The sequence below is a fragment of the Micromonospora sp. NPDC048907 genome, from assembly GCF_055586885.1.
The window spans coordinates 107,741-163,182 of the sequence record NZ_JBVJHI010000001.1; the positions used below are offsets into that span (position 1 = coordinate 107,741).

The 55,442-nt window shown below is 74.1% G+C and carries 55 protein-coding genes (2 of these 55 running past the window's edge); 33 read left to right on the forward strand and 22 right to left on the reverse strand.

The genetic code is table 11. From position 1 onward, the window contains the following. Positions 1–400: the 5' portion of a SixA phosphatase family protein gene (locus ACZ6PY_RS00580; protein WP_466067987.1), read on the reverse strand. Its footprint begins 137 nt before the window's first position; only the first 400 of its 537 coding nucleotides appear in the window; its start codon is at positions 398–400; its stop codon lies beyond the left edge, outside the window. A 117-nt stretch (positions 401–517) separates the two neighbouring features. On the opposite strand from ACZ6PY_RS00580, the gene ACZ6PY_RS00585 reads away from it, so the two are divergent. Beyond that, positions 518–808 carry a DUF6458 family protein gene (locus tag ACZ6PY_RS00585; protein WP_151465410.1) on the forward strand — a complete coding sequence of 97 codons (291 nt, stop codon included), beginning with the start codon at positions 518–520 and terminating at the stop codon, positions 806–808. A gap of 74 nt (positions 809–882) precedes the next feature. Here the strand turns inward: ACZ6PY_RS00585 and trhA are convergent, their stop codons facing one another. After that, positions 883–1,560 (reverse strand): PAQR family membrane homeostasis protein TrhA, encoded by a 678-nt coding sequence (trhA, locus tag ACZ6PY_RS00590; RefSeq protein ID WP_466067989.1) that lies wholly within the window; start codon positions 1,558–1,560, stop codon positions 883–885. Between the two features lie 76 nt (positions 1,561–1,636). Here trhA and ACZ6PY_RS00595 point away from each other — a divergent pair, with 76 nt between their 5' ends. From ACZ6PY_RS00595 to ACZ6PY_RS00605, 3 genes are read left to right on the forward strand one after another with little or no spacing between them, the layout of a single operon-like run. Continuing rightward, positions 1,637–2,248 carry a 5-oxoprolinase subunit B family protein gene (locus tag ACZ6PY_RS00595; protein ID WP_466067991.1) on the forward strand — a complete coding sequence of 204 codons (612 nt, stop codon included), beginning with the start codon at positions 1,637–1,639 and terminating at the stop codon, positions 2,246–2,248. Next, positions 2,245–3,108 (forward strand): 5-oxoprolinase subunit C family protein, encoded by an 864-nt coding sequence (locus ACZ6PY_RS00600; protein ID WP_466067993.1) that lies wholly within the window; start codon positions 2,245–2,247, stop codon positions 3,106–3,108. The genes ACZ6PY_RS00595 and ACZ6PY_RS00600 overlap by 4 nt, the downstream gene beginning before the upstream one ends. Next, positions 3,092–3,841 carry a LamB/YcsF family protein gene (locus ACZ6PY_RS00605; RefSeq protein WP_466067994.1) on the forward strand — a complete coding sequence of 250 codons (750 nt, stop codon included), beginning with the start codon at positions 3,092–3,094 and terminating at the stop codon, positions 3,839–3,841. The genes ACZ6PY_RS00600 and ACZ6PY_RS00605 overlap by 17 nt, the downstream gene beginning before the upstream one ends. Before the next feature lie 320 nt (positions 3,842–4,161). Here ACZ6PY_RS00605 and ACZ6PY_RS00610 read toward each other — a convergent pair whose 3' ends face one another. Both ACZ6PY_RS00610 and ACZ6PY_RS00615 read right to left on the reverse strand, forming a co-directional pair. Continuing rightward, positions 4,162–4,812, reverse strand: coding sequence for a LysE family translocator (locus ACZ6PY_RS00610; protein WP_466067996.1), 651 nt, complete (start codon positions 4,810–4,812; stop codon positions 4,162–4,164). Positions 4,813–4,814: 2 nt separating this feature from the next. After that, a complete protein-coding gene (locus tag ACZ6PY_RS00615) occupies positions 4,815–5,561 on the reverse strand; it encodes a metallophosphoesterase (protein ID WP_466067998.1) in 747 nt (248 codons plus the stop codon). A 91-nt stretch (positions 5,562–5,652) separates the two neighbouring features. Here ACZ6PY_RS00615 and ACZ6PY_RS00620 point away from each other — a divergent pair, with 91 nt between their 5' ends. After that, complete coding sequence (locus tag ACZ6PY_RS00620; RefSeq protein ID WP_466068000.1) at positions 5,653–6,324, forward strand: CGNR zinc finger domain-containing protein; 672 nt, start codon at positions 5,653–5,655, stop codon at positions 6,322–6,324. 280 nt (positions 6,325–6,604) lie between these two features. Here the strand turns inward: ACZ6PY_RS00620 and ACZ6PY_RS00625 are convergent, their stop codons facing one another. Further along, entirely contained in the window at positions 6,605–8,440 is a 1,836-nt protein-coding gene (locus tag ACZ6PY_RS00625; protein WP_466068002.1) for an NHL domain-containing thioredoxin family protein, read from the reverse strand. Positions 8,441–8,502: 62 nt separating this feature from the next. Beyond that, positions 8,503–9,153 (reverse strand): TetR/AcrR family transcriptional regulator, encoded by a 651-nt coding sequence (locus ACZ6PY_RS00630; RefSeq protein ID WP_466068004.1) that lies wholly within the window; start codon positions 9,151–9,153, stop codon positions 8,503–8,505. A gap of 88 nt (positions 9,154–9,241) precedes the next feature. Here ACZ6PY_RS00630 and ACZ6PY_RS00635 point away from each other — a divergent pair, with 88 nt between their 5' ends. Further along, entirely contained in the window at positions 9,242–9,820 is a 579-nt protein-coding gene (locus ACZ6PY_RS00635; protein WP_466068006.1) for a TIGR03086 family metal-binding protein, read from the forward strand. 51 nt (positions 9,821–9,871) lie between these two features. On the opposite strand, the gene ACZ6PY_RS00640 is transcribed toward ACZ6PY_RS00635, so the two are convergent. The 5 genes from ACZ6PY_RS00640 to pdhA all read right to left on the reverse strand — a co-directional run bounded on the left by ACZ6PY_RS00640 (position 9,872) and on the right by pdhA (position 17,039). Continuing rightward, positions 9,872–12,694, reverse strand: coding sequence for an LppU/SCO3897 family protein (locus tag ACZ6PY_RS00640; protein ID WP_466068008.1), 2,823 nt, complete (start codon positions 12,692–12,694; stop codon positions 9,872–9,874). Between the two features lie 350 nt (positions 12,695–13,044). Next, positions 13,045–13,182: a hypothetical protein gene (locus ACZ6PY_RS00645; protein ID WP_466068010.1), complete on the reverse strand. Its 138-nt coding sequence runs from the start codon at positions 13,180–13,182 to the stop codon at positions 13,045–13,047. Between the two features lie 223 nt (positions 13,183–13,405). Then, positions 13,406–14,866 carry a dihydrolipoamide acetyltransferase family protein gene (locus ACZ6PY_RS00650; protein WP_466069343.1) on the reverse strand — a complete coding sequence of 487 codons (1,461 nt, stop codon included), beginning with the start codon at positions 14,864–14,866 and terminating at the stop codon, positions 13,406–13,408. A gap of 5 nt (positions 14,867–14,871) precedes the next feature. Further along, positions 14,872–15,861 carry an alpha-ketoacid dehydrogenase subunit beta gene (locus tag ACZ6PY_RS00655; RefSeq protein ID WP_262283548.1) on the reverse strand — a complete coding sequence of 330 codons (990 nt, stop codon included), beginning with the start codon at positions 15,859–15,861 and terminating at the stop codon, positions 14,872–14,874. Beyond that, positions 15,861–17,039, reverse strand: coding sequence for a pyruvate dehydrogenase (acetyl-transferring) E1 component subunit alpha (pdhA, locus tag ACZ6PY_RS00660; RefSeq protein WP_466068012.1), 1,179 nt, complete (start codon positions 17,037–17,039; stop codon positions 15,861–15,863). The genes ACZ6PY_RS00655 and pdhA overlap by 1 nt, the downstream gene beginning before the upstream one ends. 487 nt (positions 17,040–17,526) lie before the next feature. Here pdhA and ACZ6PY_RS00665 point away from each other — a divergent pair, with 487 nt between their 5' ends. Then, entirely contained in the window at positions 17,527–18,279 is a 753-nt protein-coding gene (locus ACZ6PY_RS00665) for a hypothetical protein (RefSeq protein WP_466068014.1), read from the forward strand. Between the two features lie 15 nt (positions 18,280–18,294). Here ACZ6PY_RS00665 and ACZ6PY_RS00670 read toward each other — a convergent pair whose 3' ends face one another. The 3 genes from ACZ6PY_RS00670 to ACZ6PY_RS00680 form a co-directional block, all read right to left on the reverse strand. Then, positions 18,295–19,512 (reverse strand): hypothetical protein, encoded by a 1,218-nt coding sequence (locus tag ACZ6PY_RS00670; RefSeq protein ID WP_466068016.1) that lies wholly within the window; start codon positions 19,510–19,512, stop codon positions 18,295–18,297. 66 nt (positions 19,513–19,578) lie between these two features. Next, entirely contained in the window at positions 19,579–21,237 is a 1,659-nt protein-coding gene (locus ACZ6PY_RS00675) for a GTPase (protein ID WP_466069345.1), read from the reverse strand. A 17-nt stretch (positions 21,238–21,254) separates the two neighbouring features. Next, a complete protein-coding gene (locus tag ACZ6PY_RS00680) occupies positions 21,255–23,096 on the reverse strand; it encodes an ABC transporter (RefSeq protein WP_466068018.1) in 1,842 nt (613 codons plus the stop codon). A gap of 208 nt (positions 23,097–23,304) precedes the next feature. On the opposite strand from ACZ6PY_RS00680, the gene dnaK reads away from it, so the two are divergent. The 5 genes from dnaK (at position 23,305) to ACZ6PY_RS00705 (ending at position 28,093) form a co-directional block, all read left to right on the forward strand. Continuing rightward, entirely contained in the window at positions 23,305–25,164 is a 1,860-nt protein-coding gene (gene dnaK / locus ACZ6PY_RS00685) for a molecular chaperone DnaK (RefSeq protein ID WP_313723704.1), read from the forward strand. Positions 25,165–25,213: 49 nt separating this feature from the next. Continuing rightward, positions 25,214–25,972 (forward strand): nucleotide exchange factor GrpE, encoded by a 759-nt coding sequence (gene grpE / locus ACZ6PY_RS00690; RefSeq protein ID WP_466068020.1) that lies wholly within the window; start codon positions 25,214–25,216, stop codon positions 25,970–25,972. Positions 25,973–26,051: 79 nt separating this feature from the next. Beyond that, entirely contained in the window at positions 26,052–27,233 is a 1,182-nt protein-coding gene (gene dnaJ, locus ACZ6PY_RS00695; RefSeq protein ID WP_466068021.1) for a molecular chaperone DnaJ, read from the forward strand. A gap of 31 nt (positions 27,234–27,264) precedes the next feature. Then, positions 27,265–27,705 (forward strand): heat shock protein transcriptional repressor HspR, encoded by a 441-nt coding sequence (locus ACZ6PY_RS00700; RefSeq protein ID WP_262283540.1) that lies wholly within the window; start codon positions 27,265–27,267, stop codon positions 27,703–27,705. Positions 27,706–27,883: 178 nt separating this feature from the next. Beyond that, positions 27,884–28,093 (forward strand): hypothetical protein, encoded by a 210-nt coding sequence (locus ACZ6PY_RS00705; RefSeq protein WP_466068024.1) that lies wholly within the window; start codon positions 27,884–27,886, stop codon positions 28,091–28,093. A gap of 167 nt (positions 28,094–28,260) precedes the next feature. On the opposite strand, the gene ACZ6PY_RS00710 is transcribed toward ACZ6PY_RS00705, so the two are convergent. From ACZ6PY_RS00710 to ACZ6PY_RS00720, 3 genes are all read right to left on the reverse strand, one after another. After that, complete coding sequence (locus ACZ6PY_RS00710; RefSeq protein WP_151465805.1) at positions 28,261–28,689, reverse strand: hypothetical protein; 429 nt, start codon at positions 28,687–28,689, stop codon at positions 28,261–28,263. Positions 28,690–28,859: 170 nt separating this feature from the next. Next, positions 28,860–30,068, reverse strand: a complete 1,209-nt coding sequence (locus tag ACZ6PY_RS00715) for a cation:proton antiporter (protein WP_466068026.1) — start codon at positions 30,066–30,068, stop codon at positions 28,860–28,862. Between the two features lie 7 nt (positions 30,069–30,075). Continuing rightward, complete coding sequence (locus tag ACZ6PY_RS00720) at positions 30,076–30,576, reverse strand: cation:proton antiporter regulatory subunit (RefSeq protein ID WP_262283537.1); 501 nt, start codon at positions 30,574–30,576, stop codon at positions 30,076–30,078. 31 nt (positions 30,577–30,607) lie between these two features. Here ACZ6PY_RS00720 and ACZ6PY_RS00725 point away from each other — a divergent pair, with 31 nt between their 5' ends. The 15 genes from ACZ6PY_RS00725 to ACZ6PY_RS00795 all read left to right on the forward strand — a co-directional run bounded on the left by ACZ6PY_RS00725 (position 30,608) and on the right by ACZ6PY_RS00795 (position 44,088). After that, on the forward strand, positions 30,608–31,720 hold the full coding sequence (locus tag ACZ6PY_RS00725; RefSeq protein WP_466068028.1) for a beta propeller repeat protein: 1,113 nt from the start codon (positions 30,608–30,610) through the stop codon (positions 31,718–31,720). 88 nt (positions 31,721–31,808) lie between these two features. Next, positions 31,809–34,400 carry an ATP-dependent chaperone ClpB gene (gene clpB / locus ACZ6PY_RS00730; protein WP_466068029.1) on the forward strand — a complete coding sequence of 864 codons (2,592 nt, stop codon included), beginning with the start codon at positions 31,809–31,811 and terminating at the stop codon, positions 34,398–34,400. Positions 34,401–34,503: 103 nt separating this feature from the next. Next, positions 34,504–34,887: a hypothetical protein gene (locus ACZ6PY_RS00735; RefSeq protein WP_466068031.1), complete on the forward strand. Its 384-nt coding sequence runs from the start codon at positions 34,504–34,506 to the stop codon at positions 34,885–34,887. Positions 34,888–34,974: 87 nt separating this feature from the next. Continuing rightward, complete coding sequence (locus ACZ6PY_RS00740) at positions 34,975–35,607, forward strand: DUF4178 domain-containing protein (protein ID WP_466068032.1); 633 nt, start codon at positions 34,975–34,977, stop codon at positions 35,605–35,607. 2 nt (positions 35,608–35,609) lie between these two features. Next, positions 35,610–36,101, forward strand: a complete 492-nt coding sequence (locus tag ACZ6PY_RS00745) for a DUF2617 family protein (protein WP_466068034.1) — start codon at positions 35,610–35,612, stop codon at positions 36,099–36,101. A gap of 55 nt (positions 36,102–36,156) precedes the next feature. Then, positions 36,157–36,582 carry a DUF4247 domain-containing protein gene (locus tag ACZ6PY_RS00750; protein ID WP_107077381.1) on the forward strand — a complete coding sequence of 142 codons (426 nt, stop codon included), beginning with the start codon at positions 36,157–36,159 and terminating at the stop codon, positions 36,580–36,582. 33 nt (positions 36,583–36,615) lie between these two features. After that, positions 36,616–37,038: a DUF350 domain-containing protein gene (locus tag ACZ6PY_RS00755; protein ID WP_466068036.1), complete on the forward strand. Its 423-nt coding sequence runs from the start codon at positions 36,616–36,618 to the stop codon at positions 37,036–37,038. Beyond that, complete coding sequence (locus ACZ6PY_RS00760; RefSeq protein ID WP_466068038.1) at positions 37,038–37,853, forward strand: hypothetical protein; 816 nt, start codon at positions 37,038–37,040, stop codon at positions 37,851–37,853. Before ACZ6PY_RS00755 ends, ACZ6PY_RS00760 begins: the two co-directional genes overlap by 1 nt. After that, a complete protein-coding gene (locus ACZ6PY_RS00765) occupies positions 37,850–39,418 on the forward strand; it encodes a polyamine aminopropyltransferase (RefSeq protein ID WP_466068039.1) in 1,569 nt (522 codons plus the stop codon). Before ACZ6PY_RS00760 ends, ACZ6PY_RS00765 begins: the two co-directional genes overlap by 4 nt. Before the next feature lie 10 nt (positions 39,419–39,428). Next, the gene (locus tag ACZ6PY_RS00770) at positions 39,429–40,457 is read left to right on the forward strand and encodes a hypothetical protein (protein ID WP_466068041.1); all 1,029 of its coding nucleotides are present in this window, start codon (positions 39,429–39,431) and stop codon (positions 40,455–40,457) included. 70 nt (positions 40,458–40,527) lie between these two features. Continuing rightward, the gene (locus ACZ6PY_RS00775; RefSeq protein ID WP_466068043.1) at positions 40,528–41,271 is read left to right on the forward strand and encodes a hypothetical protein; all 744 of its coding nucleotides are present in this window, start codon (positions 40,528–40,530) and stop codon (positions 41,269–41,271) included. A gap of 72 nt (positions 41,272–41,343) precedes the next feature. Next, the gene (locus tag ACZ6PY_RS00780) at positions 41,344–42,141 is read left to right on the forward strand and encodes a hypothetical protein (RefSeq protein ID WP_466068045.1); all 798 of its coding nucleotides are present in this window, start codon (positions 41,344–41,346) and stop codon (positions 42,139–42,141) included. Next, on the forward strand, positions 42,138–42,947 hold the full coding sequence (locus ACZ6PY_RS00785; RefSeq protein ID WP_466068047.1) for an SDR family NAD(P)-dependent oxidoreductase: 810 nt from the start codon (positions 42,138–42,140) through the stop codon (positions 42,945–42,947). Before ACZ6PY_RS00780 ends, ACZ6PY_RS00785 begins: the two co-directional genes overlap by 4 nt. A gap of 166 nt (positions 42,948–43,113) precedes the next feature. After that, positions 43,114–43,653, forward strand: coding sequence for an orotate phosphoribosyltransferase (gene pyrE, locus ACZ6PY_RS00790; protein ID WP_151463832.1), 540 nt, complete (start codon positions 43,114–43,116; stop codon positions 43,651–43,653). A gap of 57 nt (positions 43,654–43,710) precedes the next feature. Continuing rightward, positions 43,711–44,088: an ArsR/SmtB family transcription factor gene (locus ACZ6PY_RS00795; protein ID WP_076468717.1), complete on the forward strand. Its 378-nt coding sequence runs from the start codon at positions 43,711–43,713 to the stop codon at positions 44,086–44,088. A gap of 237 nt (positions 44,089–44,325) precedes the next feature. Here the strand turns inward: ACZ6PY_RS00795 and ACZ6PY_RS00800 are convergent, their stop codons facing one another. Continuing rightward, positions 44,326–45,111: a DedA family protein gene (locus ACZ6PY_RS00800; protein WP_466069347.1), complete on the reverse strand. Its 786-nt coding sequence runs from the start codon at positions 45,109–45,111 to the stop codon at positions 44,326–44,328. A gap of 223 nt (positions 45,112–45,334) precedes the next feature. Here ACZ6PY_RS00800 and ACZ6PY_RS00805 point away from each other — a divergent pair, with 223 nt between their 5' ends. Together ACZ6PY_RS00805 and ACZ6PY_RS00810 are read left to right on the forward strand one after the other, a co-directional pair. After that, positions 45,335–45,817 carry a SigE family RNA polymerase sigma factor gene (locus ACZ6PY_RS00805; RefSeq protein ID WP_387111381.1) on the forward strand — a complete coding sequence of 161 codons (483 nt, stop codon included), beginning with the start codon at positions 45,335–45,337 and terminating at the stop codon, positions 45,815–45,817. Next, the gene (locus tag ACZ6PY_RS00810; RefSeq protein ID WP_466068050.1) at positions 45,817–46,866 is read left to right on the forward strand and encodes an LCP family protein; all 1,050 of its coding nucleotides are present in this window, start codon (positions 45,817–45,819) and stop codon (positions 46,864–46,866) included. Before ACZ6PY_RS00805 ends, ACZ6PY_RS00810 begins: the two co-directional genes overlap by 1 nt. A gap of 32 nt (positions 46,867–46,898) precedes the next feature. Here ACZ6PY_RS00810 and ACZ6PY_RS00815 read toward each other — a convergent pair whose 3' ends face one another. After that, positions 46,899–47,111 carry a hypothetical protein gene (locus tag ACZ6PY_RS00815; protein ID WP_466069349.1) on the reverse strand — a complete coding sequence of 71 codons (213 nt, stop codon included), beginning with the start codon at positions 47,109–47,111 and terminating at the stop codon, positions 46,899–46,901. Positions 47,112–47,249: 138 nt separating this feature from the next. Here ACZ6PY_RS00815 and ACZ6PY_RS00820 point away from each other — a divergent pair, with 138 nt between their 5' ends. Continuing rightward, positions 47,250–47,633, forward strand: coding sequence for a phage holin family protein (locus tag ACZ6PY_RS00820; protein ID WP_466068051.1), 384 nt, complete (start codon positions 47,250–47,252; stop codon positions 47,631–47,633). Positions 47,634–47,764: 131 nt separating this feature from the next. Continuing rightward, entirely contained in the window at positions 47,765–48,787 is a 1,023-nt protein-coding gene (gene fbaA / locus ACZ6PY_RS00825; RefSeq protein ID WP_357203379.1) for a class II fructose-bisphosphate aldolase, read from the forward strand. Positions 48,788–48,841: 54 nt separating this feature from the next. On the opposite strand, the gene ACZ6PY_RS00830 is transcribed toward fbaA, so the two are convergent. Beyond that, positions 48,842–50,053, reverse strand: a complete 1,212-nt coding sequence (locus tag ACZ6PY_RS00830; protein WP_466068053.1) for an LOG family protein — start codon at positions 50,051–50,053, stop codon at positions 48,842–48,844. Between the two features lie 262 nt (positions 50,054–50,315). Between ACZ6PY_RS00830 and ACZ6PY_RS00835 the strand changes: the two genes are divergently transcribed. Continuing rightward, positions 50,316–50,744, forward strand: a complete 429-nt coding sequence (locus tag ACZ6PY_RS00835) for a DUF3151 domain-containing protein (protein ID WP_466068055.1) — start codon at positions 50,316–50,318, stop codon at positions 50,742–50,744. A 49-nt stretch (positions 50,745–50,793) separates the two neighbouring features. Here ACZ6PY_RS00835 and ACZ6PY_RS00840 read toward each other — a convergent pair whose 3' ends face one another. Both ACZ6PY_RS00840 and ACZ6PY_RS00845 read right to left on the reverse strand, forming a co-directional pair. Next, positions 50,794–53,238, reverse strand: coding sequence for a MinD/ParA family ATP-binding protein (locus ACZ6PY_RS00840; protein WP_466068056.1), 2,445 nt, complete (start codon positions 53,236–53,238; stop codon positions 50,794–50,796). Positions 53,239–53,314: 76 nt separating this feature from the next. After that, complete coding sequence (locus ACZ6PY_RS00845) at positions 53,315–54,313, reverse strand: diacylglycerol kinase family protein (RefSeq protein WP_466068058.1); 999 nt, start codon at positions 54,311–54,313, stop codon at positions 53,315–53,317. Positions 54,314–54,435: 122 nt separating this feature from the next. Here ACZ6PY_RS00845 and ACZ6PY_RS00850 point away from each other — a divergent pair, with 122 nt between their 5' ends. After that, positions 54,436–55,442: the 5' portion of an adenylosuccinate synthase gene (locus ACZ6PY_RS00850; protein WP_466068060.1), read on the forward strand. 283 nt of this gene lie beyond the right edge of the window; only the first 1,007 of its 1,290 coding nucleotides appear in the window; it begins with the start codon at positions 54,436–54,438; the stop codon falls past the right edge of the window.

Genomic DNA, 55,442 nt, shown 5'->3' on the forward strand with positions numbered 1-55,442 from the left:
CGGAGAGCAGTGAGATGCCCGGATTGTGGGCGATGAGCAGCACGTAGCGGGCCTTCGGGTCGACCTCCCGGACCACGTCCAGCAGCACGTCCGGGTGCGCGTCGTACGCGGCCGGCTCGTAGCGGACCACCGGCGCCGACCCGGCCGGACCTCCCTCCGGCGGGGATCCCGTCGCGCCCAGCGCCACCCCGTGCCAGGTCTGCCTGGTCCGCCGGGCGGTCGAGCAGAGCACCACGTCGGGGAGGAGCGCGTGCCGGGCCAGCCAGGCGCCGGCCGCGGCCGCGTCGGCGTGGCCGCGGGCGGTCAACGGCCGCTCCTCGTCCGGCATCTCCGCGGACTGCTCGGCCTTGGCGTGTCGCAACAGCACCAACGTCCGCTGCTGGTTCCTGCCGTCGGTCATGCGCTCAGCTTGCCTGATTGGCGATCTCGGCGCCTGGGTATGTCGATGTGTGCCGCTACCTCATTCCATGGCTGCGGCGGGCAGGAAACGCCAGCAGGACGCCAAGGAGGCGACGTCATGGGCATCGGTGCCAGCATTTTTCTCATCGCGCTCGGTGCGATCTTCGCGTTCGCGATCGACGCCAACCTGGGATGGCTGAACCTGAACGTGGTGGGCTGGGTGCTCATGCTCGCCGGAGTGGCGGGCCTGCTCACCACGCTCTACTTCTGGAACAGCCGCCGCCGGGTGGTGGCCGCCCCGGTGCGGGAGCGCGTCGTCGCCGAGCCGGTCGTGCCGGTGCAGGACGACCGGGTCGTGCGCGAGGAGTACCGCGAGGTGCGCCGCCCGGGCTCCGGCTACCCGGTCTGACTCGGCGCCACGAACTGTCGAGGGCCCCGCGACGGCGCGGGGCCCTCGCCCGTCTTCCCGACCGGCGCCGGCGGTCAGGCGAACAGCGCGAAGTAGATCGCGATGTGGTGGCAGATGGCCGCGAGGAGCGTGCAGGCGTGGAAGAACTCGTGGTGGCCGAAGACGGTGGGCCACGGGTTCGGCCGGCGCAGCGCGTAGAAGACCGCGCCGACGCTGTAGATCGCCCCGCCGACCGTCAGCAGCACCAGGGCGGTGACGCCGCCGGCGTGCAGGATCTCCGGCAGCATCGTGACGGCGACCCAGCCCAGCGCCAGGTAGAGCGGGGCCGAGACCCAGCGCGGCGCGTGCGGCCAGATCACCTTGATCGCCACCCCGGCGAGCGCTCCGCCCCACACCAGGCCGAGCATGATCGTGGCGTGCCGGGTGTCCAGCAGCAGCGTGCAGAACGGTGTGTAGGTGCCGGCGATGAACAAGAAGATCATTGAATGGTCCATCCGGCGCATGATCTGGTAGCCCCGCTCCGACCAGACCCGGCGGTGGTAGAGCGCGCTGGTGCCGAACAGGCCGCACACGGTCAGGCTGTAGATCACGCAGCTCACCAGCGGCGCCCAGCCGGGGCGGACGGCGGCGACGGAGCACAGCACGAGGCCGCAGACCAGCGCGGCGAAGAACGCGTAGGTGTGCAGCCAGCCGCGCATGCGGGGTTTCCCGATGTCGGCCGGCTTGAGCCGGAGCGGTGCGGAGGTGGTCACGTCAACCAGGTTACGACACCGTAGGTTACTTGCAAGTAGTGTGGCTTGTCACGGCCGCCGGGGCGAGGATGACGGGATGCGGATCCGGCCCGTCGGCGCGCACGCCCTGCTGCTCGACTGCGACGGCCCCGAGCAGGTCGAGGCGTGGCGGGCCGAGCTGTGGCGCCGCCGGGCGGCCGGCGAGCTGAGCGCGGTCGACATCGTCCCGGCGGCGGCCACCGTCCTGGTCGACGGCGTGCCGGACCGGGCGGCGGCCGCCGCGCGGATCGCCGGGTGGAGCCCGGAACACGTGGCCACCACCGCCGGCGCCGCCGAGGTCCGGGTCCCCACCGTGTACGACGGCGCGGACCTGCCCACCGTCGCCGAACACTGGGGCGTCGACGTGCCCGCCGTCGTCGAGCGGCTGCGCGGAACCGAGTTCCGGGTGGCGTTCTGCGGCTTCGCGCCCGGGTTCGCGTACCTCACCGGGTTGCCGGCCGAGCTGGCGGTGCCCCGGCTCGCCACCCCGCGTACCCGGGTGCCGGCCGGGTCGGTGGCGCTGGCCGGCCCGTACGCGGGGATCTACCCGACCGCCTCGCCCGGCGGCTGGCTGCTGGTCGGCCGGACCGACCTGGACCTCTTCGACGTGCGCGCCGACCCGCCCGCCCGGCTCACCCCGGGCACCCGCGTCCGGCTGGTCAGCGCGTGATCGAGGTGCTCCGGGCCGGTGCCCTCACCACCGTGCAGGACCAGGGCCGCCCCGGCTGGGCCCACCTCGGTGTGCCTCGCTCGGGCGCGCTCGACCCGGCCGCCCTGCGGCTCGCCAACCGGCTCGTCGGCAACCCCGAGCACGCCGCCGGCCTGGAGATCACCCTGACCGGCGCCGAGCTGCGGTTCACCCGGGCCGTCACCGTGGCGCTCACCGGCGCGGAGGTGGACCTGCTGGTCGAGCGCCCGCCCGGGGCCAGCCGGCCCGGGGACCCGGGCCGGCCACTCTCCCTGCCCGCCGGGGCGACCCTCCGCGTCGGTCCGGCCCGCGCCGGGGTGCGCAGCTGGCTCGCCGTCTCCGGCGGGATCGCGGTCGAGCCGGTGCTCGGCAGCCGGGCCACCGACACGCTCTCCGGGCTCGGCCCGCCCCCGCTGCGGGACGGCGACCGGCTACCGGTCGGCACGCCGGCCGGCCCCCCGGCCCCGGTGGACCTCACCGTCGCCCCGGGCGTGCCGGCGGAGCTGCGGCTGACCCTGCACCCCGGCCCCCGGCAGGACTGGTTCACCCCCGCGGCACTCGACCTGCTGCTCCGCACCGCGTACGCGATCAGCCCCGCCAGCAACCGGGTCGGCGCGCGACTGGTCGGCGCGGCCCTGCCCCGCGCGGTGGCCGGCGAGCTGCCCAGCGAGGGCCTCGTCCTCGGCGCGGTGCAGGTGCCGCCGGACGGCCAACCGCTGATCTTCCTGGCCGACCATCCCACCACGGGCGGATACCCGGTCATCGGGGTGGTGGAGGACGTGACCCCGCTCGCGCAGGCCCGCCCAGGGACTACGGTGACGTTCCATGGACCTCAACGCTGACCTCGGTGAGGGATTCGGCATCTGGCGGCTCGGCGACGACGAGGCGCTGCTGGGGCTGGTCACCTCCGCCAACGTCGCCTGCGGTTTCCACGGCGGTGACGCGTCCACCATGCACCGGATCTGCGCCGGCGCCGCGCGGCGCGGGGTCGCCGTCGGCGCCCAGGTCGGCTACCGGGACCTCGCCGGCTTCGGCCGGCGGCACATCGCGTACGACTTCGCCGCCCTGCGCGACGAGACGATCTACCAGCTCGGCGCGCTGGACGCCTTCTGCCGGCTCACCGGCACCCGGGTGCGCTACCTCAAGCCGCACGGAGCGCTCTACCACGCGGCCGCCTGCGACGAGGTCCAGGCCGCCGCGCTGGTCGCCGCGGTCAGCGGGTACGACCACGAGCTGCCGGTGCTCTGCCCACCCGGCTCGGTGCTCGCCCAGCTCGCCGTGGGCGCGGGCCTGCGGGTGGTCGCCGAGGGCTTCGCCGACCGGAACTACCTGCCCAACGGGCAACTGGTGCCCCGGAGCGCCGCGAACGCACTGGTCACCGACCCCGACGAGGTGGCCACGCGGGCGGTCCGGATGGCCACCGAGAAGACCGTGGTGGCGGTCGACGGCAGCGTGGTGCCCACCCCGGTCGAGTCGATCTGCCTGCACGGCGACACCCCCGGCGCGGTGCGCTGCGCCGAACTCGTCCGGGCCGCCCTCATCGACGCCGGGGTCACGCTCACATCGTTCGCGTGAAAGGAAGGGCCCTTTCTTAACGCCTCCGGTAGAGGAGGGGCCCCTTCCTGACGACCTGGGGATCAATAGTGGTGATTGTTGAGCGGTATTCACCATGCGGCCGCCCCGTCGGCGGCCAGGCCCGGGACAGCGCGGATGATGTCGGGCAGGACATCGCGGCGGCCGGTGTATTGCCGTAGTCGGCGATCACCGTCAACTTGGCCTGCCACTCGCGAAGCATCTCGGTAAGCGGTTCGGTCGGCCACTGCCTGCCGGCGATCCGGAGTAGGGCGGCGGTGAGCGGCGAAACTTCCTCATCCTCCGCACGCCGGTCGTTCGGGTCAACCTGCTGCGGCGCGGATACCGAGACCGACCAGGAGCGCGCCGGTCAGCCGGTCGAGCACCCGGCGCACCCGGAGGGTACGAAGCAGCCGGGCCGCCGCGCCCGAGACAACGGCCCAGCCAGCGAGCCAGCAGGTGTGTAGCGTCGCGTGCGCCGAGGCCAGCACCAGCATCGGAATCAGCACCGAGCGGTGTGAGTCGAGGAACTGCGGGGCAAGGGTCAGATACACGGCGGCAGCCTTGGGATTGAGCACATTGCCGAGCAGCCCTTGGGCGTACGGGTGGTGCCCGCGCCACGGCAGCCGCCGAGGCCGGCGGGTGGCCAGGTCGGTCGGCGTGGCCGAGTTGATCGGGTGCCGGCGACGGGTCGCCGACCAGAGCAGCCACAGACCGAGCCCGACTAGATAGCCGGCGCCGACCAGCTTCACGATCCAGAACGCCTGTGACGAGCGAAGCACCAGCGCGGCGAGGCCGACGGCTGCGAGAGTGGCGTGCACGTAGATCCCGGTGACCGTACCCAGGATCACCCACCAACCCTGCCGCCGCCCGCCCGCGGCGACCCGTGATACGACCAGGGTCAGGCTGGTCCCCGGCGTCATGGTGATCGGCGCGAGGGCGACCAGGAAGCCGAGTAGGGAGATCCCCTGCATCCTCAGACCACCACCCGGTAGTGGGTGGTCAGCAGCCCCGCGTCGTCGTAGACGTGGAACGCCACCCCGGGCGGCTGTCGCAGGTCGACCAGCGGCCCGTCGCCCTCCCAGGGCAGCCGGAGCGTAGAGACGACGCCGGGCGCGATCCGCAGTGGCCGACCGGCGAAGGTGCTCGCGGCGGCGGTGTGGAAGTGCCCGGTCAGTACCGCGACGACCTGCGGATGGGCGGCCAGCAGTTTGGCCAGCGGCTCGGTGGGAAGCAGCCGGCTCGGATCGATGACGGGGTGGTGCAGTTCGACCGGCGGGTGGTGGAAGGAGACGAAGGCCGGTGTCCCGGCCGGCACCGAGCCGAGTTGATCGGCGAGCCAGTCCATGGTCTCCGCGTCGAGGTGACCGTCGTCCTCGCCCGGAATCGACGAGTCCGCGAGCAGGAAGACCGCGCCGCCGACGTCGTACCGGGTGTTGATCGGGCCGCTGCCGCCGCTCTCGTCGCCGAGTAGGCCCTTGCGGTACGCGTCGCGGACATCGTGGTTGCCGGGGCAGACCATGACCGGCAGTGGGGACGCGAAGAGCTTCGCGGCGGTCTGGTACTCGGCCACCTCGCCGTGGTCGGCGATGTCCCCGCTGATCAGGATCGCGTCAACCGGTCGTGGTAGGGCGTGCAGGTAGTCCATCACCCGGGCGGTCCGCTCAGCCGAGCGGGGATGGCTGTCGAGGTGCGTGTCACTGAGGTGTGCGATGACGAGCAAGACGCCCCCTAATGGTTATCTCCGCCTCAAACATTAGGGAGGCTACACTCGATCAAGCCGGGCAAGTCAAGCAAGTACCAGAGGAGGCCCGATGTCACAGCAGCTCGCGCTCGCCCTGGCCAGCACCATCCGGCACGACGGCAACGGAGGCGTCGCCGACGACCTCGCCGACGTCGCCGGACTGACGGCCTGGCTCCGGGAGCACGCCGATCCGCTGCGGGAGTACGCCGCCGAGCCCGGGCCGTACGCCAGCACGCCCGACGAGCAACTCCGCCTCGACGTGGTCGCGTTGCGACGTGCCGTGCGTACCCTGTTCGCGCATGCGGTCCGCCCCGGGCCACCGAGCCGGGCCGACTCCTCAACACTGCTTCCCGTGGCGGACGCCGTCGATCAACTCAACCAGGCCGCCGGCCGGCTGCCGGTCCGGCCCGTGCTGAGCTGGCCGGACGAGTCGACACCAACGGTTGCCTGGCGCTGCGCGCCGGCCGACGCCCGACTGCGGCTCACGGCGGGGCTGGCCCGGGCTGCGATCGAGTTTCTCGCCAGCCCGGCCCGTGCCCAACTGCTCGCCTGCCCGGCGCCACGCTGCGTGCGTTACTTCGTCAAGGAACATCCGCGCCAGGCGTGGTGCAAGCCGTCCTGCGGCAACCGCGCCCGCGTGTCCCGGCACTACCAGCGCCACGCGGCGAACCCGTCAGACGACCCCAGCCGACCACCTCTGCGAGAAGCGGCCCGACCTGGTGATCAGGCCCGCGTTAAGTAAGGGTGCGACGGTTTAGGCCTGCGGAGCTGCCCCTCTTACGACCTGGGGATCAGGAGCCATGTATTGATGCGACGCGGCGTGGCGGCTTGATCGTCAGAGTTGCGGGCCGCACGGTCTCTGCTGGCCCGCTGAAGCCGAAGGGATACACCGGCCGCCGCGACGTCCTACCCGACATCATCCGCGCCGTCACCAGCCTGGCCGCCGATCGGGCGGCCGCATGATGAATCACCGCTCAACAGCCACCACTATTGATCCCAGGTCGCAACACCCGGGCGAGGCGTCAGGCCTCGTCGAGGCCGCGTAGGACCAGGGGGAGGCGGGTTGTTCCGCCGGAGACCACGCGGACGGGGACGCCCCAGTCCTGGCGGGTGAGGTGGCAGGCCGCGTGCTCGACGTCGGCGTCGCAGGTGGCCGCCTGGGCGGTCACCTGGAGCACGCCCTCCGCCACGTCCCCGCTGAGCACCAGCCGGCGGGACAGGTCCGTGCTCGTCCCGGCCCCCTCGACCAGCAGCTCCGGCGGGGACGCCGAGACCACCACCCGGGTCGACGGCCCGTACGTCTCGTCCAGCTTCTGCCCGGGCGCCGGCGTGAAGATCACGTCGAGGGTCAGCTCGCCGGCCGCCACGTCGGTGGGCTTGCGCTCCAGCTTGTGCCGCGGCCCGTCCACGGTGTTCGCGCCCGCCGCGGTCAACGCGCCCGGCGCCAGCCGGGTCAGCCGGTGCGCGGCCGACTCGACCACCAGCACCTCGCCCTCGGCGGTGAGCACGAGGTCGCTCGGCTCGGCCAGCCCGCCGGCCACCGTGGCGACCTGCTCGGTCTCCGGGTCGAAGCGGCGCACCGCGCCGTTGTAGGTGTCCGCGATCAGCACCGAGCCGTCCGGCAGCGCGCACACCCCCAGCGGGTGCTGGAGCAGCGCCCGGTCGGCCGGTCCGTCGACGTGGCCGAAGTCGAAGAGGCCCTGCCCCACGGCGGTGCCCATCACGCCGTTCTCCACGTAGCGGATCGCGCTGGTCTCGCTGTCGGCGACCCAGAGCCGGGCGCCGTCGGCCGAGACGGAGAGGCCGGAGGGCTGGGCCATCCACACGTCCGGCAGCGGGCCGTCGCGCAGCGCCTCCACCGTGGTGCCGGCGTACATGCCGGCGGTCCGCTTCGCCGGGTCGAACCACCAGAGCTGGTGGATGCCGGCCATGGCGACGATGACGCGGTCGTCGTACCAGGCGACGTCCCAGGGGGAGGAGAGGTCGACCGAGCCGGCGTCGTGCGCGTGGTCGTCGACCGTCGAGCGCCACTGCCGCCCGGTGCCGGCGACCGTGACCACCTCGCCGGTGTCCAGCTTCACGCCGCGCAGCAGGTGGTTGACGGTGTCCGCGACGACCAGGTCGTAGCCGGCCACCTCGGCCACGTGCGCGGGCAGCAGGCAGAGGCCCTGCGGTTCGGCGAAGGTGGCCGCCTCCGCCGGGCCGTCGGCGTGGCCGCGGGTGCCGGTGCCGATCCGCCGCACCACGGTCTCCCCGTCGGGGGCCAGCTCGACCAGGGAGTGCCGGGCCGAGTCCGACACCAGCAGGTTGCCGCCGTCGAGCACCACGGCCTTGCCGGGGAAACGCAGCGCCGTCTCCGGCTCGGCCGGCGGCACGTACGGGCCCTCGCCCCGGTGCAGGGTGCCCTTCGCCTCGTGGGTGGCGATCAGGTCGTCGATCAGCCGGGCCAGCCCCTCGGCGTGCCCCTCGCCGGCCATGGTGGCGACCACGTAGCCCTCGGGGTCGACCACCGACAGGGTCGGCCAGGCCTTCGCCGCGTACTGCTGCCACATGTCCATCTCGGGGTCGTCGAGCACCGGGTGGTGCACGCCGTACCGCTCGACGGCGGCGGCGAGGGCCGCGGCGTCCTTCTCGTGCTCGAACTTCGGCGAGTGGACCCCGATCACGACCAGGACGTCGCCGTACTTCTCCTCGAGCGGGCGCAGCTCGTCGAGCACGTGCAGGCAGTTGATGCAGCAGAAGGTCCAGAAGTCCAACAGGACGATCTTGCCGCGCAGGTCGGCCAGGGTGACGTCCTTGCCGCCGGTGTTCAGCCAGCCCCGGCCGCGCAGCTCGGGTGCCCGTACTCGTGCGCTCATGGCCCTATCGTGCCGCACCGCCGGTGGCGGCCGGCCCGATGGGGCGGTGAAGCGCGACACGATCATCCGCCGGACCGGCCCCGCCAGCGGGCCACCAGGTCGGCCTGCTCGGCCGGTACGCCGGGGAGCGGGCCCTCCACGGGGTTGTGCAGGGCCTGGAGCAGCAGGGCGAGGTAGCGGTGCCGCAGCGCGGCCCCACGGTCGGCGCCAGGGAGGTCGACCAGCATGACGGTCTCCAGCAGCAGCACGATGTCGGCCCCGCTGACGTCGTCGCGCAGGTCGCCCGACTCGCGCACCCGGTCGAGGAGCGTGTCGGCCAGCCGTGTCGCCCGCTCGGCCAGCCGGCTCAACTCCGGGGTGGGGACGAACGTGCCGGCGAGCCGCTGCGCGAGCGCCTGGCCGCCGCCCTCGACGACCCGGTGCAGGCAGGCGACGTAGGCGTCCCACGGCGGCGCGTCGGAGGCGAGCGCCTCCTCCAGGTCGGCGATGTAGCGGGCCAGGCCGTCGGCCGCGAGGGCGCGCAGCAGGTCCTGCTTGCTGGGGTAACGCCGGTAGAGGGCGCTGATGCCGACGCCCGCGCGGGTGGCCACGGCCGAGACGGGCGCGTCGGGATCGGCCAGGAAGACCTCGCGGGCGGCGTCGAGGATGCGGGTGTCGTTGCGGGCCGCCTGGGCGCGGCGGCCGCTGAGCGGGCCGGTCTCGGGTTCGGACATGGGTCTGACCCTAGCAGTGGAACAGATCGTTCCGTTCTGTTACGCTGAAGGGGAACGAAGCATTCCGTTCCCCGAAAGGACCGGCCTCGTGAGCTATCCCGTCCTCACCACCGCCCTCGACCTCCTGCGCCGCGCCGCCGAGGGAGTGCCGGCCGACCGGCTCGACGACCCGACCCCGTGCGACCGGTGGACCGTCGGTCAGGTGCTCATGCACGCGGCCGGCGACCAGCACGCGTGGGCGGCCTCCGTCGGTGCCGGCAAGCTGCCGGCGTACAACCCGTTCGATCCGCCGCGTGGCCACGACGAGGGCGTCCAGAACGTCGTGCGGAACGCGGTCGAGGCCGCCACCGCGGCGTGGGCGGCGGTCGACCCGGCGGCCGGCCCGGTCGGCACGCCGCTGCCGCCCGCGCCCACCATGGACCCCCAGCTCGCCGCCGCGACCTGCGCGCTCGACGCCGCGATCCACGCCTGGGACGTCGCGGTGGCCACCGGGCAGCCGGCGCCGCTCACCGCCGAGCTGGCCGCACAGCTCATGCCGGCGGCCCGGGCGACCGCCGAGCCGCTGCGCGGATTCGCGTACGCCGCCGCGCTGCCCACGGAGCCCGGCGCCGACCCGGTCGCCGCACTGCTGGCCTTCCTCGGCCGCGACCCCCACTGGCAGCGGTGACGAACGACGGCGGGGCCACGGATCACCGTGGCCCCGCCGTCGTGGGAGTCGCTACTGGTTGGCCGGCTTGAGGCAGAGCACCCGGTTGGACCCGTCGCCGGGAAGCACCACCTGGGGCTGCGCCGGGTCGGCGCACTTGTCCTTGCTGTCCACCTTCGACACCACGGTGAACGCGCCCTGCTCGCCGCAGTCGGCCGCCACGGCGGTCGTGTTGGACTGCTTGACGCAGGAGCCCACCGCCGGGTCGAAGCCCGCCGGCTTGTCGTCCCCACCGATCTTGCCGAGCAGGGTGAGCAGGCCGAGCGGCACGGCGAGGATGAGCACCGCGGCGATCAGCACCAGGGCCAGCACCCGGCCGTTGCGCACCTTCGGCGCGGGCGCCTCGGTCTTCGGCTCCGCCTCCGGCTTGAACGCCTCGAAGCGGCCCTGGTCCGCGTCGCCGCCCTGACCCGCCTGCGGCCACGCCGGCGGGCCCTGCTGCTGCGGCGGCGGGAACGCGGGCGGGAAGCCGCCCGGCTCGCCCATCGGCCCCTGCCCCGGTATGGCGACCGAGGCGCGGCCGCCGGCCGGCCCGCCGAACGGGTCACCGCCCCCGGGCCCGCCGAACTGGTCGCGGTGGGGCGGGCCGAACGGGTCCTGGTGCCCAGCGGGCGCGCCGAACTGCTCGTGCGGGCCGCCGGGGCCGGCGAACGGATCGTGCGGGCCACCGGGGCGCTCGCCGTTGTGCGGGTGCACCCCGTTGACCGGCCGGCTGTTGCCCGGCGGGTCGACGAAGGACGGCACGCCGGGCGGGAACGGCGGCGGGGCGGCCGGCGAGGACGGCGGGGCCGAGTGCACCGGAGGCGCCTCGGCGTATCCGTGCTGGCGGTCCGACTCGTCCGCCCGGGAGTATGGGCCCGGCTCGGCGAAGCCGTGCGGGCCGTCCTGCCCGGGCGCCTCCTCCGGCTCGGCCCGCGCGGGGCGGCCGTAGACGCGCGGCTGCGGGGCGGGCGTGCCGCCCGTGGGCAGCGGCTGGTCGGCCGGCGGGGTGACCCGGCTTGTCATCGGCACCGAGGCGCTGGCCGAGACGGCACCGCCCGCGGCGGCCTCCGGCGAGGTGCGCGGACCGGGCACCACCGGCCCGGCCGGTGACTGCGGCTCGTCGTGCGCCGGGGCGGGCGTGCCCCAGCCGGCCTCGGCGGCCGGTTCCGGCTCGTACGCCTGCGGGTTGCGGTCGCCCGGCTCGCCGCCCGGGGTGAACGGCGTGTAGTCGGCGGGCGGCGCGGCGGCCAGGGCCGCACCCGGCACCCGCTGCTCCTGCGGGGGCAGCGGCACCGCGTTGGCCGGGGAGATCCCCGGGCCCGGCGCCGGCTGGTAGATCGGTCCGTCGTCGGCGCGGGACGGCTCCCAGCCCGGCGCCGCGGGCTGCTCGGGCTGGGCCTCGGCGGCGCGGCCCCAGGCCTGGCCGGGCGCCCACGGCTCGGCCTCGGGGATGGCCGGACGGTCGCGCGTCCACTGCCCCGGGCCGTCCTGGTTGCCGCCCCAGGCGGGCGGCGAGTCGGGCGACGGGACGGACGCGCTGGCCCGGGCCGGCGCCTCCGCCGGTGCCGGGACGGCGGCGGAACCCCAGCCGGGCTGCGCCGGCTCGTCCGCCGGCCGCTCCGGCTCACGCTGCTGCGGCACCGCCGCGGCGCCGCTCCACGCGGCGGCCGGGCGCTGCTCCTCCGGCGCGCCCCAGGCGGCCGGCTGCGGCGCCTCGGCGCCGCCGGCGGACCGGCCCGCGGCCCAGCCGCCGGAGCGGTCCGGGTCGTCGTCCTGCGTGGCCGAGCCGTTCTGCCAGCCTCCGGCACGGTTCTGGTCGTCGCCGTGGTTCGGGCCGTTCTGCCAGCTGGGGGCCTGGCCCTGGTCGTCGCCGTGCGCGGCGTTCGGGCCGTTCTGCCAGCTCGGGGCCTGACCCTGGTCGTCGCCCTGTGTCGCGTTCGGACCGTTCTGCCAGCTCGGGGCCTGACCCTGGTTGTCCTGCGTGGACCAGGCGCCCTCGGGGCGGACGGCACCCGGGACCGACACCTTGGCGGCCGCGCGGGCGGTCGGCTCGGCCGGCGTCCAGCCGGGAGCGCCCTGCTCGCCCTGCTGGCCCCAGGCGGGCCGGTCGTCGTGCTGCTGGGCGGCGGCACCGACGGCCCAGCCGCCGGAGTTGTCCTCGGGAGCCGCGCGCCAGCCGCCGGAGCGGCCCGGGTCGTCGTCCTGCTGACCGGTCGGCGGGTTCCACCCACCGGACTGGTTCGGGTCGTCCTGCCCGGCGGGGGTGGCCCACGACTCGTTCGGGACGGTGGCGGGCGCGGGCACGTGGGCGGCGCCGCGGGCGGCCGGGTCGCCGGCCTGCGCCCAGGCCGGCTGCTCGCCGGACGGTGCCGGGGCGCCCCAGGCCGGTGGGGTCGACTCGGTGGGGTTGTTCGGTGGGGCGGCGCCCCAGGCGGACGGCCCGGGCTCGGCGCCGCGGTGGGTGTCGGCCTGCTCGGGCGTGCCCCAGGTGGGTGCTCCCTGGTCCTGCCCGCCCCAGGACGGGGCGGACTGCTCCGGAGCGGCCCAGGCGGGCTGCGGGGCGGGGCTCCAGCCGCCCGGCTCGGCGGGCGGCGGCACCTGCGCGGTGGCCCGGCCGGCGGCGGGCTGGCCGCCCGGCGGTGTCCAGGCGGGGGGCTGGTCGTCGGCCCCGGCCCAGGCGGGGGCCGGCGGGGCGGGCCGACCGGCCGGCGGGGGCGGGGCCCAGCCGAGGTCGGGTGCGCCGTACCCGTTGTCCTGCTGCGCCGGGCGGTCGCCGTACGGCACCGGTCCGCCGGCGCCCGGCGACACCTCGCCCGGCTCCTGGCCGGGGCGGTGCGGGGCCTCGGACGTCATGGGTGCGCCTCCTCCATCACATGTCGGCCGCCGATGCCGATCGGGACCGTCGGCATCGCTGCCGGAGTCGCCGGCAGGTACCGGCCGTGCGGGCTCCCCGCACCGTATCCGGTGGCCGCCCGGAGGCGTCCGGGGGAGCACGGGCCGTCACCGTACGTCACCGGGCGGTATCGATCGGTTGCTCTCGAAGGCGATCGGTCCGGAGGCGGGCGGTTGGCGACCGAGCCCCACCGTACCGGGCGGTGCGGCGAGGTGGAATCCCGGTGTCAATCGACGTGAGACGCCGAAGACCCGCCCGGTTGCCCGGGCGGGTCTTCGAACTGGAGGAGGTGAGGAAAGTTTGGGGAGCGTCAGCTCATGTGACGCTGGGCGATCACGAGAAGCTCCTCGCGGACGGCCGGCGAGTTGGCGGAACGCAGCGCGTGCTCGATGGCACGGGCGCGGCGGTTGGCGTCGCGGCGGTTGCGGATTCGCTCGATCATGCTCATCTGGGTCTCTCCTCCTGGCTATTCGGTTGTCAGCCCCTTGATGTCTCTATTGAACCCCAGAACGCCGCGAACTTCCATCGATTCTTAGGTGAGCTGAGCCACGTGCCTAAGGATCGTAGGCCAGAAGCCCGGTAGAGCCGACGTTTCCTTTCCCCAACGGCAACGGCCGGTGTGCCGGGCGTTCACCCGTGCACACCGGCCGTGGCCTGGTGCGATGCGACCGTCACGTCCAGGCGAGCAGCGCCGCCTCCGGATCCGCCAGGAAGTCCCCGATGTCGCGCAGGAACTTCGAGCCGAGCTCACCGTCGATGATGCGGTGGTCGAAGGAGAGACCCAGCGTGGTGACCAGGCGCGGCTTGACCTTGCCCTTGTGCACCCAGGGCTGCTCCCGCACCGCGCCGAAGGCGAGGATCGCGGACTCGCCCGGCGGCAGGATCGGGGTGCCGGTGTCGACGCCGAAGACGCCGACGTTGGTGATGGTCAGCGTGCCGCCGGACATGTCGGCCGGAGAGGTCTTCCCCGCCTTGGCCGTCTGGACGAGCGCGGTCATCGCGTCCGCCAGCTCGCGCAGCGAGAGCCGGCCGGCGTCCTTGATGTTCGGCACGATCAGGCCACGCTCGGTGGCCGCCGCGATGCCCAGGTTCACGTAGTCCTTGACCACGATCTCGTCGCCGGCCCAGGTCGAGTTGACCATCGGGTGGCGCTTGACCGCCAGCAGCACCGCCTTGGCGACCAGCAGCAGCGGCGAGACCCGCACGTCCCGCCACTCGCGCCGCTCGCGGAGCCGGTCCAGGGCCTTCATCGCCCGGGTCACGTCCACGGTCAGGAACTCCGTGACGTGCGGCGCGGTGAACGCCGAGCGGGCCATGTTCTCCGCGGTGAGCTTGCGTACCCCCTTGACCGGGATGCGCTGCTCGCGGTCGGCGCCGAAGCTCGCGGCCGCCGTGGCCGGCGCCGCGACCGTCAGCGGCTCGGCCGCCGCCGGGGCCGCCGCCGCCCGCTGTACGTCCTCCCGGGTGATCGAGCCCAGCGGGCCCGACCCGGTCAGCGTGGCGAGGTCGACGCCCAGGTCCTTGGCGAGCTTGCGGACCGGCGGCTTGGCCAGCACGGCGCCGGTCACCCGGCCGTTGCCGTTGACCACCGGGGCGGCCGGCGCCGGAACCACCGGCGCGGGTGCCGGCTCGACCGGGGCGGCCGGGGCCGCCGCGGCCTGCGCCGGGACGCCGCCCTTGCGCGGCCGCCGCTTGGCCGGCGCGTTCCGCGGGCCGTAGCCGACCAGCACCGCGGTACGCCCGCCCGGCGCCACGCCGCCGATCAGGCCCGGCTCGACCATGCCCTCCTCGGGCGCGACCTCGACCGCGGCCAGCGAGGCCGCCGACGGGGTGGGCAGGTCGGCGGCCGGCGCACCGGTCGTCGACTGCTCGATCGGCCCGGCGTTCGGGTCGGTGTCGATCGCGATGATCGGGCTGCCGACCTCGACCGTGGCGCCCTCCGGGTGGAAGATCGCCTGCACCCGGCCGGCCCACTTCGCCGGGATCTCGACCGCCGCCTTGGCGGTCTCCACCTCGACGATCGGCTGGTTCAACTCGATGTCGTCGCCCACCTTGACCAGCCAGGCGAGGATCTCGCCCTCGGTCAGGCCCTCGCCCAGGTCGGGGAGGTTGAATTCCTTGATCCGCGACATGCCGCTCACCAGCCGAAGGTGCGGTCGACGGCGTCGAGCACCCGGTCGAGGTCGGGCAGGTACTCCTCCTCCACCCGGGCGGCCGGGTAGGGCGTGTCGAAGCCGGTGACCCGCAGCACCGGGGACTCCAGGGAGTAGAAGCACTCCTCGGTGATCCGGGCGGCGATCTCCGACCCGAGGCCCAGGTTGCCCGGGGCCTCGTGGACGACCACGCAGCGGCCGGTGCGCTTCACCGACTCGTACGCGGCGGTCAGGTCCAGCGGGGAGAGCGTGCGCAGGTCGATGACCTCCAGCTCCCGGCCGTCCTCGGCGGCGGCGGTGGCCGCGTCCAGGGCGGTGCGCACCATCGGGCCGTACGCCAGCACCGTGGCGTCGGTGCCCGGCCGGGCGACCCGGGCGGCGTGCAGCGGGTACGCGTCGGTCAGCGGGGCGTCCAGCTCGACCGGACCCTTCTCCCAGTAGCGCCGCTTCGGCTCCAGGAAGACGATCGGGTCGTCGGAGGCGATGGCCTGCTGGATCATCGAGTAGCCGTCCTGCGGGTTCGCGCAGGTGACGACCTTCAGGCCGGCGGTGTGCGCGAAGTACGCCTCGGGCGACTCCGAGTGGTGCTCGACCGCGCCGATGCCGCCGCCGTAGGGGATCCGGATGACCATCGGGATCCGCACCTTGCCCTGCGAGCGGTAGTGCATCTTCGCCACCTGCGACACGATCTGGTCGTAGGCCGGGTAGACGAAGCCGTCGAACTGGATCTCGCAGACCGGCCGGAAGCCGCGGATGGCCAGGCCGACCGCGGTGCCGATGATGCCGGACTCGGCGAGCGGGGTGTCGATCACCCGCTGGTCGCCGAAGTCCTTCTGGAGGCCGTCGGTGATGCGGAACACGCCGCCGAGCTTGCCGACGTCCTCGCCCATGATGACGACCTTCGGGTCGTTCTCCAGGGCTTTGCGCAGGCCGGCGTTGAGGGCCTTGCCGAGGGTGAGCGTCTCCGTGGCCATCAGTGGGCGCTCCCCTCGAACGACTCCAGGTACTTGCTGAACTGGGCCCGCTGCTCGTCGAGCTCGGGGGACCCGTTGGGGTAGACGTGGTCGAACATGGTCACCGGCTCCGGGTCGGGCATGGCGAGCACCCGCTCGCGCAGGTGCACCGACTCGGCGCGGGCCTGCTCGTCGACCTCGGCGAAGAACGACTCGTCGACGATCTGCTGCTTGGTGAGGAACGCCTTCATCCGGGCGATCGGGTCCTTGGCCTGCCAGGCCTCGACCTCGCTGGCGATCCGGTAGCGGGTCGGGTCGTCGGAGGTGGTGTGCGCGCCCATCCGGTAGGTGTACGCCTCGATGAGGCTCGGGCCCTGGCCGTGCCGCGCGTTGTCCAGCGCGTGCCGGGTCACCGCGTACGACGCGAGCACGTCGTTGCCGTCCACCCGGACGCCCGGGAAGCCGAAGCCGCCGGCCCGCTGGTAGAGCGGGACGCGGGTCTGCCGCTCCAGGGGCTCGGAGATGGCGTACTGGTTGTTCTGGCAGAAGAACACCAGCGGGGTGTTGAAGACGCTGGCCCAGACGAACGCCTCGTTCACGTCGCCCTGGCTGGTGGCGCCGTCGCCGAAGTAGGCGATCACCGCCTCGCCGTCGTCGCTGCCGGTCTTGCCGTCCATGGCGACACCCATGGCGTAGCCGGTCGCGTGCAGGGTCTGCGCCCCGATGACGATCGTGTACATGTTGAACTTGAACTCGTTCGGGTCCCAGCCGCCCTGGTCGACGCCGCGGAACAGGCCGAGCGGCATGATCGGGTCGATGCCCCGGCAGTAGAGGACGCCGTGCTCCCGGTAGGTCGGGAAGGCCATGTCCTGCGTACGCAGCGCCCGGCCGGAGCCGACCTGCGCCGCCTCCTGGCCCAGCAGGCTGGCCCAGAGGCCCAGCTCGCCCTGGCGCTGCAGCGCCGTGGCCTCGGCGTCGAGCTTCCGGACGAGCACGAGGTCGCGGTAGAGCCCGCGGTACTCCTCGTCGGTGAAGTCGACGCGGTACTCGGTCCCGTCCGGGCCGAACGCGCTCTCGATCCGCTCGCCCTCGGGCGTGAGCAGCTGCACGAGCTCCGGTTCGCCCGTGGCGGCGGCGCGCTTGGTACGGGGTGCGGCCCGCTTGCTGCGGGTGGCGGCCCCGGGATCGCCCTTTGCCATCCGTCTCTCCCTGTCTGGTCTGCGCCGGCGCCGGGGGGTGACCCGTGCCGCGCACATCGTGCGCCCGACCCGGCTGGTGCCGGACCGGTCCCTGGCGGCCGCGCCTAGCCCCGGTGAGGGTTGCCGCGCGGCGTGAGCCGGGTCCCGTTGGGGAGCCCGACCCGGGAGCGCCGGCGCCGTACCGCACCAGCCGCGGGGTGCGCGGAGGTGGCGGCTGCGTTGCCGTCGTGCCTGAATGATTGCAGAGGAGGTGAGCGGGCCCACAGTACGGCCTCCTCCACCGGTGACGTTCCGTCGTGTTCGCGACGCATTGACACGTTTGTCTGGTGCCTCGCCGTCGCGGGACGGACAATTTGTGTGTCGACACGCTGTGGTGGCTGGTGAACTGAGCGTCACTGGTTCAAGCTTGCGGTAGTCCCCTTGAGGCATTTGTCCGTTTAGCCTGCGCCGGGATCCCGCCCTGTCGACGCGTACGAGGAGTGTGCCGGTGTCCGAGCCAGAGGGTCCTCCGGGAGCTCCGTTCCTCGGCCGGCACCGGGCGGTGCCGCGGTCCGGCTACCGGCGGGTGGTCGGCGCGCACCGCGCGCAGGGCCTGGGCGGCCCGAGCCGGGGCTACCTGTTCACCGTCGCGCTGCTGGCCGGCACGGCCTCCATGCCGATCCTCGCCGCGATCAGCGCGGGGTCGGCCACCGTGGGGAACAGCGCCCTCCCGGACAGCAGCACCCCGTTCATCCCGACCCCGTCGGTCGGCCCGGTGGTGATCCCGCTGCCCGAGGGGACCCAGACACCGCTGCTACCCACCCCGTCGCCGGTCGCCGGAGCCACCACCGTGCCTGCCCCGGTGCTCCCGGCCGCCCCGGCCCTGCCCGACGACAGCGACCTCGGTTCCCGCCACCGGTCCCACCCGGCCGCTCCCGCACCGGTGCCGACGCCGCGCCCCGTCCGGACCACGCCGGCCGGCCCGCCGAGCCCGTCGCCGGTGCCCTCACCGTCGCCGACCGACCCGGAGCCGAGCCCCAGCCCGACCACCGAACCGTCGCCGACCGCCGAGCCGACCCCGACCACCGGGCCCCCGCCGACCGACGACCCGGACCCGACGACCGAGCCGCCCGACAGCACGCCGTCGCCTACCGGCACGCCGTCGGAGGAGCCGCCCACGCCGACGCTCAGCCCGCGCGACGACCCGCACCCGAGCGCCACGGCGTCGGGCGCCACGGCCCCGGCCACGCCGCGCCGCTGACCCGCTCCCGGCGGGTCAGGCCGGGTCGTCGGTGAGGCGGTGGCGGTTCGCCTCGATCCAGGCGTCCAGCGCCGCCGGATCGTCCGGGTCCACGCCGTCCGCCATGAGCTGGGCGACGGCGGCCGTGGCCGGGCTGCGGCGCTCGCCCGTGCTGTAGAGCCGGGCGAACTCGGGAACCATCTCCTGGATGGCCTCGTCCGTGCGGGCGGCCGCCGCCGGCGCGAGCCCCCGCTGGCGGGCCGCGTACGCCGCCCAGCCGCGCAGCACCCGGGGCAGCATGGCGGCGTCGTCCATGTCCAGCACGGCCCGCCGGTGCACCCAGTCGAGCAGGAACAGCTCCGCGACCGTCGGGCTCCACCGCATCGGGTCGGCGTCAGGGAAGCTCGCCGCGTGGTCCAGCAGCAGACCCAGGCAGAAGTGCAGCGAGGCCAGCTCCCCGTCGGCCACCCGGTCGAGGCCGACGCGGACCGCCTCCGGCGAGCCGAGGAAGGCGCGGACCAGCCCGGTCCGCGCCTCGTCGGTCAGCGGCGGGACGTCGGCCGCCGCCGGCGCCGGGCCGGGCAGCGCGGCCAGCCGCGCACCCACCAGCGCCCGGTCGGTGGCCAGCGAGCCCTGCGCGGGCAGCTCACCGAGGTCGTCGGTGATCGCCAGGTGGCGGCCCACCTCGGCGCGCATCCGGGCGGGATCCTCGGTGCGGAACCAGGTGAACTCGTCCTGGGTGCAGATCTCCCGGGCCTGCTCGACGATCCGGGCGGCCGGACCGCCCACGAACACGTCCTTGGTGATCCCGATGTTGTGGTCGACCAGCGCCACGAGGGCGTGCTCCGGGCCGCCCTCCTCGTCGTCGTAGGCGAAGGTGGCCAGGTAGGAGGTCTGGTCGCCGTACACGTCGCCGTACGACCAGGCGCCCGTGAGGTGCACCCGGCCGAGCTGGCCGGCCCACGCGGGGGCGTACGCGCCGGGTCGGACCCGGCTGGCCCCCTCGGCGTCGGGCACCAGCGTGGCGAAGACGGCGCGGATGGTGGTCGCGGCGGCGCTGCGGCGGCGCGAGGTGGCGGTGAGGAAGCCGCCCACGAACTCGCGGACGGCGTTGTCCCGATCGGTCTCGGCAACGGCGTAGACGCTGCCGAGCAGCGCGGCGCCGAGCATCTCCGCGTCCAGGGCGGAGTCGAGCCTCGTCACGTCGCGAGCGGCGTGCAGCACCGCCTCGTAGGGGGTCTGTGGCGTGGCCATGCACCGACCCTACGCCGCCCGGCCCGCCCCGACGACGGTCAGCACGCCGGGCATCCGCGCCGGGGCTCAGCCCCGGGCCGCCTCCCGCAGCGCCTCGCGCGCCTCGCCGTAGCGGGCCAGCACCGCCCAGACCGGGTTCAGCACGTGCTTCTCCCCGACGCTGCCGACCGACGTGAGCAGCCGCTGCTCGGCCCGGCGCCGGGCGCGCCGCGCCGCCCACCGGATCACCGGCCGGGTCAGCGCCGCCACGAGCAGCCCGGCCAGCAGGCCGCCCAGCAGCAGCACGGTCGGCCAGGGCACCTCGCCGAGGTCCGGGTAGTCGAGGGCGGGCAGGCCGAGGATGCGCAGCGCGTAGCCCAGGACCAGCCAGGCCAGGCCGCCCAGCGCGGCGAGGGTGACCAGCCACTGGAGCGCGCCGACGACCCGCCACCAGGTCGGCCGGCGGTCCATGCCCAGGTCGGTGGCGGCCACCGCGTGGTCCAGCGCGTCCGGCAGGTCGGCCAGCCGGGACCGGGCCGCGGCGACCACCGCGGCCGGCCAGGGCGCCGGCAGGTCGGCGGCCGATCGGTCGGCCACCGCGCGGATGGCCAGGTTCAGCGCCGAGCGCTGCGCGGCGGTCGGATCGGGTACGGAGGTGGCCGCGACCAGGCTCTCCGCGGGCGCGTCGGCGCCCCCGCCGGGCAGGTGCAGCCGGCGCAGCGGGTCCGGCCGCAGCTTCCGCCAGCCCCGGACCAGCGGCCAGCCGGTGCTGCCGACCGCCCGGTGCCGGTACGCCCCCTCGACCGCCTCGGCCACCGTCGGCACCCCGGCCGCCCCGGCCAGCGCCGTGGTGAGCTCCCGTGCCGACGCGTCACCGGGCCGGGTGCGCGGCGGCTCCGGCCCGACCAGCGGGTCGAGCCCGGCCACCACGGCGTCGACGTCGCCGGCCAGCCGGCGCAGCGCGGCCTGCCGCTCGGCAACCGTGCGCTCCAGCTCGGCGCGGAGCCCGTCCAGCCCCGCCGGGTCCACCGCCACCGTGGGCAGCAGCGGCACCCCCTCCAGGCCGTCGGCGTCGAGCAGCCGGCGCAGGTCGCCGAGGACCCGGGGCAGCTCGGCCGGGGGCAGCCGGTCGGCCTGGTTGAGCACCACCACTGTCACGTCCCGGTGCCGGTGGAACTCGCGCAGGTAGCTGGTGTGGATCACGCGGTCGGCGTACTTCTGCGGGTCGACCACCCAGACCACCAGGTCGACCAGGCCGAGCAGCCGGTCCACCTCCAGCCGGTGGCTCCGCTGCACCGAGTCGAAGTCGGGCAGGTCCAGCAGGACCAGGCCGTGCAGGTTGGACTCGTCGTCGCCGTCCAGCGGGCTCTCCCGGACGAACCGGTGCCGCGGCAGCACCCCGATCCAGTCGAGCAGCCGGGACGCGCCGTCGAGCTGCCCCCAGACGCAGGCGTGCGCCACCCCGGTGGTCGGCCGGCGGACGCCGACCGGGGAGAGGTCCAGCCGGGCCAGGGCGTTGAACAGGCTCGACTTGCCGCTGCCGGTCGCCCCGGCCAGGGCGACCACGGTGTGGTGCCCGGAGAGGGCGAGCCGGGTGCCGGCCCGCTCGACCACGGTGTGCGCGGCGACCAGCTCGGCGTCGGGCACCTGGCCGTCGACCGCGCCGAGGAAGCGCTGGAGGGCCTGGAGCCGCGCGATCAGGACGTCGGGGTCGACCCGCTGCCCGCCCCGGAGCGTCTCCCGCATCCGGCCGACGATGTTGCTCACGCGCGCCCACCCTGGTCCGCGGCGGGCAGTGTCGCGCCCGACGCGCCGGAGAGGCCGGCGCGGTGCCGGGCCTTCTCGACCTCGCGGGCCGACCGGCGCAGCGCGGCGCCGGTGTCGGTGGCCGGGCGCGCCTCGGCGGTGCGGGCGAGGAACCGGTCGGCCTCCTCCGTCAGCAGCGCGCCGATCCGGTCGAGCAGGTCCACCCGCGCCTTGCCGGCCAGGTTGCGGACCGCCTGGTCGCCGAAGATCGCCTGGAGCACCGCCTGGGCGGCGACCGTGGTGCCCGCGCCGGTGGCGACCTCCAGCCCGGTCGGGATGAAGGCGGTGGCCGCGAAGACCGCGATCATGACGGCCAGGCCGGTGGCGTTGACCGCGTACGCGGCGGTGCGGGCCACGAAGCGGCGGTCGCCGCCCTCGGCCCGGACCAGTTCGAGCACGCCGCGCTGCCAGTCACGGACCAGGCGCTCGGCGCGCTCGGGAAGATCGGCCGACGGGTGCGCCAGCTCGGGTTCGAGCAGCGCCGACCCGGCCGGGTGCGCCTTCCACCCGGTGTAGGCGTTCTCCGCGGCCTCGGCCGACACCCCGCGCAGCAGCGTGACCAGTTGCGACTCGATGGCGTTCCGCAGCTCGGCGGCCGGGGCCGGACGGCCGGTGACCGCGGCCACCACCCGGTCGCGCAGGCGGCCGATCCGCGCCTCCAGGCTGCGGAAGAACTCGCCGGTGCCGACGAACTCCTGCCACCGGGCCAGCACCTCGCCGCGGAGCAGCCGGCCGTCCTTGAGCCCCTGGTCGACGGTCCGCTCCGCCCCCCGGTACGCCGCCCGGACCCGCTCGTCCAGCGCGTCGGCGGCGGCCGCCTGCTCGTCGGCGGCGTCGGCCAGCGCGTCCACGGTCGGGTGCAGGGCGGCCAGGGCGCCGTCGAGGGTCTGCCGGACCACCGCCGAGCGGGCCTCGGCGTCGGCGGCGAGCCGCGCGAACCAGCCGGCCAGCGGGGCGGTGACCCCGTCGGGGAGCAGGCCCTGCCCGTCCACCCAGGTCTCCGGCAGGACGAACAGCGGCGCGGCGCCGAGATCCTGTGCGGCGAGCATCTCGGACAGGTGGGCGGTGATCTCGTCGGCGGCCTCCGGGGGGACCCGGTCGAGGACCATGGCGACGGCCGTGCCCCGCGCCCGGGCGCTGCGCAGCAGCTCCCACGGGACGGCGTCGGCGTACCGGGCGGCCGTGGTGACGAAGAGCCAGAGGTCGGCGGCGGCCAGCAGCTGACCGGCGAGGGCCCGGTTGGCGTCGACCACCGAGTCGATGTCGGGCGCGTCGAGGAAGGCCAGCCCGGCCGGGAGCGCGGGGGCGGTGACCAGTTGGAGGGTGCCCGGGTTCTCGCTCGGCTCGGTGGTGCGGGTCAGGCCCGGCAGCAGCTCGCCCTGACGGAACCAGGCCGCGTCGGCGGGGTTGCAGACCAGCACCGGCGAGCGGGTGGTGGGTCGCAGCACCCCGGCGGCGCTGACCCGCGCCTGGACCAGGCTGTTGACAAGGGTCGACTTGCCGGCGCCGGTCGAGCCGCCGACCACCACGAGCAGCGGGGCGTCCAGGCGGGCGAGCCGGGGGAGCAGGTAGTCGTCGAGCTGGTCGGTGAGACCGGTGGCGGTGCGGCGGGCGGGCTCTGCCGAGGGCAGGGCCAGCGGGAACCGGGCCGCCCCGATCGCGGCCCGCAGGCCGGTGAGTGCGGCGGGCAGACCTTCCGCGGCGTCGGCGGGCCGGTCCCCGCCGGCGTCGTCGGGGCCGGTGCGGGCAGCGACGGCGGGCGCGCCGGCATGGGTGGCGGGATCGCCGTGCGTCGTCACCGCTAAAGCGTGCCCGACCGACGCAAGGTAAGACAACCGGACGGTAATAACGGTCAGGTTGCGTCGGGTCGGCTCAACCTGGACTTGCGGATTGCCCGGGGCGTGGCACTATTGAGTCAAGTTCACTCAACTTGTGGTGCGGTCGCTGCGGGCGACCCGCCGGGCAGGCCCGTTGACCTGCTCACCGTTACGAAGCGAGGAAGCGAACATGGCACGTGCGGTCGGCATCGACCTCGGCACGACGAACTCCTGCGTCAGCGTTCTCGAGGGCGGTGAGCCCACCGTCATCGCCAACGCGGAGGGCTCGCGGACGACCCCCTCGATCGTCGCGTTCGCCCGCAACGGCGAGGTGCTCGTCGGTGAGGTCGCGAAGCGCCAGGCGGTGACCAACCCGGACCGGACGATCCGCTCGGTCAAGCGGGAGATCGGCACCAACTGGACCGTCGACATCGACGGCAAGAAGTACACCCCGCAGGAAATCTCGGCGCGCACGCTGATGAAGCTCAAGCGGGACGCCGAGGCGTACCTGGGTGAGCAGATCACCGACGCGGTGATCACCGTGCCGGCCTACTTCAACGACGGCCAGCGGCAGGCCACCAAGGAGGCCGGTGAGATCGCCGGCTTCAACGTGCTGCGGATCGTGAACGAGCCGACCGCGGCGGCGCTGGCGTACGGCCTCGACAAGGGCTCCAAGGAGCAGACCGTCCTGGTCTTCGACCTGGGTGGCGGCACCTTCGACGTCTCGCTGCTCGAACTGGCCGAGGGCGTCATCGAGGTCAAGTCCACCAGCGGTGACAACCACCTCGGTGGTGACGACTGGGACCAGCGCATCATCGACCACCTGGTGAAGACCTTCCGCGGCGAGCACGGCATCGACCTGTCCCAGGACAAGATGGCCATGCAGCGGCTCAAGGAGGCGGCCGAGAAGGCCAAGATCGAGCTGTCCGCGGCCACCACCACCAACATCAACCTGCCGTACATCACCGCCGGTTCGGCGGGCCCGCTGCACCTCGACGTGACCCTGAGCCGCGCCGAGTTCCAGCGGATGACGCAGGACCTGCTGGACCGGTGCAAGGGCCCGTTCGAGCAGGCCGTCAAGGACGCCGGGATCAAGGTCTCGGACGTCGACCACGTCATCCTGGTCGGCGGCTCGACCCGGATGCCGGCCGTGACCGACCTGGTCAAGCAGCTCACCGGCAAGGAGCCCAACAAGGGCGTCAACCCGGACGAGGTCGTCGCCGTCGGCGCCGCCCTGCAGGCCGGCGTGCTCAAGGGTGAGGTCAAGGACGTCCTGCTGCTCGACGTGACCCCGCTGAGCCTGGGCATCGAGACCAAGGGCGGCATCTTCACCAAGCTGATCGAGCGCAACACCACCATCCCGACCAAGCGCTCCGAGGTCTTCACCACGGCCGACGACAACCAGCCGTCGGTGCTGATCCAGGTGTTCCAGGGCGAGCGGGAGATCGCGGCCTACAACAAGAAGCTCGGCACCTTCGAGCTGACCGGCCTCCCGCCGGCGCCGCGCGGCGTGCCGCAGATCGAGGTCACCTTCGACATCGACGCCAACGGCATCGTCAACGTGCACGCCAAGGACCTGGGCACCGGCAAGGAACAGAAGATGACGATCACCGGCGGCTCCTCGCTGCCGAAGGACGACATCGAGCGGATGCGCCGGGACGCCGAGGAGCACGCCGAGGAGGACAAGCGGCGGCGCGACGAGGCCGAGACCCGCAACCTGGCCGAGGCGCTCCAGTGGCAGACCGAGAAGTTCCTCGCGGAGAGCGGCGACAAGCTGCCCGCCGAGAACCGTGACCAGCTCAACGAGGCGCTCGGCGAGCTGCGCAGCGCCCTCGGCGGCCAGGACATCGACAAGATCAAGGCCGCGCACGAGAAGCTGGCGCAGGTCTCCCAGCAGGCCGGCTCACTGCTCTACTCGCAGCAGCAGGGCGAGCAGGCCGGGCCGGGCGAGGCCGGGCCGGGCGCCGGCGCCGGTGCGACCGGCGGTCCCCAGGCCGGCGGCCCCGACGACGTGGTCGACGCGGAGATCGTGGACGAGGACAAGAAGTGACAGTCGGTCCCGGACACGTATCTCGCCGCGAGAGGGATGAGGTAGCCGCATGACGGAGAAGCCACGAGCAGCCGACCCCGGGTCCACGGGGTCGGCGCCGGGTGGCTCCGCGACCGCCGGTCAGGGCGCCGGCGAGGAGCCGCGCGTCGTCATCCGTGACAAGCGCAAGATCGGCAAGGCCACCGAGCAGTCCGTGACCGACACGTCGGCCGCCGACGCCGCGGCCGACGCGCCCGCCGAAGGGCTGGTCGAGGAGGCCGAGGTCGTGGTCGACGAGATCGAGGGCGAGGCCGACGCCCCGGTCTCCGGCCCGCCCGTGGTCGACGCGCCGGCCCAGCCGAGCGAGGAGTCCACCACCGAGAAGGCGCCGGCCGGCGCCGAGGTGGAGTCGCTCCGGGCCGAGCTGGACGAGCGGACCCGCGACGTCCAGCGGGTGTCGGCGGAGTACGCCAACTACCGCAAGCGGGTCGACCGGGACCGCAGCCTGGTCCAGGAGCAGGCGACCGGCACAGTGCTGACCGCGCTGCTGCCGATCCTCGACGACCTGGACCGGGCCCGCGAGCACGGCGACCTGGTGGGGCCGTTCGGCAGCGTGGCCGAGCAGCTCACCACCGCGCTGACCAAGTTCGGCCTGACCGCGTTCGGGGAGCAGGGCGACCCGTTCGACCCGACCCGGCACGAGGCGGTGGCGCACCAGACCTCCGCCGACGTGACAGAGCCGACCTGCGTGCAGGTCATGCGCCGGGGTTACCAGCTCGGCGAACGGCTGCTGCGGCCGGCCCTGGTCGCGGTCGCCGAGCCCGAGTAGTGCCGACCCGTGACGTCCCGCCCGCCCACGCCGGGCGGGCGGGACGACCGGGGTACGTCCCGTGGAAGGGGGTGGACCGGTGAGTTCCAAGGACTGGATCGAGAAGGACTACTACGCCGCGCTGGGCGTGGAGAAGTCCGCCTCCTCGGACGAGATCAAGAAGTCGTACCGGAAGCTGGCTCGGGAGTCGCACCCGGACCACAACCCCGGTGACCCGAAGGCCGAGGAGCGGTTCAAGGCCGTCTCCGAGGCGTACGCCGTGCTGGGCGACGAGAAGAAGCGCCGCGAGTACGACGAGATGCGGTCGCTCTTCGGCTCCGGCGCCTTCCGGCGCAACGCCCGCGGCGCGGGCCAGCCCGGTGGCATGCCGTTCGACGTGTCCGACCTGTTCGGCGGGGCGGGCGGCGGCGAGGCCCGGTTCGGCGGCGGTGGCCTCGGCGACCTGTTCAGCTCGATCTTCACGGGCGGCGGCGCCGGCGGCGCGGCCCGTCCGCGCGGCCCGGCCCGGGGCCGGGACGTCGAGACCGAGGTGGCGCTGGACTTCCCCGACGCGGTACGCGGCGTCACCCTGCCGTTGACGCTGCGCGCCCCCGGGGTCTGCGAGACCTGCCACGGCAACGGGGCGAAGCCGGGCACCCAGCCGGTGGCCTGCCCGGTCTGCCACGGCGCCGGGGTGACCACCCGCAACCAGGGGTCGTTCAGCTTCTCCGAGCCGTGCCGCAACTGCCAGGGCGTGGGCACGGTCGTCGAGGAGAAGTGCCCGGAGTGCCACGGCACCGGCGGGGTCACCAAGACCCGCACGCTGAACGTGCGCTTCCCGGCCGGGGTGGCCGACGGCCAGCGCATCCGGCTGGCCGGTCGGGGCGAGCCCGGCGAGCGGGGCGGCCCGGCGGGTGACCTGTTCGTGCACGTCAAGGTCCGCCCCGACGAGCTGTTCGGGCGCACCGGGGACGACCTGACCCTGACCGTGCCGATCACGTTCGCGGAGGCGGTGCTCGGCACCGACCTGCGGGTGCCGACCCTGGACGGCACGGTGACCCTGCGGGTGCCGCCGGGCACGCCCAGCGGGCGGGTGCTGCGCGCCCGGGGCAAGGGCGTCGTACGCCGGGACGGCCGCGCCGGTGACCTGCTGGTCACCCTCGACGTGGTGGTCCCCGCGACGCTGTCGGACGAGGCGCGGGCGGCCCTGGAGACGTTCGCCGAGCAGACCCCGCCGGCCGCACGGGAACATCTCGACGCGCGGGTGCGTCGATTCAGTTGAGCGGGTGACGAGGCAGCGGAGGTGAGCGGGGATGTCACAGGAGTTCGTCGGCTCGGGTGACCCTGCCTACGAGGCCAAGGTTCTGATGATCTCGGTGGCGGCCCGGATGGCGGGGATGCACCCGCAGACGCTGCGCCAGTACGACCGGCTGGGCCTCGTCCAGGCCGGCCGGGCGGCCGGCGGCGGTCGCCGGTACAGCGTCCGGGACGTGGTGCTGCTCCGCGAGGTGCAGCGGCTCAGCCAGGACGACGGGATCAACCTGGCCGGGGTCAAGCGCATCATCCACCTGGAGCGGTTGCTGGAGGAGGCCCAGCAGCGGGTGGCCCGGCTGGAGGCGGAGCTGGACGCCGCGTACCGCCGGATCGCCGAGCTGGAGTCGCTGGGCGGCTTCGCCCGCGGCGACCTCGTCCCCACCAACCGCACCTCCACGGCGCTCGTCGTCTGGCGCCCCCGCCGCACTCCCGACCGCTGATCCCCTCCCCGCCGAAGGCCGGCGCGTGCCCACCCCGGGCCGTGCCGGCCTTCGCGCATCTCCACAGCGGCGGCAGGCGGTGCGGTTCGGGGAAAGCGAGGTCCGGGAGGGCCGGTTTCGCTAGCCTGTGAATGCGGCCAACCGACTCAATTCGGACTCCGAACTGGCAGGGGGAGCCATGGCGGAATCGGCGAAGAAGGTGGCGGAACGGGCGGAGGAACGGCTGGAGCAGGTGGCCGAGAACGTCCGGGAGCGATTCGATCGGATCACCGAAGGTCGCTTCACGGAAAAGATCAAGGAAGGGCGCTTCGCCGACCAGGTGGACCACGGCGTCGACCGGGCCAGGGACGACGAGCGGCGCAGGAAGCAGGGCGGATCGACCGGCTGAACGATCCGCCGACGTGCGGGCCGGGACCCACGGGGGGTCCCGGCCCGTTCGCGTCGTGAGGCGGCGGCCCGGGACGCTGCGACGCCGGCGAGGGGGTCCCGGCCCGTTCGCGTCGTGAGGCGGCGGCCCGGGACGCTGCGACGCCCGTTCGCGTCGTGACCGGCGGGCTAGAGCCGCCGGTTCTCCCGCACCAGGCCGCCCTCGCACCAGTCGCGGTAGACGAAGAGGTCCGGCCGGGCGAGCAGCACGCGGCTGTTGTGCGCCCAGTTGCGCATCAGCTCGTCGCCGGCCCGCTCGGCCTGCTCCACGAGCTTCCGGAAGCGGCGCTTCGGGTGGGCCCGGAAGTTCGTCCGGATGCCGTCGGCGGCGTAGATGTAGAGGCAGTGCAGGGCGAACCGGCGGGCCGGACAGGCCGGGTCCATGGCCAGGTCGAAGAGGGTCTGCACCAGGTGGTCCCCGGCGACGAGCAGGTCCCAGTCCGGCGGCATGGAGGTCAGCGGAACGGAATCCGGCTGGTAGGCCCACGACCTCAGCTCGGCGGGCGAGGGGTCGACGGGGTTGGCGAAGCCGTGGAACGTCTCTTCCTGCACGCTCACCGGCCGACCTTCCGCTTGCGCTGGCGGGGGCACCGGCCACCCGCGGACCCTGGCTGCTGGGGCGACACGTTAACGCGGTTTCGCCGGGTGGCGGTAGACCTTCCCGGAATCAATTCGGCAACCGTTGGCCGGGCCGGGTCCACCGTACGGCCGACCCGGCCCGGCCGAGGTCAGTCGGCCACTCCCACCGGCACGGGCGGCCGGGCGGCGCTGCGCCGGCGCAGCCAGCGCTTGAACCAGGGCAGGTCGGGCAGGCGGGCCAGCATCGGCCCGGTCACCACGGTGATCAGCACGTACGCGGTGGCGAGCGCCGCCAGCCGGGGTTCGACCGGGTACGCCGCGGCGACGGCCAGGCCGGCGATGACGATGGAGAACTCGCCGCGCGGGGTGAGCGCGAAGCCGGCGCGCCACCGGCCGGGCTCGGCGATCCCGGCCCGGCGGGCGGCCAGCCAACCGGTGGCCAGCTTCGTCCCCATGGTCACCACGGCCAGCAGCAGCGCCGGCAGCAGCACCGGCGGCATGTCCAGCGGGTCGGTGACCAGGCCGAAGAAGACGAAAAAGACCGCGGCGAAGAGATCCCGCAGCGGCGACAGCAGTTGGGTGGCGTGGTGCGCCACCGGCCCGGACAGGGCGATGCCGACCAGGAAGGCGCCGACCGCGGCGGAGACCTGGAGCTTGGCCGCCACCCCGGCGACCAGCAGGGTCAGGCCGAGCACCCCGAGCAGGAGCGCCTCGGGGTCCTTCGCGGAGAGCGCGGCGGAGATCAGGTGCCCGTACCGGATGGCGACGGCCAGCACCACGACCACGGTGAGCACCGCGACGGCGAGCGCGATGCCGCCCTTGACCAGGCCGACCCCGGCGAGCAGCGCGGTGACCAGCGGCAGGTAGAGAGCCATGGCCAGGTCCTCGATGACGAGGACCGAGAGGATCACCGGGGTCTCCCGGTTACCGACCCGGCCCAGGTCGCCGAGCACCTTCGCGATCACGCCGGACGACGAGACCCAGGTGACGCCGGCGAGCACGACGGCGGCCACCCAGCCCCAGCCGAGCAGCAGGGCGAAGGCGAAGCCGGGCAGCGCGTTGAACACCGCGTCGATCAGACCGGCCGGCGCGGCCGAGCGGAGGTTGCCCACCAGTTCGTTGGCGCTGTATTCCAGGCCGAGCATGACGAGCAGCAGGATGACGCCGATCTCCGCGCCGACGGCGAAGAACTCCTCGCTGGCGTTGAGCGGCAGCAGGCCGCCGTGGCCGAAGGCGAGTCCGGCGAGCAGGTAGAGGGGGATGGGCGAGACGCCGACGCGGCGGCTGAGCCGGCCGAGCAGGCCGAGCAGGAGCAGCAGCGCGCCGACCTCGACGAGCAGGGTGGTGGATTCGTGCATCCGCGCCTCAGCCGTCCGGATCGGCTTCGGCGAGGATCGCGGTGACCCCGTCGAGCCCTTGCCGGGTGCCGACCACGACGACCACGTCACCGGCCGCGAACCGGAAGGTGGGGTCGGGCGAGACGATCACCTCACCCTGACGCAGCACCGCCACGATGGAGGCGCTGGTGCGCGTCCGTGCCTTGGTGTCACCGAGCCGCCGGTTGACGTAGCGGGAGCCGGCCGGGATGACGATCTGCTCGGTGAGCAGCCCCGCGGCCTGCTCGCGCAGCCCGGCGAGCTGGCCGAGCATCAGCGACGCCCCGAGGATGTCGGCCAGCGCCTCCGCCTCGTCGTCGGTCAGCGGTATGTCGTGCTGACAGGAGTCCGGGTCGTCCGGGTCGTAGAGGACCAGGTCGCGGCGGCCATTGCGGTGGGAGACCACGCCGAGCCGACGCCCGGATTCCGTCATCAAATCGTGACGGACGCCGATCCCCGGTAGGGCAGTCTGTTCGACACGTACTCGCACCCGCGCAAGGCTACCGTGCGGAGGAGGCCCCATGATCGGGCGCCGATTGCTCCCGGGTGTCGGTCTGCTGCTGGTGCCGGCCCTCGCCGCCTGCTCGATCGGCGACGTCCGCCGGACCCCGCCGGACCGGTCGTCCGCGTCCCCGCGGCCGGCGCCGACCGCGCCGGCGCCGTCGCGGGCCGTCGCCTTCGACGAGGTACGCCACGTCCGGGTCGACGTCGACCGCCGGTACGACCGCCCGTTCGTGGAGTTCGCCGACGCCGACCACGGCTACGCCCTGTTCGTCGCCGCCTGCGACAACCCTCCGCCCCGCCGCGGCTGCGCCGGGCCGCTGCTGTACGCCACCGTGGACGGTGGCCGTAGCTGGCAGGCCCTGCGGCACCCCCGTCCGGTGGCGGCGAGCCAGCAGCTCTACGCCGTGCCGGGGGCGCTCGTGCTGCTCGCCGAGCCGCACGGCTGGTACACGTCGACCGACGGCGGGGCGACCTTCGTCCACAGCACGGGGGCGGAGCCGGCGCCGCTGGTGGCCGCGCGGGGCCGCTTCCAGGTGGTCGAGGGGCGCGGTGCCGTGGCCGAGTGGGACGGCGCGACCCTGCGGCCGTTGGCCGCCCAGCCGTCCGTACCCGGGCTGAACACCGTGGGCCACTCCGGCGACCTCGTGGTGGCGGCCGGGGCGCGCGACGGCCGTCCCTACGCCGCGTTGTCCCGGGACGCGGGCCGGCACTGGACGTCGACACCGCTGTCCTGGCGGGGCGACGAGGTGGGGGTGCTGCGCGTGGTGATCGCCCCGGACGGCGGCGTGTGGCTGGTCGGGGAGCGCCCGGACCGGACGGGTTTCCCGGCGCTGTGGCGGCTGGTGGCCGGCGTCGAGTGGGCCCTGGTCCGCGCCGTCGGGCATCCGGCGCAGGCCCGTTCGGTGGCGCCGCTCGGGGCCGAGCTGGTGGCCGTGACCAGCCCGGACGGGGTGGGCGTGGTGGCCGGCGGCCGCTACTACCGGGTCGACTGGCCGCTCACCGGGGAGCATTACCTCACGGTCCTGGGCGACGGCACGATCGCCGCCAGCGGCCCGGACGACGTGGTGCTGGGCACGGGCTGGACCGCCAACCGGCGCTGGGTCCGGGTGGTGCTGGACAAGCAACCGTAGTGACGGGTGTCACATCGCTGGAGTTGAGCGGAATAGACTCAACTCTGGTTGTGTCCTTCCCAGTGGACACGCCGATCCGGGGGAGCCCATGAACACGGAACGACTCACCACCAAGAGCCGCGAGACCATCACCGGTGCCGTCGCGCTGGCGAACCAGCGCGGTCACGCCACCGTGGAGCCCTGGCACCTGCTGCTGTCGCTGCTGGACACCGAGGGCTCGACCGCCGCCGGCCTGCTGCGCGCCGTCGGGGCCGACCCCGCCGAGCTGCGCCGGGTCGCCCAGCGTTCGGTCGACGCCCTGCCCGCGGCGCGCGGCTCCAGCATCGCCGAGCCCACCCTGGCCCGCGAGTTCGTCAACGCCATCGGCGCCGCCGAGCAGATCGCCCGGCCGCTGGGCGACGAGTACACCTCCACCGAACACCTGCTGGCCGGGCTGGCCCGGGTCGGTGGCGCCGTCTCCGTCGCGCTGAAGAACTCCGGCGCCACCGAGGAGAACCTGGTCGCCGCCTTCCCGACCGTGCGCGGCGGGGACCGGCGGGTCACCACGGCCGACCCGGAGCAGACCTACCAGGCCCTCGCGAAGTACGGCGTCGACCTGACCGCGAGCGCCCGCGAGGGAAAGATCGACCCGGTCATCGGCCGCGACTCGGAGATCCGCCGGGTGATCCAGGTGCTGTCCCGGCGTACCAAGAACAACCCGGTGCTGATCGGCGAGCCGGGCGTCGGCAAGACCGCCATCGTCGAGGGCCTGGCCCAGCGGATCGTCGCCGGTGACGTGCCGGAGTCGCTGCGGGACAAGAAGCTCGTCTCGCTCGACCTCGGCGCCATGGTGGCCGGCGCCCAGTACCGCGGCCAGTTCGAGGAACGGCTGAAGTCGGTGCTGGAGGAGATCAAGAACTCCGACGGCCAGGTCATCACGTTCCTCGACGAGCTGCACACCGTGGTCGGCGCCGGCAAGGGCGAGGGCTCGATGGACGCCGGCAACATGCTCAAGCCGATGCTGGCCCGCGGCGAGCTGCGGATGGTCGGCGCCACGACGCTGGACGAGTACCGCGAGCACATCGAGAAGGACCCGGCGCTGGAGCGCCGCTTCCAGCCGGTGCTGGTCGGCGAGCCGACCATCGAGGACACGATCGGCATCCTGCGCGGCCTCAAGGAGCGCTACGAGGTGCACCACGGCGTGCGGATCACCGACGCCGCGCTGGTCGCCGCCGCCGCCCTCTCCGACCGCTACATCACCGACCGGTTCCTGCCGGACAAGGCGATCGACCTGGTCGACGAGTCCGCCTCGCGGCTCCGGATGGAGATCGACTCCCGCCCGGTCGAGGTGGACGAGATCGAGCGGGCGGTGCGCCGGCTGGAGATCGAGGAGATGGCGCTGGCCAAGGAGCCGGACGCCGCCTCGGCGGAGCGGCTGGCCCGGCTGCGCAAGGAGCTGGCCGACAAGCGCGAGCAGCTCACCGCACTGTCCGAGCGCTGGCAGCTGGAGAAGAGCCACATCACCAAGCTCTCCACCGCCAAGGAGGAGCTGGAGCGGCTCGGCGGCGAGGCCGAGCGGGCCGAGCGCGACGGCGAGCTGGAGCGCGCCGCCGAGCTGCGTTACGGCCGGATCCCCGCCCTCCAGGTCGAGCTGAAGCAGGCCGAGGAGGAACTGGCCCGGCTCCAGGCCGACGGCGCGATGCTCAAGGAGGAGGTCGGCGCGGACGACATCGCCGCGGTGGTCGCCTCCTGGACCGGCATCCCGGCCGGCCGGCTCCTGGAGGGCGAGACCGCCAAGCTGCTCCGGATGGAGGAGACGCTGGGCTCCCGGGTCGTCGGCCAGGCCGAGGCGGTCACCTCGGTGTCCGACGCGGTCCGCCGCGCCCGGGCCGGCGTCGCCGACCCGGACCGCCCGACCGGTAGCTTCCTCTTCCTCGGCCCGACCGGCGTGGGCAAGACCGAGCTGGCCAAGGCGCTCGCCGAGTTCCTCTTCGACGACGAGCGGGCCATGGTCCGCATCGACATGAGCGAGTACGGCGAGAAGCACTCCGTGGCCCGCCTGGTCGGCGCCCCGCCCGGCTACGTCGGCTACGAGGAGGGCGGCCAGCTCACCGAGGCGGTGCGCCGCCGCCCGTACTCGGTGATCCTGCTGGACGAGGTGGAGAAGGCCCACCCGGACGTGTTCGACGTGCTCCTCCAGGTGCTCGACGACGGCCGGCTCACCGACGGCCAGGGCCGCACCGTCGACTTCCGCAACGCGATCCTGATCCTCACCTCGAACCTGGGGTCGTCGGTGATCAGCGACCTGACGCTGGCCGAGGAGCAGCGCCGGGAGGGCGTCCTCGCGGTGGTCCGGTCGCACTTCAAGCCGGAGTTCCTCAACCGCCTCGACGACATCGTGGTGTTCGCCGCCCTCCAGGGCGCGGACCTGCGGGCCATCGTCGACATCCAGCTCGACCGGATGCGACGCCGTCTCGCCGACCGCCGGTTGTCGCTGGACATCAGCGACGCCGCCCGGGTGTGGCTGGCCGAGCACGGGTACGACCCGATCTACGGCGCCCGCCCGCTGCGCCGCCTGGTGCAGTCGGCGATCGGCGACCAGCTCGCGAAGGCCCTGCTGGCCGGCCAGATCCGCGACGGCGACACGGTGCGGGTCGACCTGGCCGACAGCAAGGACGCGCTGGCCGTCACGGCCGCCTGAGCACCTTCCCCGGCCCGGCCGGCCTCCCCAGCGGGGGCCGGCCGGCCGATCCATTTCTTGATCGACAGCGTCGACGGCGGCCCGCCGGGGCAATAGTGGGGGCATGGTGGGGATCGGGGAGAAGGACCGGGAGCTGGACGCGGCCGTCGAGGAACTGCGGCGGGCGGACACCCTCGCCTTCGGCGGGGTGGGCATCGCCGGTCAGATACTGCCGGCGACCGACGCGTACCGGCACGTGGAGCGGGCACTGCGGGAGCACCCCGAGGCGGCCCGGAAGAAGGTCGACCGGCTGCTGAAGCACGGCTCGCCGGCCGGGAAGGCGTACGCGGCCACGCTGCTGGACACGGTCGACCCGGCGGCCGGCCGGGCGGCCTGGGAGCGGCTGCGCGCCGACGACGGCGAGTTCACCACCTTCAGCGGGTGTCTGATGGGCCGCGCCACCCTGCGCGAGTACGCCGCCGAGCGCCTCTCCGGCGCCGGAGCGTAGCTGACCGGTAACTCAACGAACGGCACTTCGGCGCGCGTGCGTCGGGTTGTTACCGTCTCCGCCAATGCACCTTGGGGGGAGACGGCCGTGAACGGTTCGCTGGCGTACGTGGTGACCACGGTGGGGTGCCTGGTCGGGGTGGCCGGCGTGGTGATCGCCGTGATCGCCCTGCGCCGGGCCCGGTCCGCGCCACGCCCGAAGGCCGCACCCGGTGACCCGTTCCGGGACCGGGACGCCGACGCGCTGCGCGGCGACCCCCGCGCGCTCAAGCCCGGCAACATCGTGGAGATCCGCCAGGTGCCCTACACCGTGCGCGGCTCGGTGCACCTGGTCGAGGGTGGCTGGAGCTGGGCGGAGCACCTGCTCGACGACGCCGGCGGGGTGAAGCGCTGGCTCTCCGTCGAGTCGGAGCCGGACCTGGAGCTGGTGCTCTGGACCAGCGAGCCGTCGGCCACCGTCACCCCGGGCGCGCCGACGCTGGAGATCGCCGGCCGCCGCTACCACTGGGACGAGTCCGGCCAGGCGAAGTTCACCGCCACCGAGGGCACCGGCCTCGACCCGCGCGGCACCATGCGTTACCACGACTACCAGGCGCCCGGCGGTGCCCGGCTCTCGTTCGAGGCGTACGGGGAGGCCGGCTGGGAGGTGAACCTCGGCGAGCAGGTGCACCGCGCCGAGGTGATGATCTACCCGCAGGGCGGCCCGGAGAAGGTGGACTGAGCGTGCTCGTCGCCCTGCACGCCCCGTACGTCGACACCCGCGCCGCCGACCTGAGCCTCGCCCTCGGCGGCCCCGAGCGCCCCGCCCTACACGTGCGCGAGCTGACCCTGCCCGGCGGGCTGCGGCTGCGGCTGCGCCTGCTCGGCGCCTCGCACCAGGTGGTCTGCGGCGACCTCACCGAGACGGTCGCCTGCCTGCCCGGCCGCCCCCCGCACCTGCCCGACGCCCTGCACGACGAGACCGCCGGCTACCGGTTCACCGCCACGGTGCTCCGGCCGCGGGGTGACGGCCTGCGCACCCGGGTCGCGGCGCTCCGCGCCGACCTGGCCGACGACCCGTACGCGCTGGTCGGTGTCTTTCCCGGCGACGAGGACGCGGTCACCGCGCTCGCCGTCCGCCCCGAGCCGCCGGCCGGCTCGGTGGCCTGGCGCACCTGGCACGCGTATCCGCAGACCAACGAGCTGGTCCTGACCGAGACGGTGGTGCAGCTGTGAGCGCGAGGAGTGAGCCGGGTCTGCGAGCCCCGCGGTTGCGAACGGAGGCAGTGCGGTGACGTACCGACGGTGGTTCGTGGTGGGGGTCGCCTTCGCCGTCATCGGCGCCGTGGTCGCCGCCTTCGCGATCTTCTACGGCAACTTCTCGCCCCGCGGCTACGTGGAGGACCGCTACACCCGGGCGACCAGCCGGGACCTCGGCTCCGACGCGATCGCGTACACGTCGAACCGGACGCCGAGCCAGGTGTCGAAGGAGATCACCGACGCCTGGCAGCCGGCCGACCAGTACGTCGACGGCAGCGGGGTCTACCTGCGCTACGACGACGACTCGGTGGTGATCCTGCCGCTCGCCGCCGGTTCGGTGATCCTGCTGGAGCGGATGACCACCGCGTACCCCCGCTACCACTCCCGGGTGGGCAGCCACTGGGGCTGGGGGCGGGGCAGCACGGTCCGCGGCGGCGGACCCGGCTCCGGCAAGTGACCTGACCCCTCCCGACGAATCCTGGAGTCCCCTGTGCAGACCCTGCTGACCGATCTGCTCGTCACGCTGGCCTACGGCGTGGTCGGCGTCGCCCTGATGGCCGTCGGCTACGTGCTGGTCGACGTCGCCACTCCGGGCAAGCTGCACGAGCTGATCTGGGCCGAGCGCAACCGCAACGCCGCGCTGCTGCTCGCCTCGAACCTGGCCGGTGTGGGCGTCATCGTGGTGGCCGCGATCGCCGCCAGCGCGGACGACTTCGCGCTCGGCCTGGTGGGCGCGGCCGCGTACGGCATCCTCGGGCTGGTCATCATGGCCGCGTCGTTCCTGCTGCTGGACATGGCCACCCCGGGCAAGCTCGGCGAGATCCTGGTCGACCCGGAGCCGCACCCCGCGGTCTGGGTCTCCGCAGTCGTGCACCTGGCGACCGGCGCGATCATCGCCGCCGCCATCAGCTGATGACACCCGGCAAGCGGGCGGCGAGGAAGAAGACCGCCTGGGTCGCCTGGCTGGCCGTCGCCCTGGTCATCGCCGGCTGCGTGGCGGTGGGCGTCCTCCACACCGATGGGGACACCACGGTGCCGGCGCCGGCCGCCGACGAGCGCGCCGACAGCGTGGCGATCCTCCAGCGCAGCAGCGCCGAGCAGGGGCTCTGCTACGGCTGGGAGCTGGTGGACTACTACGACTACGGCGCCGCCCCCCGCAACGTCGGCTCCAACCTGGGCGACGGGGTCGCGGTCGAGGAGAACCCGGCCTGCCCGCGCTGGGTGCAGGTGACCGCCATCATCGGCTACGTCTCGGAGAGCAGCGAGAGCAACGACTTCGCGCGGGTCGCGGTGACCGGCTCCCCGGACCTCGACTCCGCCGACCTTTGGCAGATGGAGGAAGGGCTGGAGCGGCTCGGGCTCACCGAGGACGTCTTCGTCGACGACCCCGGTTGGGCGGTCACCCGGGCCGCGGTCATGCTGCCGCTGCTCGCCGTCGAGGCCGGACTGGCCGAGCCCGCCGACTCCCCGGCACCGGCGGCGACCAGCCTGTCCCCGCTGCCGGACGCCGGCAGCGACTACCTGCGGGACCGGTGGGGCTGGCTGCTCGCCACCGTCGGGCTGCTCCTGCTCGCCGCGCTGTTCGTCACCGTGGGCATGGTGCAGCGTCGGTCGACTGCTCCGGGTCGCGGCGCGGCGCCCGACGCGCCGAGCCGGAGTGGTCGCAAGCGCCTGCCCGCGCAGCGCGCCGGGGCGGGCGCCGCCGGGCGTACCCGGGAGAAGGCATGACCACCGACGCGCCGGCACGGCCGCGGTGGCGCCCGGCCCGCGCGGCGGTCCTGCTCGCGGTCTTCGTCTGCGCGGCCTGCGGCCTCGTGTACGAGCTGGCCCTGGTCGCGCTCGGCAGCTACCTGATCGGCGACACGGTCGGCCAGGCGTCGATCGTGCTCGGCGTGATGGTCTTCGCGATGGGCGTCGGCGCGCTCGTCGCGAAGCCGTTCCAGCCCCGGGCGGCGGCCGCGTTCGCCGCGATCGAGCTGGCCCTGGCCCTGCTCGGCGGCCTCTCCGTGCTCGGCCTCTACGCCGCGTTCGCCTGGCTCGACCTCTACGGGCCGGCGCTGGTCGGCACCGCGTTCGTGCTGGGCCTGCTGATCGGCGCCGAGATCCCGCTGCTCATGGTGCTGCTGCAACGCATCCGGGAGCAGTCCGCGGGCAGCGCCGTGGCCGATCTCTTCGCCGCGGACTACGTCGGCGCGCTACTCGGCGGGCTGGCCTTCCCGTTCCTGCTGATGCCCGTCTTCGGCCAGCTCAAGGGCGCGCTCGTGGTGGGCGCGGTGAACGCGGTGGCCGGCCTCGCCCTGGTCTGCACGGTCTTCCGCGCCGACCTCGGCCGCCGGTCCCGGGTCGCGCTCGGCGCCGGCGCCGTCGTGGTCGCGCTCTGCCTGGGGTACGCCTGGGTCACCGCCCACGACTTCGAGGTGACCGCACGACAGCAGCTCTACCGCGACCCGGTGGTGCACGCCGAGCGCAGCCGCTACCAGGAGATCGTGCTGACCCGGTCGGTGCGCGAGGTCGGCCACGCCGACACCGACCTGCGGCTGTTCCTCAACGGCGACCTCCAGTTCAGCTCGGTCGACGAGTACCGCTACCACGAGTCGCTGGTCCACCCGGCGATGCGCGGGCCGCACGGCGACGTGCTGGTGCTGGGCGCCGGGGACGGCCTGGCGCTGCGGGAGATCCTCAAGTACCCGGACGTCCGCCAGGTGACCCTGGTCGACCTCGACCCGGCCGTGGTGCGGCTGGCGCGTACCGAGCCGCAGCTGCGGGACCTCAACCACCACTCGCTCGCCGACCCCCGGGTCCGGGTGCTGAACGTCGACGCGTTCGGCTGGCTGCGGACCGCCACGGAACGCTTCGACGTGGTCGTCGCCGACCTGCCCGACCCCGACGAGACGGCCACCGCCAAGCTCTACACGGTCGAGTTCTACGCGCTGATCCGGCCGGCGTTGGCCCCCGGCGGCCGGCTCGTGGTGCAGTCCGGCTCGCCATACTTCGCGCCCCGGTCGTACTGGTCGATCGAGCGCTCGATCCGGGAGGCGGGCTTCGCCACCGTGCCCTACCACGTGGACGTGCCGAGTTTCGGCGACTGGGGCTTCGTGCTCGCCGCGCCGGGCGGCACGCCACCCGAGCTGGGGCTGCCCGCCGACGCGCCGCCGCTGCGCTTCCTCACCCCGCCGGTGCTCGCCGCGGCGGCCACCTTCCCCGCCGACCGGGCCCGGCTGGACGTGCCCGCCTCGACGTTGCTGCAGCCCAGGGTGCTGGAGTACGCCCGCGTGGAGTGGCGCGGCTACTAGCGTCGTAGCCATGCCCGCCCGTCCCTCCCGTTGGTCGAGGCCGCCCCGGGCACTGGAGGCGCCGTCGTACCTCCAGGCGTTCGTGCTCTCCGGGGTGGTGACCGTGCTGCTCACCCGGGCGTACCTCCAAGCGACCGGGTTTCCGCAGCTCGGCGGCGGCGGTCTGCACATCGCGCACGTGCTCTGGGGCGGCCTGCTGATGACCGCGGGGCTCGCGGTGGGGCTCATCTTCCTGGGCAGCGTGGCGCGCGTCCTGGGCGCGATCCTGGGTGGGATGGGCTTCGGGCTCTTCATCGACGAGGTCGGCAAGTTCGTCACCACCGGAACGGACTACTTCTACGCCCCGGCCGCCAGCATCATCTACGTCGCCTTCGCCCTGCTGGTCGTGCTCACCCAGGCGCTCCGCGGCCGGACCCGGCTCTCCGGGCCGGAGCGCACGGCGAACGCCCTGTACACCGTCGTCGGGGGTCTCACCACCGGCCTCACGCCCCGGCGCCGGGCGGCGGTGCTGCGGATGGTCCAGGACTGCGGCCCGGAGGTCGAGGAGGCGGTCACCCGGCTGCTGGACGTGGTGCCCCGACGGGAGGCTCCCGCGCCGCGGTTCTGGCATCGCTGGGTCGGCCTGGCCCGCCGCGCCCTCGTCTGGATCACCACGCACCGGTGGATGGTGTCCCTGGTGGTGCTCTACGTGGTCGGCGAGCCGTTCGTCGTCGTGCTGCGGGTCCTGCTCGACGCGATCACCGGCCATCTGCCCGACCAGGACGAATGGGGTGCGCTGCTCGGGGTCTCGGTCTCCGCGCTGATCACCGCGGTGCTGAGCATCCGTGGTGCCCTGCTGCTGCCCAGCGACCAGACCCGGGCCTTCCGGCTGTTCAAGCTCGCGCTCCTCGTGGACCTGCTGTTCGGACAGATCTTCAGCTTCACGGTCAACCAGTTCGGCGCGGTCTTCGCGCTGGGTGTGGACCTCTTCCTGCTCGCGGTGGTGACCGCCGAGTACCGCCGGCTGCAGCGGGAGGCCGGGGAGCGGCCCACGAGCTGACCTTCGGCGCGCGGCATCGATGGGTCGGGGCCGATACTGTGTGGGCCTGATCTAGAGAAGGAGAGAGTCCATGACCGATTCCTCCCCGGCGCCGGGCCGAGCGCGTCCGGGCGTGGTGGCGGCATCCTTCTATCTGCTGCTGCTGTTCGCGCTCACCCAGTTGATCGGTCTGATCGCGACCGTCGCCGTCAGCAGTCGGTTGAAGGAGGGCTTCCAGCGGGCGTTCGAGGGCACCACGTCGGGCACCCAGGACGTCGGCACGTTCGTGGTCGCGTTCACGATCGGGACCGCCGTCCTGCTGCTCGTCCTCGCGCTGGTCCTGGTCGTCCTGGGCCTGTTCAACAACCGGGGCAAGAACGGCACCCGGATCACCACCTGGGTGCTGGGCGGCATCCTCATCTGCTGCCTCGGCGGCAGCCTGATCAGCGGCGCCACCGGCGCCGTGGGCGGCAACACCGGAGGCGGTGACGCGCCCTCCGCCGACGAGATCCAGCGTAGCCTGAACGACACCCTGCCGTCCTGGTACCAGCCGCTGAGCACGGCGCTCGGGGTGCTCGGGCTGATCTCGCTGCTGGCCGCACTGATCCTGCTGGCGCTGCCCAAGGCGAACGAGTTCTTCCGCAAGCCGAAGCAGGGCTGGGAGCCCCCGGTCCCGGGTGCCGCCTACCCGGCGGAGCCCGGCTACCCGCAGGCCCCGGGCTACCCGGCCACCCCCGGTTACCCGGGCCAGCCGGCTCCGGGGCAGCCGGGCCAGGCCGGTCCGCCGCCGGAGTCCGGGGAGCGCCGGGACGGCGAGCCACCAACGTCACGTTGACGTCCGGATAAGAGCGACGCCGACGATCCCTCCGAGTAGGTTGCAAGCCGACGCCTACCGGAGGGATTCGTCGTGTCGTACCCCCATGAGGCACCGCCCCGCCGGCCGGGCGCGGTGGTCTCGGCGGCGGCGCTGCTGCTGTTGATGGCGGTGGGCGCCGTGGCGTACGCGGTCACCAACCTGCTCGTCACGGCGGGCACGGTGGACCGCTTCCGGGCGGCGGCCCGGGCGACCGACGCGGGCGGAAGCGAGATCGACGGGGTGGCGTCGCTGCTGCGCGCCTCGACGGTGCTCTCCGCCGTACTCGGCGTGCTGGTCGCGCTGCTGCTCGTCGGGCTGGCCCTCGGGCTGCTCGCCGGCCGTGCCGGCGCCCGGGTGGCCACCTGGGTGGTCGCCGGGCTGGGACTGTTCTGCGGCTGCTGCGGCCTGGCGGTGCTGGTCGGGCAGCGGACCGCGCCGCTGCGGCTCGGTGCCGACGACCGGGTCACCGCCGACCTGCTGGCCCTGGTCGGCGACGCCTACCCGGGCTGGTGGATCCCGGTGAACGCGGCGCTGTCGGTGGCGCAGATCCTCGGCTACCTGGTGGTGGCCGCGCTGCTCACCCTGCCGTCGGCCGGGGCCTTCCTCCACCGCCGCGCGCCGCGGCCGCCCGCCGGTCCGACTCCGCCGGCCGGTCCGGTCCCGCCGGGGTACGGCCCGCCGCCCTTCCCGCCGGCCTTACCGCCCGCTTCAGGCCCCGCCGCCCCCGCCCCGACCCACGGGCACCCCTCGCCCTGGGGGCCGCCGGCCGGACCGGTGCCGCCCCCGCCCCCGACCCCGCCACCGTCGGCCCCGCCCGGGCCGACCCCACCCCCCGAGGACCGCCCATGACCGAGGCACCACCCCCCGCACCGCGCCGGGCCCTGATCACCGGCGCCAGCCTGGGTATCGGCGAGGCGTTCGCCCGCCGGCTCGCCGCCGACGGCTGGGACCTCGTCCTGGTGGCCCGGGACGCGGGCCGGCTCGACAACCTGGCCGCCGAGCTGACCGGCCGGCACGGCCACCGGGTCGAGACCCTCGCCGCGGATCTGTCCACCGACGACGGCTGCGCCGCCGTGGAGGGCCGGCTGACCGCCGAGCCGCCGGTGGACCTTCTGGTCAACAACGCGGGAATCAGCCTCAACACCTCGTTCGTCCGGTCGGCCGTCGCCGACGAGGCCCGACTGGTCCGGCTCAACGTGCTGGCCGTGCTGCGGCTGACCCACGCGGCCCTCGGTCCGATGACCGAGCGCGGCCACGGGGCAGTGATAAATGTCTCTTCCGTCGCCGGTTTCGGTGTCCCCATGCCGGGATCGACCTACTCGGCCAGCAAGGCGTGGGTGACGAATTTCAGTGAATCGATCGGCCAGTCGGTCGCCCCACTCGGCGTACGCGTGATGGCGCTCTGCCCCGGCTACACGCGCACCGGCTACCACGAGCGGGCCGGCATCGACATGTCGCGCACCCCGGCGTGGATGTGGCTGCGGGCCGAGGACGTGGTCGACGAAGGGCTGCGTGACCTGCGCAAAGGCAAGCCGGTGAGCGTGCCGAGCTGGAAGTACAAGCTGGCCGTGGCCGGGCTCCGGCACGCGCCCCGGCGGCTGCTGCGCGGCGTCTCCCGGGACACCCGCGGGAGGGTCGGCCGGCCCGGCGGCTGACCACGGACCGGCCCGCCGGAGGTCCCGTCGCCGGGATGCCCGCCCGCCGACCGGGTGGGACGGTCGCACAGCGTAGTCGGCCATCGCCACCCGTCGGTCGCCCGCAGGGTTGACTCGGGTGGACCCCACGCTCGCCTCCCAGACTTGCGAAGTACCCTCTATCGCCATGGGGGACCACGACGACCTGCGTAAATTCATCACTGACCTGGCTGTGGTCCACGGCCGGGTGGTGCTCTCGTCGGGTCGGGAGGCGGACTGGTACGTCGATCTGCGTCGCGTCACGCTCCATCACCGGGCGGCGCCGTTGATCGGCCGGGTGATGTGCGACCTCACCGCCGACTGGGCGTACGACGCGGTGGGCGGGCTGACCCTCGGGGCCGACCCGGTGGCCACCGCGATGTTGCACGCGGCTGCCGGGACCGACCGCCCGCTGGACGCCTTCGTGGTCCGAAAGGCGGGCAAGGCGCACGGCCTCCAGCGCCGGATCGAGGGGCCGGACGTGGCCGGCCGCCGGGTCCTGGCGGTGGAGGACACCTCGACGACGGGCGGCAGCGTGTTGACCGCCGTCGAGGCATTGCGCGAGGCCGGGGCCGAGGTGGTGGGTGTGGCGGTTATTGTTGATCGAGGCGCCGGCGACGCGGTGCGAGCCGCCGGACTGCCTTATCGGGCGGCCTATACGTTGGCTGACCTCGGCCTTGTGGCGTAAAAGTTTGCCGATTCGGATCTGCTGATATGCAGGCGGATCGATGCTGCTGGTGGAAGGATGGAAAACGTGGGAACTGCGTTGGCTGAAATGACCATGCCTCAGATCTCGCCGCTTGCCGGCGAGCCGATCGAACGTGCCGACGCCGAGCGGCTCGCGGGGGTCCTCAAGGCCCTCGCGGACCCCGCCCGGCTGCGGCTGCTCAGCCTGATCCAGTCGGCTCCCGAGGGGGAGGCGTGCGTGTGTGACCTCACCGCGCCGCTCGGCCTCTCGCAGCCGACGGTCAGCCACCACCTGCGCATCCTCACCGAGGCCGGCTTGCTGGAGCGGGAGAAGCGCGGTGTCTGGGCGTACTACCGGCTGGTGCCGACCGCGATCGCCACGATCGCGGATCTGCTCACCCCGCCGCGGAAGCGGGCCACCAAGAAGGCCCGCTGAATCCGGACGTGTTCGAGTCCGGGGTGGCCGCCCGCACTGAGTGCGGCGGCGATGGGTGGCGTGCCAGGGGTGGCGCCACCCGTCGGATGGCTGTCCGGGGTCGTGGCGCGGCGTCAGACGCGCCGAGCCCGGATGGCCACAGGTGACGGCTGCCGTCATCCGTGCCACCCGCAGGTCGACAGGTCGTAGTCGAAGGCCGGCTCCCCGAGAGGGGGCCGGCCTTCGGTGTGTCCGGGGTCAGCGGCGGTGCTGCCCGCCGCGCCGGTGGTGCTGGTCGTCGTCGCCGTCAATGGCGTCCCGGACCGCGTCCACCGCGCCCGCCGCGCTCGCCGCGGCGACCACCGCGACCGCCTCACCGCGCTTGCGCGCCCGGCGGTCGCGGAGGAACTCGAAGAAGATCGGCAGCACCGAGATCAGGACGATGAGCGCGACCACCGGCAGGATGTACCGGTCGATCTTGTCACCGATCGCGTCGTAGATCTGGTGGGCCAGCAGGTAGCCGATCAGCAGGATGCCGTCCACCCAGAGGATCGCCCCGACCACGTTCCACAGGAGGAACTGCCGGGCGGGCATGCCGAGCACGCCGGCCACCGGGTTGAGGAAGGTCCGCACGATCGGGATGAACCGGGCCAGCACCACGGCCTTCGCCGGGCCGAACTTCTGGAAGTAGTACTCGGCCTTCTCCACGTACTCCCGCTTGAACAGGCGGGAGTTGGGGCGGTCGAACATCCGCTTGCCGTAGCGGGCCCCCAGCCAGTGGCCGAGCTGGGCGCCGGCGATCGCGCAGAGCGGGCCGCCGATCAGCAGGCCGGCCAGCGAGAGCCGGGTGCCGTCGCCGAAGATCGCGTCGGCCACCGGCGAGGCGGCCACCCCGGCCAGGAAGAGCAGCGAGTCGCCCGGGAAGAAGAAGCCGACCAGCAGGCCGGTCTCGGCGAAGAGGATCGCCCAGACGCCGATCATCCCGAAGGTGTGGATGAGGTCCTTCGGGTCGAGCGGGTTCATAGCCACGCTCTCGGAGAGCATCCGGGTCTTCTCTGCTGTGTCCACGGCCACAAAGGGTACCCGGGGGCGGTCCGGCGCCTCGCCGGACCGGGCGTACTGGTCACCGCCCTGGGGTGACCGGGTTCCGGGGTCAGGCGGCAGGTCACGGGGGAGGCCGCCATCGCACTGGGCACGGTTGGTCGGCGGTGGTGCAATGTTCCGCCGGCCCGTACCCGTCAACAAGGGCGGGACACCGGGAGGTGCAGTGACGTACGAGGAGTTCGCCGACGCGCGGTTGGGCGCCCTGCTGCGGTACGCGGTCATGCTGACCGGGGATCCGCACCAGGCACAGGATCTGGTGCAGGAGACCATGGTCCGGGTCCAGCTCAACTGGCGCCGGGTAGCGCGCAGTGACGCGCCGGAGCGGTACGTGCGCCGGATGCTCACCAACCAGTTCATCGACTGGCGGCGTGGCTCGTGGGCGCGCCGGGTGCTCCTGCGCGGCGAACCGGACGAGGGGGTGCCGGCCCCGACCGACCACGCGCAGTCCGCGGTGGACCGCGACCAGCTCTGGTCCTGGTTGTCCCGGCTGCCCCGGCGGCAGCGGGCCACGCTGGTGCTGCGCTACTACGAGGACCTGCCCGACGCGGAGATCGCGGAGATCCTCGGCTGCGCCGTCGGCACCGTCCGCTCCTGCATCTCCCGCGCCCTGGCCACCCTCCGAGCCGAGTACGTGGAGGTCTGCTGATGATTGAGGACGACCTGCGGGCCGCTTTCGCGCGGCGCGAGGAGTTGACCCCGTCGGTCGGCCCGGTCCGGCTCGCCATCGACCGGGCCGTGGTCCGCCGCCGGCGCAGCCGGCTCCGGCTCCGGCTCGCCGGGACGGCGCTGGCGGTGGTGGCCGCCGCCCTGGCCGGCTTCACCGCGATCGCGCCCCGCCAGCCGGAGACCGGGAGGCTGACCGCCGCCCCGGCGACGCCGCCACCGGGCGGGGCGCTGAACATGCTGTTGCTCGGCTCCGACGCGGCCGGCCCGGACGGGAGCCGCCGGGCCGACTCGATCCTTCTGGTGCACCTTCCGGCGGACCGCAGCCGGCTCTACCTGGTCTCCCTCCCGCGCGACCTGGTGGTGCCGGCCCCGGGCCGGGGGACGGCGAAGCTCAACGTCTCCCTCGCCGCCGGAAGGGACCTGGCCGCGGGCTACCAGGCGACCCGGCAGGTGGTGGCCCAGCTCACCGGCGTACGGATCGACGCCGGCGCGGTCCTCACCTACCGGGCGACCCGCGAGCTCACCGACGCGGTCGGTGGCGTGTCGGTCTGCCTGCCGACCACGGTCCGCTCCTACCAAACCCACCGGACCTACCCGGCCGGGTGCCAGCGGCTCGACGGAGGCGCCGCGGTGGACGTGCTCCGCCAGCGGTTCAACCTGCCCGACGGCGCCCTGGACCGGGATCGCAACGCCGCCCGGTACGCGGCCGGACTGCTCACGCGGATCCGTGAGCAGGAGGTGCTGACCAATCCGGTGCTGCTCAACCGGCTGATCACGACGGTCGGGCCGGATCTGGTGACCGACACCGGGGAGCTGTCCCTGCCGGCGCTGATCTCGGCGGCCGGGACGGCGGCCACCGCCGAGCCGGTCGCGGTCGGCCTGCCGGTCCGCCACGGGACGACGAAGGAACTGCCGTACGGGTTCCAGCTCGACCCCGCCCTGGCCCCGGGTTTCCTCGACGCGCTGCGGGCCGACCGGCTCGGCGAGTGGACGGCGGACCACCCGAAGCAGGTCACGGCCCTGCGCTGACGCGGGCGGGGCGCCGGCCCCGCCCGCGTGGCTCAGCGGTAGTCGTCCTCGTCGGCGGCGACCACCCGGGCCTGCTCCATGGCGTCCCAGTCGTCGACCTCGAGGCCCCGGTGCGGCTCGCCGTCGCCCTCCTCGGGGGTGACCACGGCGGCCTGCTCGACCGCGTCGGCCGGCTCCGCCTCCGGGTCCCGCTCCTCCGGAGCGAGGTGGTGGCTCGGGGCGAAGTCCTCCTCGGGCTGACCCATCGTCCCTCCCTGGAACTCGGTGCGGACAGTCACCACCACACCGTACGGGCTGGCCCGGGCCCGCGCTCGGCGGCGGGCGGAACGGTGGAGTCGGCGATTGTCCCCTCCGGGGGGAGGACCCGGTGCCAGGATGGAGACGTGGGCTTCCTGATCCGGCTGGCGATCACCGCTGTCGCGCTGTGGATCACCACGCTCATCGTGCCCGGGGTGGAGGTGACCGGTCACAACGGCTTCAACACCGTGTTCACCGTGGTCGTGGTGGCGCTCATCTTCGGTGCGGTCAACGCCCTGCTGAAGCCGGTCATCAAGGTGATCGGCTGCGTGTTCTACCTGCTCACGCTCGGTCTGTTCGCGCTCGTGGTCAACGCCCTGCTGTTCCTGCTCACCGACTGGATCGCGCGCGGGCTGGATCTGTCGTTCCACGTGAACGGCTTCTGGGCGGCGTTCTGGGGCGCCATCGTGATGGCGGTGGTGAGCTGGCTGATCACGATCGTGGTGCCGGACAGCCTGGACCAGCGGTGAGCGGTTCCCGGGTCGGTTGTGCCCGCCGCCCGCTCCTACGGGATACTTCCGGCGGTGGACAGCGCGGTCCGGCGCACCCAAGGAAGACAGCGGCCTGCACGGCCGAGAGCGGTAAGTAAGGAGCGTTCGACATGCCCATCGCTTCCCCCGAGGCTTACGCGGAGATGCTGGACCGGGCCAAGGCCGGCCGGTACGCGTACCCCGCGATCAACGTGACCTCCTCGCAGACGCTGAACGCGGCGCTCAAGGGCTTCGCCGACGCGGAGAGCGACGGCATCATCCAGGTCTCGACCGGTGGCGCGGAGTACCTGTCCGGTCCGTCCGTGAAGGACATGGTGACCGGCGCGGTGGCGTTCGCGGCGTACGCGCACGAGGTGGCCAAGAAGTACCCGGTGAACATCGCGCTGCACACCGACCACTGCCCGAAGGACAAGCTGGACAAGTTCGTCCGCCCGCTGATGGCCATCTCGCAGGAGCGGGTGAAGAACGGCCAGGAGCCGCTCTTCCAGTCGCACATGTGGGACGGCTCGGCGGTGCCGGTGGCCGAGAACCTGGAGATCGCCGAGCAGCTGCTCACCGAGGCCGCCAAGGGCAAGATCGTCCTCGAGATCGAGGTCGGCGTCGTCGGCGGCGAGGAGGACGGCGTCGAGAACGCCATCAACGAGAAGCTCTACACCACCGTCGAGGACGGCCTGGCCATGGTCGACGCCCTCGGCCTCGGTGAGAAGGGCCGCTACATGGCGGCACTGACCTTCGGCAACGTGCACGGCGTCTACAAGCCGGGCAACGTCAAGCTCCGCCCGGCGGTGCTGCACGACATCCAGGTGGCCGTGGGCGCCAAGTACGGCAAGGACAAGCCGCTCAGCCTGGTCTTCCACGGCGGTTCCGGCTCGCTGCTGTCGGAGATCCGCGAGGCGCTGGACTACGGCGTGGTGAAGATGAACATCGACACCGACACCCAGTACACCTTCACCCGGCCGGTCGCGGACCACATGTTCCGCAACTACGACGGTGTGCTGAAGGTCGACGGCGAGGTCGGCAACAAGAAGATGTACGACCCGCGCGTGTGGGGCAAGGCCGCCGAGGCCGGCATGGCCGCCCGCGTGGTCGAGGCCTGCGAGCACCTGCGCTCCACCGGCACCACGATGAAGTGACCCGCTGAGGAGGGGCCCCTGTCGACGAACGGTTGTCGACAGGGGCCCCTTCTTTCACGCGGTGAGGATCCGGGCCGCCTCGCGGGCGTCGTCGGTGAGGTGGATGGTGGCCGACAGGTCGCCGAACGGGGAGGCCGCGAAGAGCGGCCGCAGCAGCGACTCCACCGGCAGCTCGGCGGTCCAGTAGGTCCGGTCCAGGAACACGTACGCGCCGCTCGCCCCGTCGGTGCCGTAGAAGGTCTTCGTGGCCGCCTGGAACACCTCCTGCACCGTGCCGGCCCGGCCGGGTGCGAAGACGATCCCGCCCCGGGCCAGCCGCAGGATGGTGTCCTCCCGGATGGCGTTCGAGAAGTACTTGGCGATCCGGCCGGCGAACAGGTTCGCCGGCTCGTGCCCGTACAGCCAGGTGGGGATGGCCAGGCCGCCCGAGCGGGCCCACTCGGTGCCGGGCGCCGCCGGGCGGGGCGTGGGCAGGGACGGGCCGGCCGCGTACCGGGCCCGCACCTGCAGCGCCGCGGCCGTGTAGCGGTCGTGGTCGTTGAAGTCGGGGGCGGTGGCCAGCAGGTCGATCGCCGCCGTCAGATCCTCCGCCGGCCAGGCCGCGAGGAACGCGCCGAGGTTCGCCGCCTCCATCACGCCGGGGCCGCCGCCGGTCACCACCAGCCGGTCGGCCCGCGCCAGCTCCCAACCCAGCACGGCCGCCATCCGGTACGCGGCGCTGCCGCGCGGCACCGCGTGCCCACCCATCACGCCCACCACCGACTGCGGCCCGTGCACCGCCAGCCAGGCGCGGGTGGCGTCGGCCAGGGCGTTGTCCACCCCGTGGTCGTGCAGCCGCTGGCCGAGCGCCTCCCGCACGTCGGGCAGGGCGCCGCCGTGCGCCCGGAAGTGCGCGTACACCCGGGTGTCGTACATCCCGACGAACCCGCCCTCGGCGAAGCCGGCGGCCAGGTCGTCGGCGGTGTAGAGGTGGGACGGCTGCGTCGGGTAGGGCAGCCCGGAGAAGGGTGGGACGACGTTCGCGCCCCGGCGGACCAGGTCCGCGCCGACCTCGCGGTCGGCGAACCGGCAGCCCACGAAGAGCGTGCCGGCGACCTCGGCGCCGCGCAGGTCGGGGACCGGGTCCAGGTCGAGGCGGAGGCCCTGGACGGTCACGCCGGCGAGGGTCCCCTCGGCCAGCCGCCGGTCGAACTCGGTCCGGGTCTCGATCTCGTCGGTGCGGGTGGCGTGCGGCTCGATGACGTCCGCGGGTGGTGGGGTCGGCACCGGACCATCCTGCCCCCGGGCGGCAAGCCGGCAAACGTGGGGAGCACGGACAGGAGCCCGGTGGCCAGGCCGCCGGGCTCCTGCACTACCCGGTCCTGGGGAGGTTCCGGATCTGTAGTTGTAGTGGAAAAACCCGCGTACCGGCATGGGCCGCGGGTACGTGGGCGGCACACCGCAGGCGTGACGAAACCCTCAGCCGTTCAGCCGACCGGCTGGGCGGACCCCCTCGCGGACCCCAGGGCGAAGCGGGTTGAATGGGGCGATGCAGAACCTGTTGCCTGAGCCACCGGCCACCCTGCTCCCCGCACACGAAGAGGCCGACGCCGTGCTGGCGGCCGCCGCCGAGCAGGACACCGACGAGGCGTACGCCGAGGTCGCGGCCCGCTTCCCGACCTACAGCGCGGGCTGGGCGGCGCTGGCCACGCGGGCACTCGACGCGGGCCAGGTCATTCCGGCGTACGCGTACGCCCGCACCGGCTACCACCGGGGCCTCGACCAGCTCCGCCGCAGCGGCTGGAAGGGCCACGGCCCGGTGCCCTGGTCGCACCGGCCCAACCGGGGCTTCCTCCGCTGCCTCTACGTGCTCTCCCGGGCGGCCGGCGAGATCGGCGAGGCGGACGAGGCGGCCCGCTGCGCCCAGTTCCTCCGGGACTGCGACCCGGCCGCCGGAGACGCCCTGGCCAGCCACTGACGCAGGGCGACGGCCGGTTCCCGCTCGGGAGCCGGCCGTCGCGCCCGCGCTACAGCCCCTCCGCCACCGACGCGGCGATCTTCAGCCAGGCGTCCCGGGTGGCCGAGGAGAGCTGCCCGTACCGGATCGGCTCGCCGGTGTCGATGAGCCGCTCGTACGGCGCCAGCAGCACCGCCCGGGTCCGGGCGGCGAAGTGTTCCTGGATGGCCGGCAGGTCGATCTCCTTCCGGGACGGCGGCATCGACACCACCGTCACGGCCTGCCGGACCAGCCGCTGCCGGCCGCTCTGCTCCAGGTGGTCGAGCATCCGCGCGGCGGTCTCCGCCGAGTCGTTGCGCGCCGACATGGTCACCACCAGTTGGTCCGTGGCGTCCATGGCGGCCTGCCAGTTCTGCGCCCGGACGTTGTTCCCGGTGTCCACGAAGATCAGCTTGTAGAAGCGGCTCACCACCTCGCGGATCTCGGCGAACGCTGCGGCGGTCAGCATCTCGCCGCCGGTCGCCGACTCGTCCGAGGCGAGCACGTCGAACATGCCCTCGCCCTGCGAGCGGACGTACTGCGACAGGTCGCCGACCCGGCCGTGCGGCCCCTGGAACTGGCCCAGGTCCCGCAGCATGTCCCGCACCGTGCGGGAGTGGAAGTCCTGCTGGGCCCGCATCCCGAGGGTGCCCTGGGTCTCGTTGTTGTCCCAGGCCAGCACGTACCCGCCGCGCTTCTGGCCGAAGGTCATGGCGAGCAGCAGGATGGCGACCGTCTTGCCGGCGCCGCCCTTCGGGTTGACCACGGTCACCTGGCGCAGCCCGCCGAAGTTCCGGCGCACCATCTCGATGTCGCGCCGCATCTCCTGCTCCTGGCGCCCCGGCGCGAGCCGGACCAGCCCGATCTTGTTGACCACCGCCCGGACGCCCATGGTCGCGACCGGGTCCACCGGCCGGGCCTGCCGCCGCCGGGCGAAGTCCTCCGCCGTCGGCGGGGCACCGCTCGCCGGGGTCCAGACCTGCTCCGGGTACGCGCCCGGCGCCGGCTGCGGCGGCCCGGCTTGATGCGGCCCGGGCTGGTGCGGCCCGGGCTGGTGCGGCGCGGGTTGGTGCGGGCCGGGCTGTGGCGGTGCGGGCGGCTGCTGGGGTGCGCCCGGCTGCGGGGGCGGGCCGGCCTGCTGGGGCCAGGCCGGCGGGTACCAGCCCGGCGGGCCGGCCTGGGGCGCCGGTTGCCCGTAGCCGACCGGGCCCGGCGGGTATCCCGTCCCGTCGCCGTATGGCTGCTGGAGGGGTACGCCCGGCGAGGGTGGGAACGGCCCGAGCCGCGGCGGCGAGCCCTCGGCCGGGCCGTCGGGAGCGACCTGCGCGGTCCCGACCGCGGGCTGCGCCGGGTCGGCGGTGCCGGCCGCCGGCGCCGCGGCGGTCGGGTTCGGCTCCCCCGGGTGGACGCGGGTGGTGGCGTTCGGCTCCCCCGGGTGGACGGGGGTGGTGGCGTTCGGTTGCCCCGGGTGGACCGGGGTGGGGTCGGTGGCCTCGGGGTGGGCCGGGTCGGTGGCCCCCGGCTGCACGGGGTGGGCCGGGGCCGACGGCGTGGCAGGCGGCTCGGGCGGGCGGACCGGGGTCCCCGGTGCGGCGGCCTGGGTGGGCGACGGGACCGGCCCGGGATGCGCCGGCGGCGTGGGTGCGTCGACGGTGGAGCGCTGCGGTGGCTGAGCCCAGGGGGACTCCGGGCGGCCGGCCGGCGGGCCTTCCGCCCGACGCTCGCCGGGGGTCGATTCCGCTTCGCCGGGCGCCCCGTCGGCGCCGGCCGGGGCGTCCGGCGAGGTCGCAGCCGACGTATCCGGGGTGTTCTCCGGCGGGCCGGATGCGCCGCCCGTGTCGGCCGCTCCGACGGGGCCGGCGGTGCCATCCGGGCCGCTGCCCGTCGCTGGGCCGAACCGGCCATCCGGGCCGGCAACCTCCACGGGGGCGACCTCGGCATCCGTCCCGACACCGGCCTGCGGGCCGGCCGCGGCGTCCGCGCCGGCTGCGGCGTCCGCGCCGGGGGCGGTCGCGCCGTTCGCGCCGGGGGCGGTCGCGCCGTTCGCGCCGACGGCACCGTCCCGGCCGACCGCACCGACCGCCGGGTCCCCACCATCCGGGCCGGCGGCGCCGCCCCGGTGGCTGGTCGCCCGAGGAGCGGGGACCCCGGGCGTGATCGGGGCCGGGTGGTCGAGGGTGAACGGGAGATCCAGGTCGACCGGGGCCGGCGCCGCGTGGGGCGCGGGCACGGCCTCGCCCGCCGGTGCCCCGGTCTCCGGGCCGTCGGCCGTCGCGGGCGCCGGCTCGGTCGGGGACGGCGCGGGCCAGGCCGGCGGGACGGGCCAGGCGGCCACGTTGGGCTGGGCCGGGGCCGCCCACGGCGGAGCGGTGACGACCCCGTCGGTCTGCTCGGGCGGCCAGAGCGGTTCGATGTCCCGCTCCGGCACCTGCGGTTGACCTGGCACGTGGGCCCGGTCGGCGTTCTCGTGCACCACGGTTCCTCCCCATTCCTCCCGCCGAGGATAGGCCGTCCGGTCAGCCGGGTGGCCCGAGCGGGGGGATCGACGGAGGTCAGGCCGTCCAGACCGCCCAGGCGCCGGGCTCGGTCCACCAGGACCGCTTCCGGCTCAGCTCGCCCTCGACCCCGTCGTCGAGGAAGGGCAGCTTCTTGTCACGGGGTACGACCGCCGCCGCCCGGCCACGGGCCCGGCGCACCTCCAGCCGTACCCTCTTCCGGCCCAGCGCGGACCGGGTGACCACGGGCACGGCGACCGCCACCTCGACCCGGCCGTCGGACGGGTCCGGGTCGGCCAGCAGCACCACGTCGTCCAGGCGCGCGTACCCGCCGGCGTTGCCGATCGCGCACGCCATGATCGGCTCCTCGCCGTTGCTGAGCACCGTGCCGTCGACCTCGACCCGGGCCCGCCAGTGCAGCGGCCGGCCCGCGTCGTCGGCCGCGCCGAGCAGCGCGCCGTCCAGCGTGACCGAGCCGCCGTCGTTGCGCAGCAGGTCGAGCCGGCGGGCGGTGCCGTCCAGCACCGCGGTGGCCACCGCCGCCGGGTCGCGGGGCAGGCCGAGCTGCGCGGCCAGGTCCCGCGCCGTCCCGGCCCGCGCCGGGTCGAGCGGGAGTACGCCGACCGGTGGCAGGTCCGGCACCGTCCGGTTGCCGGGCAGGTCGGCGGGGCGGCGGCTGGGCGGCGGAGCGTACCGCCGGACCAGCCGGCGCAGCACGGCGCGCAACTGCCCGTCACTGGCCGTCGCGACGACCAGCCGGGTCTTGGAGTCGGGGTCCGGCCAGGTGAGGCCGTCGGCGCGGGGTGGGCCGTCGAGGCGGGCCAGCACCTCGTCGATCTCGGCGTCCGAGCGGGCGGTCACCGTCTCCACCCGGGCGCCCCGGGCGGTGAGCGCGTCCGCGCAGGCCAGCACCGGTACGCGCGGCGTCTCGCAGCGCTCCCCGGGCTGCTCGCCGGCCGTCTCCGAGGCGCCACCGCAGCAGGCTCCACCGCTGCCGCAACCTCCACCGGGAGCGTCCCGCTCCGAGCCGAGGGTGAGCAGCACCACGTCGTACACGAAGGAGCCTCCTGCTTCTCGACGAACCCCTGCCGGTCCCACCGTCACTACTTGTTAGCCTGACACCCCGGGCTCGCCGACCGGTCGCCACCTGGCACCCGAGCCTTCTGGAGGCGGAAAAGATGCCAGCGATCGTGCTCATCGGCGCTCAGTGGGGCGACGAGGGCAAGGGCAAGGTTACCGACCTGCTGGGTGAGCGGGTCGACTACGTCGTGCGCTACTCCGGCGGCAACAACGCCGGCCACACGGTGATCACCCCGGACGGCCAGAAGTACGCGCTGCACCTCATGCCGTCCGGCGCGCTGTCACCGAGCGCGATGATCATCATCGGCAACGGCGTCGTGGTCGACCCGAAGGTGCTGCTGGAGGAGATCGACGGTCTCGCCGAGCGGGGCGTGGACGTGTCCCGGCTGCGGATCTCGGGTGACGCGCACCTCATCATGCCGCACCACCGGGCGCTGGACCGGGTGGTCGAGCGCTACCTGGGCAGCTCGCGGATCGGCACCACGGGCCGGGGCATCGGCCCCGCGTACGGGGACAAGGTCGCCCGGATGGGCATCCGGCTCCAGGACCTGCTGGACCCCGGCATCCTGCGCAAGAAGCTGGAGCTGGCGCTCCGCGAGAAGAACCAGCTGCTGTTCAAGGTCTACAACCGCAAGGCGATCGACGTCGACGAGACCGTCGAGGAATACCTCCGGTACGCGGAGCGGCTGCGCCCGTACATCGCGGAGACCCGGGTCATGCTCTGGGACGCGCTGGACCGCGGCGACACGGTCCTGCTCGAGGGCGCCCAGGCGACCATGCTCGACATGGACCACGGCACCTACCCGTTCGTCACCTCGTCGAACCCGACGGCGGGCGGGGCGTGCGTGGGCGCGGGCATCCCGCCGACCGCGATCACCAAGGTCATCGCGGTGAGCAAGGCGTACACCACCCGGGTGGGTTCCGGCCCGTTCCCGACCGAGCTGTTCGACGACAACGGCCAGCATCTGCGCAAGGTCGGCCACGAGTACGGCACCACCACCGGCCGGGAACGCCGCACCGGCTGGTTCGACGCCGTCGTGGCCCGGTACGCGTGCCGCCTCAACGGCGTCACCGACCTGGTCATCACCAAGCTGGACGTGCTGAC

Coding starts and splice junctions, on each gene's coding strand:
- ACZ6PY_RS00715 (WP_466068026.1), bottom strand. CDS start 30,068: ATGCACGAATCCACCACCCTGCTCGTCGAGGTCGGCGCGCTGCTGCTC.
- ACZ6PY_RS00735 (WP_466068031.1), top strand. CDS start 34,504: ATGGTGGGGATCGGGGAGAAGGACCGGGAGCTGGACGCGGCCGTCGAG.
- ACZ6PY_RS00655 (WP_262283548.1), bottom strand. CDS start 15,861: ATGGCCACGGAGACGCTCACCCTCGGCAAGGCCCTCAACGCCGGCCTG.
- ACZ6PY_RS00760 (WP_466068038.1), top strand. CDS start 37,038: ATGACACCCGGCAAGCGGGCGGCGAGGAAGAAGACCGCCTGGGTCGCC.
- ACZ6PY_RS00775 (WP_466068043.1), top strand. CDS start 40,528: ATGACCGATTCCTCCCCGGCGCCGGGCCGAGCGCGTCCGGGCGTGGTG.
- ACZ6PY_RS00810 (WP_466068050.1), top strand. CDS start 45,817: ATGATTGAGGACGACCTGCGGGCCGCTTTCGCGCGGCGCGAGGAGTTG.
- fbaA (WP_357203379.1), top strand. CDS start 47,765: ATGCCCATCGCTTCCCCCGAGGCTTACGCGGAGATGCTGGACCGGGCC.
- ACZ6PY_RS00815 (WP_466069349.1), bottom strand. CDS start 47,111: ATGGGTCAGCCCGAGGAGGACTTCGCCCCGAGCCACCACCTCGCTCCG.
- ACZ6PY_RS00795 (WP_076468717.1), top strand. CDS start 43,711: ATGGAAAACGTGGGAACTGCGTTGGCTGAAATGACCATGCCTCAGATC.
- ACZ6PY_RS00705 (WP_466068024.1), top strand. CDS start 27,884: ATGGCGGAATCGGCGAAGAAGGTGGCGGAACGGGCGGAGGAACGGCTG.
- pdhA (WP_466068012.1), bottom strand. CDS start 17,039: ATGGCAAAGGGCGATCCCGGGGCCGCCACCCGCAGCAAGCGGGCCGCA.
- ACZ6PY_RS00630 (WP_466068004.1), bottom strand. CDS start 9,153: ATGTCCGAACCCGAGACCGGCCCGCTCAGCGGCCGCCGCGCCCAGGCG.
- ACZ6PY_RS00770 (WP_466068041.1), top strand. CDS start 39,429: ATGCCCGCCCGTCCCTCCCGTTGGTCGAGGCCGCCCCGGGCACTGGAG.
- pyrE (WP_151463832.1), top strand. CDS start 43,114: ATGGGGGACCACGACGACCTGCGTAAATTCATCACTGACCTGGCTGTG.
- ACZ6PY_RS00585 (WP_151465410.1), top strand. CDS start 518: ATGGGCATCGGTGCCAGCATTTTTCTCATCGCGCTCGGTGCGATCTTC.
- ACZ6PY_RS00610 (WP_466067996.1), bottom strand. CDS start 4,812: ATGCAGGGGATCTCCCTACTCGGCTTCCTGGTCGCCCTCGCGCCGATC.
- ACZ6PY_RS00835 (WP_466068055.1), top strand. CDS start 50,316: ATGCAGAACCTGTTGCCTGAGCCACCGGCCACCCTGCTCCCCGCACAC.
- ACZ6PY_RS00620 (WP_466068000.1), top strand. CDS start 5,653: ATGTCACAGCAGCTCGCGCTCGCCCTGGCCAGCACCATCCGGCACGAC.
- ACZ6PY_RS00670 (WP_466068016.1), bottom strand. CDS start 19,512: ATGGCCACGCCACAGACCCCCTACGAGGCGGTGCTGCACGCCGCTCGC.
- ACZ6PY_RS00625 (WP_466068002.1), bottom strand. CDS start 8,440: ATGAGCGCACGAGTACGGGCACCCGAGCTGCGCGGCCGGGGCTGGCTG.
- grpE (WP_466068020.1), top strand. CDS start 25,214: ATGACGGAGAAGCCACGAGCAGCCGACCCCGGGTCCACGGGGTCGGCG.
- dnaK (WP_313723704.1), top strand. CDS start 23,305: ATGGCACGTGCGGTCGGCATCGACCTCGGCACGACGAACTCCTGCGTC.
- ACZ6PY_RS00785 (WP_466068047.1), top strand. CDS start 42,138: ATGACCGAGGCACCACCCCCCGCACCGCGCCGGGCCCTGATCACCGGC.
- ACZ6PY_RS00595 (WP_466067991.1), top strand. CDS start 1,637: ATGCGGATCCGGCCCGTCGGCGCGCACGCCCTGCTGCTCGACTGCGAC.
- ACZ6PY_RS00800 (WP_466069347.1), bottom strand. CDS start 45,111: ATGCTCTCCGAGAGCGTGGCTATGAACCCGCTCGACCCGAAGGACCTC.
- ACZ6PY_RS00675 (WP_466069345.1), bottom strand. CDS start 21,237: ATGCGGGAGACGCTCCGGGGCGGGCAGCGGGTCGACCCCGACGTCCTG.
- ACZ6PY_RS00640 (WP_466068008.1), bottom strand. CDS start 12,694: ATGACGTCCGAGGCCCCGCACCGCCCCGGCCAGGAGCCGGGCGAGGTG.
- ACZ6PY_RS00700 (WP_262283540.1), top strand. CDS start 27,265: ATGTCACAGGAGTTCGTCGGCTCGGGTGACCCTGCCTACGAGGCCAAG.
- clpB (WP_466068029.1), top strand. CDS start 31,809: ATGAACACGGAACGACTCACCACCAAGAGCCGCGAGACCATCACCGGT.
- ACZ6PY_RS00725 (WP_466068028.1), top strand. CDS start 30,608: ATGATCGGGCGCCGATTGCTCCCGGGTGTCGGTCTGCTGCTGGTGCCG.
- ACZ6PY_RS00605 (WP_466067994.1), top strand. CDS start 3,092: ATGGACCTCAACGCTGACCTCGGTGAGGGATTCGGCATCTGGCGGCTC.
- ACZ6PY_RS00765 (WP_466068039.1), top strand. CDS start 37,850: ATGACCACCGACGCGCCGGCACGGCCGCGGTGGCGCCCGGCCCGCGCG.
- ACZ6PY_RS00645 (WP_466068010.1), bottom strand. CDS start 13,182: ATGAGCATGATCGAGCGAATCCGCAACCGCCGCGACGCCAACCGCCGC.
- ACZ6PY_RS00650 (WP_466069343.1), bottom strand. CDS start 14,866: ATGTCGCGGATCAAGGAATTCAACCTCCCCGACCTGGGCGAGGGCCTG.